The organism is Stieleria sedimenti, assembly GCF_025060895.1.
In the GTDB taxonomy this organism is placed as follows: Bacteria; Planctomycetota; Planctomycetia; order Pirellulales; family Pirellulaceae; genus Stieleria; species Stieleria sedimenti.
The window spans coordinates 1-57,671 of the sequence record NZ_JANZKV010000042.1 but is presented as its reverse complement, the minus strand read 5'-3'; the positions used below and the strand labels follow the sequence as shown (position 1 = coordinate 57,671).

Below are 57,671 nucleotides of genomic sequence, written 5' to 3'. Positions count from 1 at the left end.
TTGGCAATCATGTCATTGGTGGTGAATATCCAGGACGCCTGCAAATGCACGCCTTCCTCGCGACGAGATCGCAGCAATCGCAGGCAGACCACATTTGTTGCCGCGTTGATGATTGCCACGACGATCATTGCCCAGCCGACGGGATCAGAACCGGAAACGAACCGCCGGATGACGTCACTCACCAAGCCGATGGCCATCGCCACCAACAAGACGCCCGACAATTTGGCGACCCGCGATTTTGCCGTCACGGATCGACCGACCGCATACAGGCTCGCGAAGTAGACAAACGAATCACCGAGGTTATCTAAACCTGCCCCCAACAGACCTGTGGATTGTGCGATGAAGCCAACAATTCCGGCGAGCAACGCTTGGGAGAAGTTGATCAACAACACCCATGTCAGCGTTCGTCGTTCGGATTTGTCTTCGCTGGAGATTCCGTCTGTCTTGGTTTCGTCGCTCATGCTTTTCTGTTGTTTTGTATTAAGAAAGGCCGCTCGTGCTGAGTGGGATTCCAGCACCAGCGGCCCCGCAATTTCAGTCGACCGAAATACTATTGCTTCGGTTTGGACGTGAACGTTCCGCTCGGGCCTTCGAGCTTCACCGGTTCCTTGCCAGCTTTTTCGATCGCTTCCCACAATTTGAGAGGCGAAAGGATCGCGTCACCCTTGGGGACCACGATCGCGGTCTTGGACTTGACATCCGTCTTGACGCCGCCGACGCCAGGAACTTCCGTCAATTTGGTGGCCACCTTCTTGGCACAGCTCTCGCAAGTGAGAACCTTCAAGGTGATGGTCGTTTTCGCGGTCGATGTGGCAGCGTTGATCGTCGTCGCAGCCCGGCTTGGGGCGGTCATGCAAACGGCAAGAGCGAACGTCAGAGCGAGACATAGGGAGGTACGGAACATTTTCAGATTCCTTTCAGTAAACAAACTTAGATATTGAAATGATCGGGCCTTTCGGCGTTCGTGAACGTCACAAGGTGATCTCCTTCAGATGGGAGGGCGAAAAGTTGCGTAGCCAACGACGTAAAGTCTTTCGGCAAACGCGGCAAACTTTTGATTAAGCCAAAAACCTTGGCGGCTTCCGCTAAGGACTGTTCTATTCCTCCGGTTGCGGTGGCTTGTGACCCGTTTTGGCTTCGTATCGTGATGCGAACTTGTCGAATCGTTTGGGGCTGCAAATGAAGCAGTGTGATTCCGGTCGGTCGTGCTCATCGCACCAATCTCCGTCATCCTTGAACTTCGACACCAGCGATTTGTCGCAGAGCGCACACTCCTCCTCGGGCACACCATGTTCAACACACCACCATCCACCGTGGCTGTGATCGACGTTGGTTGCCGCAACCGAATCGGCGGTCCCGTCGGAGGCCGTTTCGCTGTTGCCGCATCCGGCCAGCACCAGTGCGCCGACCAACATCGACAACGCGGTTGCACGCGTCACAAAAATCCAACTCATCGTCATCTCTAATCTCCTTCGGCAAAGCCGAACAAAGGGGGGGTAACTAAACCGTCGCTGGTTCCGGCACGCGATCGGGCTGGGGCATTCGCCTCGAACCGGCCTTGTGCTCGATCTCAGGATCGGTGGGTTCATCGGGTTCGCGATGATGACCGTCATCATCGCCACCGTCTCCGTCAAACTTCTCGATCGGCTTGTTGAACACGACGTAGAGCACTCGTAGCACGAGCAAACTCATCACCATCGCACTGCACACACCGCCGATGACCACCGTCGCCAGTGGTCGTTGGACTTCCGCGCCCATGCCCGTGCTGAATGCCATCGGCACGAAACCGAGGCTGGCCACGAGCGTCGTCATCAAGATCGGACGCAATCGCGTCATCGCGGCTTCTTCGACGGCTTCGTCAAGTGAGCGGCCTTTTCGCCGCAGTTGTCGAATCGTTGACACAAGCAGCATGTCATCGAGCACCGCGACGCCAGACAACGCAATGAAGCCGACTGCTGCGGAAATCGAAAATGGCATGTCGCGAATCCACAACGCCAGAATCCCGCCAATCCACGCAAACGGGACACCGGTAAAGACTCGCAGCGAGTCGATCCAGTTTCGATAGGTCATGTACAGCAACGACAGAATCATCAGCAGCGCGATCGGCACGACGATCATCAGCCGCAGTTGAGCACGCTCTAAGTTTTCAAATTGCCCGCCCCACTCAACGCGATAACGGCCCGGCGGCAATGGAACCTTTTCGGCAATGACTCGTTGGGCCTCCGCAACGAAGCTGCCCAAGTCGCGGCCACGCACGTTCGATTCGATCGTGATCCGTCGCTGATACCAATCGCGTTTGATCGTATTGGGGCCATCAACTTTCTCGATCGTCGCCAGTCGTTCCAACGGGATTCGCTGGCCAGAAGGCGTCGCGACCAGGATTTGTTTGATCGCCTCTGGATCAGCTCGCGCCTTTTCCGGAAGACGAATGATCAGCGGGAATCGCAACTGGCCTTCGTAGACCTCGCCGACGTTATGAGTGCCGAGTGAACGCACCAGATTCATGACTGTGCTGGCGGCGATTCCATAGCGTGCAATCTCATCTTGTTTGATACGAATTTGCAGCAACGGTTGGCCGGAGACCTGCTCGACCTTGACGTCCTCGGAGCCGGGAATGGAGTTGAGCGCCCGCTCGATCTCGCTGGCTTTTTCAACCATCAAGTCGAGGTCGTCACCGTACAGGATGGCGGCAACGTCGCTGCGAACCCCCGAGATCATCTCGTTCATTCGCATCTCGATCGGCTGGGACATCGCGAGCCGCGGGCCTGGTAAATCCCGCAATTCCTCCTGAACCATGACCGTCAGTTCTTCCTGTGTTTCGGCTCGTGTCCATTGTTCTCGCGGATGAAGCGTGATGAACAAGTCCGTCAACTCAGTTCCCATCGGATCAGTAGCGACTTCGGCCGTTCCGATACGACTCCAAACTTGTGCGATCTCGTCGGGAAATTTTTCCAACAACACTTGCTCCATTTGCGTGTTGTAGCGAATCGATTCCTCCAGCGTCGTGCCCGCCAATCGGACCACGTTGATCGTAATCGCACCTTCGGACAATCGCGGAACAAATTCACTGCCAAGGTTGGGCGCGACCAGTCCAAAGACACTGACCAGAAGCAACAATGCCGACCCGATGACAAACGTCTTGTGGTGCATCGTAAATCGCAGCACCGGGGCGTAGAGTCGTTTGAGAACTCGAATCAGCAGCGGTTCTTTCTCTTGAATGTTCTTGGGTAGAAACAGACTGGCCAAGACCGGCATCAGCGTCAGTGACAACACCATCGAACCGGCGAGTGCCATGATCACCGTCAACGCCATCGGGCGAAACAGTTTTCCTTCGACTCCCTCAAGCGTCAGGATTGGCAGGTAGACGATCATGATGATCAGCTCGCCAAACATCGTCGGTTTGCGAACCTCAACGGCCGCGTCGCGAATGATCTCGAGTCGACTTTTACCGTGTTTGTCATGCGCTAGGTGACGCACGCAATTTTCGATCATCACGACCGAGCTATCGACGACCAAGCCGAAGTCGATCGCACCGAGGCTCAGCAGGCTGGCGGCGATGCCGAACTTCAACATTCCCGAAAATGCAAATAGCATCGAAAGCGGAATCGCTAAAGCAACGATCAGCCCGGCTCGCAGATTGCCCAGAAAGATGAACAACACCGCGACCACAAGCAGCCCGCCCTCGAAAAGATTCTTTTGGACCGTGTGAATGACGTGGTCAATCAGTTCCGTGCGGTCGTAGACCGTTTGGATTTTCACGCCCGCTGGCAACGTTTCCTGAATGCTGGCGATCTTTTCTTTGATCGACCAAGTCACGTCGTTGCTATTCTCACCCATCAGCATGAAGCCCAAACCCAACACGGCTTCGCCACGTCCGTTGGCCGTCACGGCACCACGACGAATCTCGTGTCCGATCTCTACGTCGGCCACGTCTCTGACCCGCACCGGCACACCATCGACGGCGGCGATCACGATGTCTTCGATCTCCCCGATGTTGACGGTTCGACCGACGCCGTGAACCAACAACATTTCGCTGCCGTCGGTGACCGTGCCGCCGCCGACGTTTTCGTTGTTCGATTCGAGTGCGCCCGCGACTTCCTCAAACGTCAATCCGTATTTGAACAAGCGTTCGGGGTCGAGGCGAACCTGGTACTGTTTTTCGTAGCCGCCCCAACTGTTGACCTCGGCCACGCCGCGAACCGATCGCAGTTGCGGTTTGACAACCCAATCATGGATCGTCCGCAACTCGGTCATCCGATTGATTCGTTCTTGCTTGGAGGTTTTTGAGAAGTCCACGCCGTCCATGATCAAGACGTAGTGAAAGACTTCACCCAAACCCGTCGAGACCGGCCCCATTTGGGGACGCTGGATACCATCGGGTAATTCAACAGTCGAGAGACGTTCGTTGATCAGTTGCCGTGCAAAGTAGATGTCGATTCCATCGTCGAAAATTACAACGACTTGTGACAGTCCGAACTTGGAAATTGAACGCAACTGGTTCAACCCTGGCAGCCCACTGATCGCTTGCTCAACGGGAAAGGTGATCTGCCGTTCGATCTCCTCGGAGGCCAGCGACGGCGCGACCGTATTGATTTGGATTTGCACCGGAGTGGTGTCGGGGAACGCGTCAATATCGAGTTGACGCAGCGAGAATCCACCAACGACCGCAAACAACAACGCCGCCAGAATCACCAACGCGCGGTGCTTGAGCGAAAAGTCGATCAGCCAATTAAGCATCCGTGCTCTCCCTATTCGGCGACGCAGTCACAGCCTGCGCCTAAGTTGTTTTTAAGAAGCTGAGCCCGTAGCACGTCGCTACCGTCGGTCGCGATCACTTCGCCGGGCAGGACGCCAGAGATGACCTCCGTAAATTCGCCGTTCGTGGCACCCAGGCGTACCGAACGGACGTGAAAGACTTTGAAACTGTCGGGGCTATCGAAGTAATGCTTGTCACGCACGAAAACAACTTGGCAGCAACCTTCCCAGTGCGACGCGCCCGTGGGAATCACGATAGAGTCGGACTCTTCGCGCAGAATCACTTCGCCGGTGCCGAACGTCTCATTGCGAAGGCGTCCGTCGGGATTGCGAAGCACCGCGCGGACCTGCACCAAACGCGTCATCCGATCGGCCGACGTCGAAATCCAATCGAGAGTTCCTTCAATCTTCTCCCGGCTCCCATCAGCGTGGAAATGAACTTTCTGACCGACGGCCAGTTGATTGAGGTTTTCCAGCGGCAGGTTCAACGTCAACCACATTTGGCGAATGTCGGCGACATCGAACAGGATCCGTGCCGGATCGACGACTTCGCCGGGAGCGACATTTCGCTCGGTCACCGTGCCGTCGATCGGCGAGCGAATCGGTAGCAAGTTTGACGTGATCGCTGGCGAGTCGATCTGCCGACGGACGTCATCGGGAATCCCCACTAGCCGCAGTCGGTCGAGCACCTCTTGTTCGCTCAACCCGTTCAGCGAATCGATATCGACAGGCAACCCTAAATTTCGCAACGACTGGTCGGCGGCCAACACGTCCGCCTGGGCCTTGGCCAAGGCGGCTCTCGCATCCAGAATTCGCGAACCAGGAACAGCACCGCGCGTATCAGCCAGCCGGTCGACGTTTTGCTTCTGCAACCGTTCTTCCGCAAGAGCTCGCAGCAACGTCGTTTTCAACTCGCCGACCTGCGCCGCATCGATGATCGCTAGGACTTCGCCTTTTGCGACCGAATCGCCCACATTCTTGGCCACCGACCAGACGGTACCTGGCAATCGGGATGCCAGGCTGGCCCGGCGAGTTGGGTCGTAAACAATCTCGCCGCTGCCGGTGATCGCTTCGACGATTGGAGCACGATCGACGAGTTCCACATCAACGCCAGCCTGCTTCAGTGACTCAATGGATGCGAACTGAATGCGGGCCTGATAAATCTTGCAGGCGCTGTTGTTCTCTTTTCGCGGAGCCACGGCCAATGCTCGTGCGGCTCGCTCAAGATCGTTCGGCGAGATCGACGGCGTCTCCTTCAGTTGAGCGACATCGGGGTGATCCAACACGCAGTTGTGCACGCCATGGACCGCGCACCAACCGTAGTCGGGGCCTGTAGGAATCAGGGTGGGATCGCACTCGACGCAGATCGACTCCGGCACGGCATGTTCTTCACACCAATCGTCGGCGACCGCCTCGACACTCCCGGTCAACGCGGCAAACTTTGGAATTCGCCAATCGTTGTGATGCCCGTAGTAAAAGACCGCGGCAAAGCCGATCAGAACCAACGTCGGCCCGATGCTACCAAGGGCAAGCGAGACAAATCGCCGGATGGGGCTACCATTTTTGGTTGGCGTTTCGATCTCGGAAGTATGCACGGGCCGTCCGTTGGCCGAAGATTCGGCGGAGGCGGGACGCGGATTTTCCTCCGGCGCATTGACGACTGACTGACTCATTGCAGAACTCCTGCTGGGATAGACGGGACAAACGCGAACCGCAAAAATGCAATTCGAGCATTCAACCAACGGACACAGGCCGACCAGAAATGAACTCGAACGCGGTGTCGCAACATGCGGCGAGCGCAATCGCCATCACAAACCGATTTCGAGGGTCAACCAACGTGGGCCAGCAGTGGCCTACAGCAATAGAGAGGCGTAAACGAGACGCACGTCTCGCCCGCTTTGCAGATCAAACCGTTGCGGATGTCGTTCTTCGCAACGTTTTGCAAGCAATTTGGACAGGTCCAGCGTTTCCAGACACAGCGGCGTCCAATCCGACAACAGCTGGAAGTCCGCTGACACGGTGCGGGAATTTGACTCTGGCGTTACGAGACAAACGCATCCGGTGTCGCAGGGGCAAGGGTTGTCACACGGGGCATTTCCCGGCGGCAACTGACGGTCATCGCATGGAGTGGATTGTTCGTGTCCACAGTGACAGCTACCAACCTTCTCAACTCCTGCTGTCGACGCAACATCCCCGCCCGCCGCACAAAATACGGGACACGCAACCACACGTAGTGTGATGAACGAGATGAACAGAAGACGGAACATCAAGAGGATGGCAATCCTGTAGGTTGATAGGACTCTAAGACATTAGTATAGGTTGGGAAAACGTTTACGGCAAGGCAAGTTCGACTACGGCTGCCATTTGCATGAAGCGTATCTAAGCGTCCTTTGCGAACCGCTCGTCTTTGATTCCCAGTCGCAATTTCCACTCCATCGCACTGCAATACAGCACAGGCACAACTAGCATCGTCATGATCTCGATCGTCATGCCGCCGAAGCTGGGAATGGCCATCGGCACCATGATGTCACTGCCTCGGCCGGTGGAGGTAAGCACGGGGATGAGTGCCAGCAGTGTGGTTGCCGTGGTCATCAAGCACGGACGAACACGACGCACGCCGGCGGTGACCGTTGCTTCGCGTGCATGTTCGATGTTGGTGATTCGGTCTTTGCGAAAGCTCTCGTCGAGGTAGGATGCGATCACAACTCCATCATCGCTGGCAATTCCGAATAGTGCCAGGAAGCCAACCCAAACGGCGACACTGAGGTTGATCGTGTGGACCTGGAACAGAGTCCGCATGTCGGTCCCGAACAGGTCAAAGTTTAAGAACCACTCAGTCCCATAGAGCCATAGCATGATAAAGCCGCCCGACCACGCAATCATGATACCGCTGAAAACGAGCGAAGTCGTAATGACCGATTTGAACTGCATGTAGAGAATCAAGAAGATGATCCCCAACGCAAGCGGCAGCACAACCATCAGCGTTTTTTGGGAACGCAACTGGTTCTCGTAGTTGCCCGCAAACGTGTAGCTGACTCCCGCCGGTAGAATCAGCTCACCGCTGTCGATCTTCTCTTGCAAAAAGGCCTGCGCATCCTCGACGACATCGACCTCTGCATTGCCCGACTTCATGTCGAACAGTACGTAGCCAAGCAGGAATGTGTCTTCACTCTTGATGACCTGTGGACCTCGCACGTAACGAATTTCCGCAAGTTGCTCAAGTGGAATCTGTGACCCCATTGGCGTGGGGACCAGGATGCGTCCTAGGGATTCCGCCTCGTCGCGAAGTTCACGAGCGTAGCGGACCCTCACCGGATAACGCTCCCGGCCCTCGACAGTCGTCGTAATTCGGCGGCCTCCGATTGCGACTTCGATCACGTCTTGCACGCTGCGAATGTGCAGTCCATATCGTTTAATGGCGTCTCGGTCGATGTCGATTTCCAGATACGGCTTGCCGACGATGCGGTCCGCGATCACAGCGGATGCTTGAACGGTCGGAACCTGCTTCAACAAACCCTCGATCTGGAGCGCAACCTTTTCGATCGTTTCCAGATCGGGGCCTTTGACTTTCATCCCCATCGGTGCACGCATCCCGCTTTGCAACATCACGATTCGGGCAGCGATCGGCTGCAGCTTTGGAGCGGATGTTGTGCCAGGTATATCAGCGGCTTCGGTGATTTTTTCCCAGATGTCGTTCGGCGTCTTGATCTCGTCGCGCCACTGACGAAATGGTCGACCATTCTCATCCTCCACCAGTTCACCGAACTTATCACGAACGAACCCGCCTGACTTTTCGTCGAATTGGAACTTCAGACGATGCCCGTCTTTGTCAGTTTTGTACTCCGATTTGTATGTGATATAGGTCTCAATCATCGAAATCGGCGCGGGATCAAGCGGACTTTCCGCCCTGCCGATCTTGCCGACCACTGATTCGACTTCGGGAATCGAGACCAGGAATTTGTTTTGTAGTTGCAGCACATCCATCGCTTCACCAATGGAAGCGTGCGGCATCGTGGTCGGCATATACAAGTACGAACCTTCATCCAGCGGCGGCATGAACTCTTTTCCCAAACCAGGAAGTGCCGCAGACAACGCCGACCAAGGACTCGACTGGCGAACCGTCAATTCAGAAACACCGACGAACGAAGTAACTTTGGGGACGAATCCGAAGATGCGATCAAAACCCTGCCACGCGGATGCGCCGAAGAGCAAAATCAACGCTGGCAACGACAAAAACAGCAATTTGTGAGCCAAGCACCAACGCAACAGAGGTTCGTAGATGAATCGTTGAAAGATCGTGAAGAATCCAAGCAGGCCGCCGATCAATCCTCCAACAAACATCAGGTTCCGGAACAAGCCTTTTTCCGGTCCAAGAGGCAACCAGTGGTCGGTCAACAGAAATCCAACCACGAGAACGGCGATCGCGCTAGCCGCGTAGGGGCCAAATCGCTGATACTTTTTAGGAATTCTTTCTTCGATCAACTTATAGGCGCCCAAGCCAATGACGATCGCGCCAACCCACCACGTCACCACGAACATTGCGACGATTCCTGCGATGATGAGTGCAATCATCGCCGCACGACGAAGTGTTTCAGACTTGATTCGTCCTCCAAAAAGAATGTGAGCCGCTGGGGGAATGATCGTTAATGCAACGATCACCGAAGCCGCAAGAGCAAACGTTTTGGTAAATGCGAGTGGTCTGAAGAGCTTTCCCTCTGCTGCAATCATCGTGAATACGGGCAGGAAACTGACCACCGTCGTCGAAACCGCGGTCAGTACGGCGCTAGCCACTTCGTGCGCCGCCCGAAAGATGACGTGCCCCGTGTCATCATCCGGGCCTGCTTCATCCAATTGCTTTAAGATGTTCTCACACAATATGATCCCCATATCGACCATGGTGCCGATCGCAATCGCAATACCTGACAACGCAACGATGTTTGCGTCCACGCCGAATGCTTTCATCGCGATGAAGCACATCAGAACGGCGAGCGGAAGCAATGCGCTAATCAAAATCGAACTGCGCATGTGCAGGACCATCACCAAGATCACAATGATCGTGACCAGGATTTCTTCGGTCAGTGCCGTATTCAGGGTGCCGAGCGTTTCGTAAATGACCCCGGTACGGTCGTAAAACGGCACGACCGTCACCTGACTAGTCGTGATCCACGCAGGCCACTGTTCGCGTGGCTGGGAACGCAGGTGCTTCACCCACTGGTCATGAGACGCCCCCGGCTTCGTGATTGGATTCAAGTCGTTCGCCACCGCGTAGGCATCGACTTGATCCTGAGTGGTCATCAAATAATCGATGATTACCTTCGAGGGCAGCCCGGGCGAAATCTCCGTGACCCGCCCCTTGATGTTCTTGATCGCTTCAAGAGGGTTGTAGCCAAATCGAACGACGCAGACCCCGCCGACGGCCTCCGCCCCTGCCTTGTCCAATGCCCCCCGCCTGAGCGCGGGACCGAGTGAAACCGTCGCAACGTCCTTGATAGTGATTGGGACATTATCCGCAACTCGCAGAACAGTTTTTTCGATGTCGTCAATCTGTTCAATGAATCCCAGGCCACGAATCACATACTCGGCCTTATTGAGTTCAATGGTCCGAGCGCCCACGTCGACATTTGTCATTTTCACTGACTGGAAAACATCGGCGAGACTCACGCCAGCAGCTCGCATGGCATCGGGGTCTACGTCAATTTGGTACTCGCGAACAAACCCTCCAATCGATGCGACTTCGCTGATGCCCTCAGCCGACGTTAGTGAATAGCGAACGTACCAATCCTGAATCGTCCGCAGCTCGTCCAAGTCCCAACCACCTGTCGGGACTCCATCTGGATCATGGCCTTCGAGTGTATACAGATAGACTTGCCCCAGTGCCGTTGCATCGGGACCGAGCGCGGGCTGGACTCCTTCGGGCAATGTCCCTGCCGGAAGGCTGTTTAGCTTTTCAAGCACGCGACTCCGCGACCAATAGAACTCCGCATCGTCATTGAAGATAATGAAGATCGACGAGAAGCCAAACAGCGAATAGCTGCGAATCGTCTTGACTTCGGGAATGCCTAACAAGGCGACGGTCAGCGGATATCCGATCTGATCTTCGACATCTTGCGGTGATCGCCCCATCCACTCGGTGAAGACGATCTGCTGGTTTTCGCCAATGTCAGGGATCGCATCGACGGGAACTGGATCGCGAGGCAATCCCCTCAAGTCCCAATCGAACGGAGCGACCATCGCGCCCCATGTCAATGTTGCCAGGACGACAAGCAAGATTACAAGTTTGTTGTGCAGGCAAAACCAAATCACACTTCCAAGAAATGACTTGCGGGCTTGCTTGATGTCGTCGGGTAGGTCGGACGGGTCAAACATTTGTATTTATTCGGGAGTCGGGGAGTGAAGAGTCCGGGAGGCACGGAGATAAATCAGTGTTGATGGTCAGCTCCTAGAGTGCCACTCTCGCTGTCTCCCTCACTCCCTGACTTGGCAACTCCCAACTTCTCTACCTTGTCCGCACATTTCAGCATCGAAGCTCCGTAATACGGATTGCGAACGGAATCGTCGGTCTGAATCCAGCTTGCGCCGCGGCCATCGAAAGCCATCGGGCAGTGCAATTCAAACAATTGGTCGGCTCCGGCAAATCCGAATGATCGATGTAAGGTCAAGAGCTGATCCGAAAGCAGCGCAAACGCAGAACGGATCGAGTCCAAATCGGAAGCATCTGCGAGTCTATCGGCGATCTTCGATAGACTGATGTATTCTGCCTTCCAACGTTCGGCTGTCTTGCCCTGCAACGACTGGCCATTGATCGAATTGACCGCCTGCTGCAAACCGCCGACAGACGCGAATGCCACATTTGAATCGTCTGCTGCGAGTGACCGACTGATGGAAAGATAAGGCGGAATGAGCTGGCTCAACTGCTGACGAAAGGCATCCGGAACATCCAACTGCTTCTCAGCCATTTGATGCCCCGCATGAAACAGTCCAAACATCTCTTGTAGACGCTCGGCATGACGCTTCGTTAGCAGCGACACCCGGTCGGCATTCTGTAGGGACTGAATATCACTTCCCTCGACAGCATCATTTGCCAACAGCATTACGAATTCGCCAAGCTGGTCACCCATGTCACCTGGCAGCGCGTTCGGATCAATCCCAGCGATGTTCTGCCCGAGAGACCTGAACGATTCGCGAATCCGATTCAGTTCTGCAGCCTCGACCGCTTCCCCGATGGCTGACACGGACTCAATCGTTAGCATCAACCTCATTTTCAGCTCACGCGGCAGAGACATTCCATTGCCTCCCGCCATCTGCATCGCGTCGCCATCTCCGGTTGGCATCGCACCACCCCCGTGGTTATGCCCGCCTCCGCCACCCCCCCCTTCAGGCGTCATCATGGACGGCTTGGCAGAAATTTGCAGGGCACTGTCGAGTTTGAAATTTCCATTCGTGACAACGAGTTCCCCTTCCTTCAAACCCGTCTTGACCAAGTAGTAATCACCAGCCCGCGGACCGAGAACGATTTCGCGGCCTTCGTAGGTTGGCTCCTCGGCATCGGGGACTTGGACGTAGACGATGGCGCGTGTTCCGGTAAGCAATGCTGCGGTCACCGGAATTACTAGCGGCTTCGCAGTGTCGCTAGGCTCCGCAGTGACGTAGCCGAGCGATTCCGCCCTCACGAGAGGCATTGCGCAAATGTCGCATTCGCCTGGTTCGTCCTTGACGATCTCTGGGTGCATTGGGCTGATCCATTTTCCCGCAAGCGAAGCATCAAGCACTCTTCCGCCCGCAGCGATTTTCGAGCGAACGATTGCACGAACGAACATTTCTGGTTTCAACCGTCCATCTTCGTTAGAAACGTTGACGCGGACCTTGACAGTTCGTGTCATCTTGTCGAGCACCGGGTCGATGAACGCGATGCGCCCCGAGAACACTTCACCCGGATACGCCTCGGTTGTGAATTCGACCTCTTGCCCATACCTCAGCCACGCCAAGTCCGACTCGTAAGCATCCATCTGAACCCAGAGGTGATTCAGGTCGGCCACCGTATAGATGCGATCACCCGTGCGGACTCGATCGCCTTCTTGCCGGAGCTTTTCAATGACCACGCCGCCGATCGGTGAATAGATGGTGATGTGTTCATCGGCCTTGCCTTTTTGCTCAATCTCTTGAATCTGTTTCTCTGTGATTCCAAGCAACCGTAGCTTCTCTCTCGCGGATTCGGCCAAGTCGATCGGAGTGACGAACCGCGAAGATGGACGACTGGCGTTTGACTCAAGAGCCGCGATCAGTTCTTCCTGCGCGGTGTAGAGTTCCTCGCTGTAGATGTACGCCATGTGATCGCCCTTGTTAACTTCAACCCCGGTATAGTCCACGTATAGCCGATCGAGTCGCCCGGATACCCATGCTGTAATGTGCGACAATCTGGTTTCGTCATACTCAATTTTTCCGACCATACGAACGTCGGCAGTCACGTATCGGTGCGAAACCGGCACCGTTTCGATTTTCATCAACTTTTGGATGTCCGCGTTAATCGAAACGGTACGAACACCGCCCGCTGATTTCCTCACCGGAACTAAGTCCATGCCGCAGATCGGGCAACTACCCGGCCCGTCACGCCGGATTTGAGGGTGCATACTGCACGTCCAGATTGAGGCTTGCTCAGCACCGTCGCCAGAGACGGTCGTTGTTGTCGGCGAAGATTCGGAAGAACTGCTTGGCCCGCGCAACGACCATGCTGCGGCGAAGCCGATCGAAAGACATGCGATCGCTTGCAGAAACCAGGCTTGCGTGACGAGACGTTTGATGAGTTGTTTCATTGTTCTTGTTCAGCTTTCCTTAAACCACTTAACCAACTTCGCCACCTCGGTCTGATCCCGCGCGCCTACCGCCGTCAGGCTTCGGCGGCCTTCCCGCCATGTCGCCGCAATACTTGACTTCAGGTCCACAAGACAGCACTCCTTGTCACCGCACATTGCCATGGATGTTGGACGCTTCCCGAACCAAGCGGCTTTCTCATCGTCGTGCTCAAACAGCACAAGTATTGACCCGTCGTCTCGCTTGCACACTGACTTGAAGCAGGTGCAACAGGGCATCTTCAGAACACTTGTGGACGCGAGCGCATAGCCATCCGGAAGTCCCTCAGCGACGGCCGGACGATAGCCCACCAAGCTGATTGCCCGGTCCGGTGAAACCACCTTGCCGTCGTACTTGCCCAGCAGGAACTGTTCCGCTTGGTCCGGATTCTCTGGCAAAATTTCCAGGTAGTGGTCCATCGTCGCGACGAATTCCGGCCCGTGCTCGTCATGCATCTCCGACATGGCGTCGTCGTGGCGAAGCCAAACGCTCAACCCGATCACCAACAAAATCGATGCCGCGATGGCCAGACGCCAGACCGTCGCACGGGTCAACCAAGGACGCCGGACTTTCGCTGCGGAAGCCACCACGATTTTCGGCTGTTCAGAAATCTGGCCAGTACGATCCAGCTCTTCGACGATGCTCGCCCAGACGTTCTCTGATACGAGACCGACTGGTGCTGCGGATATCGATTTACTCAGCTTCTGATACCCGTCCAGCAATTCCGAACAAGTCTCACATTGCCGAACATGCTCAGCAACCGACACTCGCGCATCCACCGAAAGCTCGTCGTCAAAGTACGACGACAGCAGGTCTTGGATTTCGATGCAGTTCATTGTCGCTTGCCTCGGGCTGATCACGGTCAGCACCAGTATGTGGATCGCAGGTGGGCCCTGGAGCCGGAACCTCGATGCGACTGACGTGACGCCTATTTGATGCGGTGGCGGGCCGTCTTCTTCACCGTTCTTGTAGATTTTCAAGGAAACGTCGTTCTCAGCCACTATTTTTCGTTGTTTTGCTCGAAATTCATGAAGGTTGACCCGCTCGCGAGTATCCAAGAACGAAATCGACTGCCCAATTTACTTGCTCCTCAGTCAAGGAACGTTCCGCAATGGCCTTTCTCAAATGGACCCTATCGCTCGCCACAGTGACGATCCTGTTCGTCGCATTGGTCGGCTGTCAACCGTCCAATGTCACTGAGACCGATGACTCCGCCTCGCTCCGCGTATCAACCGAGATGGATCACCACCAAAGCATGAACTCGGACAGGCACGACAAGGGTGGTCACGATCATTCGGTCAACAGCGAACCGCAACCAGCCGAAGAAATCGCAGCGGGCAAGTCCGACATGGACAAGATGAAGGAGACATTGGCCGATCTACCCGAGGGAGATCGAATGTCGGCAATGAAGCAACACTTCTGCCCCGTCAGCGATGAGATGCTTGGCGTGATGGGCGCCCCGGAGAAGATCGACGTCAACGGACAAGCCGTCTGGATTTGCTGCAACGGTTGCAAGGACAAATTGCTCGCCGAACCAGACAAATACCTCGCCAAGATCAACAAGTAACCCTGCATTCACCGCCCAACGCCATCACTACTTTCCAAGGCTGGTTTCAATGAAACTTCGTAGCGTTACCGCAATCGTCGCAGCCACGCTGCTCATGTCGCCCCAACTCTCGACCGCACAGGACGCCCACGCCGGGCACGACCATGCGGCACACGACCATGCTGGCCACAACCACGCCGCCGAAGCAACTGGCCCACATGGGGGCACCGTGCAGACCGTTGGCGATCGACGAATCGAGACGGTGATCGCCGAGAAAGGCATCAATCTGTGAAGCGGGCGCGTCAAGTTCCCATTCGATCAAGTCGATTGACGCGCAATGACGTACAAATGTGTTTCGAGAAGTGAGACACCATAGGAACTGAGTCTCACCACCCAGATGCTGGTGCAGTTTCCGGATCGCATCGCGGTACTCCTGGCTTCGGTAATCGATGCTCTTCCTCGCATCGACGACCAAATCCGGCGAGGTCAGTGGAAACGTGCTGGGATGATGTGCCCAAACTTTCATGTTGCTGAGCACTTGAACTCAGTCAACGCTTGAAGATCGCCAACTTCAAGCTGTGGGTGTGCCTGTAAGAGTGAGCGAAGGACAGAACAGGCTCGAAAACGCCTTCCTTCGTATTGGGATTGCGCGAGAGGAATTTCTGCCATGGATTCACAAAGCGTCGATCCGTTTGCTTGAGGGCTTTCCCGCATGATCGAACCATAGCGATCATTCAGATAGCTCAACAGATTTCTCTCATCTTGCCAACTACGATCAATCGCCCAGAGAAGAACGTGTGTTTCGCACCAAGCCGTCTTAACACCCTTCGGAATCGCTTTTCGACTGGGATGACCGGACCACTTTGGACCGTTCAGGATCGGTGCCTCATTCACTGCCATCTTTTCAATCCAGTACCTCTCTTGCGTCTTGGCCCACTTTTCCGCGGTCGCTGAATCGCCAAACTCCGATTGTTCAAGAACGGACATAATCGGATCTCGGCCTTCGTATCGAAGGTACATGAGCCAAACGTCTTTGATCGTGAAACCGTACTCGGCCTCCGATAAGTGCATGCGTAATCGCTGATCAAGCTTGTTGGTGCGACCGACATAGCGCACGACTTTCGGGGCGAGCGGGTCGGCCAACGAGTAAATATATTGCGGGAATGACATGGCGTTTAGAATATCCAAGTGACATTCTCCTAGCGACCACGATGAGTACTGAAATGCACGCGAATTGGCAATGAATCTCGGAGAAGTGGCCGGCATACGCCATCGACGATAAAGATAAATTCCTGGTTGATGCGTCGACGTGCCGTTTCGCAGTTGACGGAAAGCACGAGTTTGCCGTGTATTCATTTGGTCGCTACACACGTCGAGCAACGGTCGGCCCGACGAAGACCTATCCTCTGTGCGTGCAATTTGGCATTCAGTTTCCATTATTCACGTCGGACGAAGAACCAGCGATTGGACATCTGCGAACGCGATTCTCCGTCGATGCGCGTAGTCGAACTGCTAGATGTTGTCGTGGCGGCACGGCCTGCCACTCGAACGGAGTTTGATTAGCGATCCCCTTCGTGAGATTCTTAGAGTCCACATGGGGCTTTAGGAATGATCACGCAACGACTCTTCGATTTTGAGGTAGCAGAATTAGAACGAATGAAGCATGAGCACGTCTCAGGGGACCTGACGGCCGAGAGCGAAATCGATGACCTTCGATATGCTTCCGTAAAACGTGTTTCGGTCGTTTTTGAGCGGTCGCTGGGGGACCGACCGTGCCTGACGAGCACCGAAGAATCGCGAATGTTCTTCAAGAGGTACTGGCAAGACAATCCTGCGTGGGATCAGGAGCAATTCGTTGTTGCGTGCCTCGATACCAAGCACCGGGTTCAATGCGTTGTGCGTGTCACAGTGGGAACGCTTGACGCTTCGCTGGTTCACCCCAGGGAAGTGTTCAAGCCGGCAATCATTGAGGGCTCGTCAGCCGTGATCCTTTCTCACAATCATCCGTCGGGCAACACGACGCCGAGTCGGGAAGACATCAGTGTCACTGACCGACTGACAGAGGCGGGAAAATTGCTAGGAATTACCGTTCTCGACCATATCATTCACGGTGACGGAACGAATGAAGTGCTGTCCATTCGAGAGTCGACGTAGTTGGACAGTCCCACTTTGCCGTGTTTACGTTCCCAGTCCGCGGCGAACATCGTGGATCCACCCTCTGGCGAAGGTGGCTACGTTTGACGGGCAATTTGCGACGTTTCGTGCGCAAAGTGACGCCATTCTGCTCGCTGCTTGAATTGCCGGACCGGTCTACGGGAAAAGATCTCGGGGGTGGACTCCGAGTGCTTTGGCGAGCTTCTCGAGGTTGAGCAACGCGACGTTGCGTTCGCCTCGTTCGATTCCTCCGATGTAGTTGCGGTGAAGATCGCTACGAAAGCCCAACTCCTCCTGCGACCAGCCCTTCGCCTCTCGCAATTCGCGGACGCGTCTTCCAACTTTCTCGAGAATTCCTTTTGCAGCCATGCTTTACATCACACTTATTAGTGTCTATCCTGGCTACACACGATAAGTGTGATTCCTTCGTCATTTTTCCAGCAAGATCATCGGAGGCCGCCGGTACACATACCTGTTCAATTGAACTGCACCCATGATCAGGTCCAAGGCGATTGCCGTGATAAACACGAAATACAGAATCTGGGCCGTCAGGCCGTGCTTGCCGCCAAACAGGGCGACGCAAACCAGCAACATCAGCAACGAATTCAGCGTCGTTGCGAAGACCGCGGACATTCCCGTCCTTCCGCCCACGGTTTCGGCCCGATTCGGATGTCGAGATTGGAACAGCAGCAATTCTTCGCCCGCGATTTCGTTGATTGTTTGTTCGATCTCGCTGATGCGACGCAAGTTGTCTTCCTTTGCCCTGGCGTGCTGGACCGTCGTACGCCCCATCCAGAGGATTGCTGAGGGTGTCGTGATCAACACGGCCAGCTGCAGTTCCAAGGGCAGGGCCAGCACCGCCACGATTGTCGCCGCCATGAAGCTCACGGCGACTGGCAACCGGCGATCCATTGCCGTCAACCGAAAACGCAATAGTTCATTGAGTGCGTTGTACTCGGCGAAAAGGACGTCAATTCTTTCTCGCCTCGACAGCCGTCTGCGAGGTTGTTCCGAGCTAGCAGTCTTTTCCATGATCGGGGTTTCTCGCTCCGAACCATCTCATCCTCCAACCCACTAATCAACATGCTCGCACTTTCTGCGTTCAACGTGCTTTCGGGTGTTACCGCCCCGGTCATCTGGCACAGTGCTCTGACGACCATGTTTCGCGTTTGCCGTGAGATCGCGGCGAGCGTGTCCGCCGACATCCGTGCCGGGCGTTTTCCGGACGGAATCTGCGCTCATTGCCGGGACTATCGTCACCCCGAGTTAGGTGACCTTCGACCACAGGTCAGATCACTTTATGACGAGTATCCGCTGAAAATGGAGTCGCCGTTCGAGGAAGTGGAGAATATCAGCGGAGGCGTGTGGCGTGCATCAGAAATACTCGGCGGAGATGACGCTTTGCTTCGCCTTCATTTCCAAAAGCGGACGCTCGATCTTCCGCTCCACTCACATGATTACTCGGACAGGGTGATTTTCGTAACCGAGGGACGCGGGGAATTCGAGTACTTCGCTGATTCCCGGGAGCGGGAACTGAATTCGATCGAGGTTGAAACGGGTGATGTGCTTGTCTTTTCGCGGGGAACGGTTCACTCATTCAGGACCTCGGAAGATGATCTGCAGCTCCTGTCCTATCATTCGCCTTACATCGAGCTCTCCCACCACCGACAGTTCACACTGCTCCACTAGCCGGAGTCCGATGCGGATCACGAGTTCCGGTCAAGCCAAAGCTCCAGTGCTTCGTTTTGAATCTGTTGGAAGGTCGTTTGAACGTTTCCGTCCGCCTCTTGTCGCCGGATCCAGTCTTCGAGCTGGGCAATCAACGTCGGTTTGAATCGGACCGTTTTCTGAATGACCGACTTGGCCAATGTTCTTGACAATTGTTCGTCCGAGATTTTGCGTGGCTTCGACACACTGCGGTTCTTTCTTTCAGGTTGCTTCGATGGTGCATCCTTGGCCGGCTCGCCTCCATCGAGGCCGGCACTTTCCACTGAAGGTGAAGCCTCAGAACTTTCGGTTGATAGGTTGGCGAGTCCGTTCGAAATGAACTGGCCGATTTTGTCATCGGTATCCAGTGCATCGGCGACAGTACGTCTTTCACTATCCATAGTGAACCACCTGCGGATACTCTCGCTCGATAAGTTCTGCAAATAGGTTCTGAATGTCCTGGGTTGCCTTTTCGATCGAGGACGTTGAAGCAATCATCCGCGTGACCACGGTGCCCTGCTGGTCAGCCTCGGGGAATGCCTGTAGATCACGGACTGCTGTCTTTGCCACCGACAATCCGAGTTTAGGTGCCAGCTGTTCCACCTCTTGGTAGATCCGTGTGCGTTTCTTCGCCTTGTTGAGCACCAGCCAGGCGGAGTGCGGCTTGCCTCCTGTCAATTTCCTCGCGTACTCAAGCACGTTGATCGATGTCTTGGTAGAGCGAAGGCACTTGATCGTTGGTTCCGTTGGAAAGACGGCGATGTCGGCCATTACCATGAGCGCCCTTGCCTCATCTTCCAGTTTCGCCGGAGCATCGGCAACGACGTCCTCAAATTCGTTTGCCAACTCCTTCACGACCGCTGGGATCTTTCGTGCATCGAATTCAGAAACGACGGTGATGTTGGGCTCCGCTTGTGTGACGGCGCGTGCAGTGTGGAGCTGCTTGTCAGTGTCCAAAACGGCGACCCGTCTACCGCTGTCATGCAGGTAGACGGCGAGTGCCGTCGCCAGGGTTGACTTGCCGACTCCACCTTTTTCATTAACAAACAGGTAAATCATTTCTTTGGTGTCGCATGAATGCATGAATCACGCAAGCATCTTTCTGGATGTCGTGATTCTTTCCTGCCGACTGCAAGATTCATTCGAGACTCACACCTGGGTCATGCCTGACTCGGGAGAGGTTGCCTGAATAGGTCAGGCATGAATGAATCATCCAATTCGTTTTAATCGAACGCGATTGCAGCGTGGGAGGAACGCCAAGTGACTGAACAAGCCCCATTGCGACATGGAGAATATCCGCGATACCGTACCTTCGGGCGTTTAGGGAGTCGGCCGATGTGCAAAGGTCTCGGCGAGACAGACAATTCCATTCAATTGAAAAGAGGTACGCAAGAACGTTCTTTAAGTTCTTCTTGTTCTTACGTACGCGACCGTCAACTCATTGAATTGACTCGTGAATCGACGAAAATCTTGTCTGGAAACACGAGCACTTTGTGCTCGGAACACGACCGAACTTGCTTGGCAACACGGCCTTTCTTGTCTGGGAACACGGCCAACGCTTGTCTGAATCGCAGGCTTGCTTTTCTGGAAACACGACCAAATTCGGTTTTCACAATGGTCGTTGGTGTTCTCCACGGTCAGACAGCCTCTGTTTGGAGATGGGGGGAGTAGTGACAACGATCGCGCTCTCAAATCCACGTCGAAACAAAACCGATGGTACGGCCATTCTTGCCCCGAGTCTCGGCAAAGACGAAATGAACTTGGTCGAGTTTCCCATCTGTCGTCTGTCATCAACAAATGAGCAATCCATCGAAATCGTTCACGAAGTTCGAGATCGAACGACCAAGAAGCTGGTGCAACGCACATTGATCATCAGTGGATCGGCCAAGTTTGGATTGCCGCGTCCGATTGATGAACAAGTCCTCCTGGGGCTTAGCTCGTTGACCCATCAAAATGGAGCGGTCGGCCGAAAGGTGGCGTTTTCGCAGTACCAGCTGTTGCAGACGATTGGCTGGTCCACCGATGGGCGAGCGTACCGGCGGCTCGCTGAGAGTTTTGACCGGTTGACGAGCGTGTTTCTCAAGTTCTCGAACGCGTGGTGGGACAAGGGCGAACGGGAGTACCGAAGTCACGGATTTCATCTCATCGAAAGCTATGAACTTTGCTCCGGCGAACGTTACTCAAAACATCGCAATCAGTCACGGAAACGTTCACAAATGCTGAGCTCATTTGTCTGGAGTGATGTGATGTGGAAGAGCATCGGCGACGGCTACATTCGATCCATCGACATGGAGATGTTTCGCAAAATCGCGAAGGGACGCAGACGTGAGGTACCGATTCGGCTTTATCGCTGGCTGGGGAAACAATTTTGGCCGAGGACTCGGCGGACGGTTCAATTTGACTTGATGCGACTTGCTGAAGGGACACTGGGATTGGCAGAACGCTATCCGAGCCAAGTAGTGCGAATCGTCGAACGCGCCGCCAACGTGCTAATCGACGTTGGGTTCCTGAGTGATTTCAACGTGGTCAAGCGAAGAGGCGGATCCGGTTGGGACGGAGTGTTCGTGCGTATGTCCTCAAAACGAGCCAGGGCCACGCCAGCCATCGCTCGAAAAGCCCATGTGTCCCCAGCCGAAACGACGAAGAACGCGATCGCCGCCGAAACCGACGACTGGATACAACAGAGAGATGAGGCAGTCCTCGCCAGAGTTGAGCGAGAGGCTTTGAAATCGAAATTTGGCACGGATTTTGAAAGACGCCAAATTACCACGGCAATCCAGAAGGGGAGGCCCATTAGCGCTTCCGGTCAGCTCCGCAAGAATTATGTCCGGCGATACGCGGACGCAGAGTATCGAGAACAGTATGCAAGACTACTCGGCTGAGTCAGATGCTGGGGGCGTACAACGTTCCTGGCGATGGATGAACCAACCCAATTTTCAGTTGGCCGAGCGTCACTCCGGTGTTATTCTTGAGACTGTGGCCAATCACCAGGAATTCGGATTACGGTAGAATCTCGTTATGGCAACTCTCCAAGAAATCGAACAGTTCTCTCGATTTGCGGTATCACGCATTGAGTCCGACGGTGCCCATTTATCGATCAGCGAACTTTTCGACGAATGGAATATCCAGAATCCACCAAAAGAGGACGGCTTCGCGATCAAGGCCGCGATTCGAGATATGGAGAACGGCGATACTGGGCAGCCGTTCGATGAATTCGCCAGAGAGTTTCGGGACCGCAACAACCTTGTCGGCGAATGACGCTTCATTTCAAGATCCTCGGGCGAGCCCGTTAAGACGCGCAGGCAATCTTTCATTTTCTACACGAACGCTCGCCGCGGGGTGCGTCGAGCTGGTGGGAGGCGTTCTTCGACAGGTGCTCTTCAAGACACGCCGTGGCCGAACGTATCGATTCGTTTTCACGATAGTCGACGACGAATTGCGGATTCTTCGAGTTCGTGGTCCCGGCCAGCCAAAATTGCAATCCGATGAATTGCCCGGCTGAACGCGACCACGATTCCGGACAAAGTTACTTGGAAAGCCCAGCCGCCTGATCCAATTCCTGACACCGATCAGCTGCCTGTATCACCACCTTGATGATCGCCTCGGCGTTTCCAGGATAGAATCTGGACGAGTATCCCGACTTGTCCGTCTGCGAACTCTTCCACGCGCGAGACAGAGCAAAGTAATGGTTGTTCTGTCCTCGGAAGATTCCCGCACCGATCGCGCCTTCGCGGACTGTTTCCACGTAGTTTGTGGAGGGGTTAGTCGATGTTGGTGACGCTTCGGTCTGATTCGCTCTCCGAAGGTCCGCCGTATTTGCAGGTTGCATTGCCATAATGGTCTCCTTTTCCAAAGTTGAAGGCAGCAGCCTGCCACGGATTCAGACGCTAAGCAAAACACGGTTTGTCGACTGCGATATCAGTGACACGAATTGTGGAATGTCGCCGCAGTGTCCCACGTGTCGACTGCGTCAGTCGCATGGATCGGTACATCGCGAAGAACCTCTCCGCCTGCCTGTAAGTCACCGTGTTCAATCAGGTTTCGCTGTCAACAAACTCGATAGCTGAGCGAAGCCAGTGCGGGTTAATCGAGCGTGTCGACGATCGGGCTTGGTCGCATTACCAATGCACGGGTGTGGAAATGACCTGACTGCTGTCAACTTGGCTTGGCGACCGTGCGTCCTGGCGGTGGCGTTGTATCGCACTTGAGCTACATGCCACCGCGGTGACACGTCGCATCGGTGACGCGTCTGCGAAAGTGTGGTCGGACTTTTGAAATGGAGTTTGATTGGTGATAAGGTCGTCATCCAACAGTGTTTGAACGTGAGCGATGACCGGAAAGCAAGACAAATCAGAGAATCGAGCAACAACAAATTATCGGGGACTATCCAAAGTCGCCTCGTACCGTTTCAGCCCGGAGGTGGCTCTTGAACTCGAAGTCTACGGCGTTGCCAGACGCTTCGGATCACAACGGGATATCATCGAACGGTCACTCGAGGAGTTCTTTTTGAGGAACCCGTTGCCAGAAAAACTGCGACTTGCGGCGATCACGGTTTTGGAAGGAGGTGAGTAATGGTGGCGCGGAAGACCAGCAGGGAACAGGCAGAAAAGCTCACGTTTCGACTCGCCCCGGCGTATGCGGAGAAAGTTTTCGAAGCGGCGACTGCGGCCGGGATTTCTCCGAACCAGTTCGGCCGAGTCGCCACGATGGCCATCGCAGAGAACGGGTTTCTAGGACTGAGCCGTCGACTCGCGTTTGTGGAGGAAGAATTGATTCGGCTTCGAAAAGACTTTAACGAAGTCGTTCACGGTTAGAAGGAGGACGATTGCTTTCGATCAAGCCCATTGGCGGCAGCTGCAAAGAAGTCAATTATTATTCCGCGCTGGGGGACGCTGAGCAGCACGACTACTACGCCGAAGATGGCAACCGACCCGGCGTTTGGTTCGGAAGCGGTGCCGCTGCGCTCGGATTGAGCGGCGCGGTGAATCCGCCTGCATTCAAGAATCTGCTGGACGGATTGTCGGCCGATGGGTCTGAACAACTCGTTCGGACTCGAAAGAAAGGGCAGGTCTCACGCCGTGCTGGATTCGACCTGACCTTCTCGGTGCCCAAGAGTTTTTCCGTTGCCTGGTCGATCGCGGATCGCAAAACGCGAACCGAAATGGATCGTTGTGCCAGGTCGGCACTCTACCAGACGCTGCAAATGGTTGAGAATCTGTGTGGTCAAACCCGACGGGGAAAAGATGGCGTTCGGGTCGAGGACGGAAAACTGACGTTCGCGATTTTCAGCCATGATACGGCCCGTGGTATTCAGGGGCAGGCTCCCGATCCGAATCGGCACTTTCATGCGGTGTTGGTCAATGCCGTCGTCCGAAACGACGGGTCGACCGGTGCACTAGATGCCCGCCCGCTGTTTCTCAGGCGGATGAAGATGGCGATCGGTGCGTTGTTTCGTGCGGAACTCTCGAGTCGACTGGAAGAATTGGGGTTTGCCACGGAACGCCCAACAAGGGAGCCCTTGGGCGACAAAGCGAGCTGGTTTGAACTCGCGTGCGTGCCAAAACCACTTCTCTCTGAAATGAGTAAACGGAGAGCCGCAATCGAAACATGGCTTGCGAGACAAGGGCTTTCGGGAGCACGAGCGTCGGAGCGGGCGGCGCTGAGGACTCGAGAAAGCAAAAAAAACTTTTCGCAACGTGAGTTTTTCGAATCGTGGCGTGCTACGGCGCACACACACGGATTCGATCAGAGTCAAATCTCTGCGGCGATCCAGGACACAATCGAACGGCGGTGTCCCTCGGTTCGGTCAATCATTGAATCGGCCGTCAACGAGATTGTTGAGAAGCAAGCCCGGTTCACGGAACTCGAGCTGCTTGAACGGGTCGCCGTGGAATCGCAGTGCTGTGGAATTGGGATTTCCGAGATTCGGAATGGGCTTTCGACGTTCCTGTCGACGTCAGAAGAGCTGGTGCGATTGTCTGACGATCGATCCGGCGTCAAGACTTTCACGACGCGATCGATGCTTGCCCTCGAAAACCGAATGTTGGCAAAAGCAGGCAAGCTTGGGTACTCCGATTCACATGCAATCGCTCCGGAACGTGCCAATGCGGTGCTAAATCGGTTTGCCACCCTGCGAGACGAGCAAGTGGAGGCTGTCCGGCACCTGGTATCCGGAACAGACATCGCATGCATCAATGGCGTGGCAGGGAGTGGTAAAACATTCATGCTTCGAGCGGCAAACGAATGCTGGCAATCGGCCCGCTATCGAACCGTCGGAACATCGCTATCGGCAAAGGCCAGCCGAGGATTGGAAGAGGGTTCCGGGATACGGTCCATGCACATTCACCGGCTGCTAAAGGAAATTGAAACCGGCGAGCAATCCGTTGATTCGAAGACCATTCTTGTCGTCGATGAAGCGGGGATGGTGGGGACGAAACAGGCGGAACGCTTGATCTCCATCGTATCCAACGCTCGAGCGAAAATCGTTCTCGTGGGTGACTACCGGCAACTGCAAGCAATCGACGCTGGGGCGGCGTTTCGTGGAATCATGGACCGAGTTGGACAAGTATCGATGAACGAAATCATCCGCCAACGGGAAAGCTGGTCGCGCCGCATGGTCAAGGACCTTCGAGACGGCCACGCCGAACAAGCGTTGAAAGAAATGTGGGAACGCGGGAAGCTCTTTATCGGCACCGACCGCGACGATGCGATGGAGCGTTTGGTCGCGGATTGGAAACAGAGGGTCATTGATCAACACTCGCTTCATCAGACAATCGCGCTGGCCGGCACCAATCTGGAAGTTCGGGCACTCAATCGTCGAATGCAAGCTGTGCGGATCCTGGAAGGGCAGATCGGCGGCCCGAGCATTGAAGTCGACGGGCTTGAATTCCACGAGGGTGATCGTGTCCTGGTCACACGAAACCACCATCCGCTGTGTCTGAGGAATGGGACGATCGCTGACGTGGTCGAGATACACGGCAAAACGCTGCGTCTGCGATTGCAAAACGGAGTCACCGTCGCAGTAGACACGTCGGCATTCGACAAGATCACCTTGGGCTACGCGATTTCGACTCATCGAGCCCAAGGGATGACCACGGAAAACGCTTTTGTCTTGGGTGGGAACCTGACGATGACCGACCGGGAACTAAGTTACGTCCAAGGTAGCCGGGCCAAGTCGTTCACGAAATTCTATTCGGATGTACTTTCGACGGGTGAGGGAATAGGTGGACTCGCCGACCTAATGAATCGGAGCCGTCAAAAGGAACTCGCGATCGATCATGTGATGGATGGTGTGGTGTGATTGCTTTGCCGACACTGATTCGATATGGAATTTCGGCCGGCCTGATTCTGTTGGTCGTCTTTCATCCGGCGATTCGCAGGTGGTGGAAGTCGGCGCGTTATCGTCGCGGCCGGTCGTTGGTGAAAGCAAATGCGTCGGTTCGACGCAGGCCCAAGAATTCACTTCGCTGGGGGAACGCCTGGATTCCGGAGTCGGCAGCGACAGGCCACTTTCTTGCCGTGGGTACAACCGGCAGTGGCAAATCACAGATCCAAAAGCTGTTGATGAAAGATGCGCTTTGCCAAATTCGGGCTGGTAGCGACAAACGAGCTGTGATCTTTGACGCCAAAAACGATGTCTCGGCGTTCTTGCATCACATCAACGTTCAGTGTCCGGTTTTCACTTTGAATCCATTCCATGCCAGTGGCGGGTTGGCCACTCCCGTTGCCTGGGACATCGCGAGTGACGTAACGAGTCCGGCGCGTGCTTTGAATCTCGCGAAATCGCTAATCCCGAGTGAGCGTAGTGGCACGAACCAGTATTTTTCGGATGCTGCTCGATTAGTCGTTGCGGCAATCATCGAGTCCATGATCCGCCACTCCGGAAAATCCTGGACGTTTCCGGATCTGGTATTTGGCTGCCTTGCCCGGTCGCGGATGGAAGCCATTTTGGAACGAGACACTGCCGGCCGGGACGTTTTGGCGGGATTTCTGGGTGACGATCGTGTCGCGTACAGCGTTGCCAGCACGGTGTTTTCTCGCATGTCATACTTCAAGCCGATCGCCGCGTTGTGGCAGCGAATCGATCGGCGACTCAGCATCCGGCTGTGGCTGGAAACAGAATCGATTTTGCTACTCGGGGCAAACGCGACCGCCCGTACTTCGCTGGATGCGATCAACGAACAAATTTTCCGGGTGATGACGGAGGAAGTTGATGTCCTGGGGAATTCCGCAAGCCGCCGAATTTGGTGTTGGATTGACGAAGCCCGCTTGAGTGGTCCGCTCCTTCATTCGGACCTTCTCCCGTTTCTGGCGGTCAAAGGGAGATCGCGGGGAGTAGCACTTGTGTTGGCATTCCAGGATATCGAGGGGCTACGGGAAGCGGCCGGGGAAAGGCTCGCCAATGAAATCGTTTCGCAGATGTCGCACAAAGCGCTGCTCCGGGCGGAATCAGACGGTACCGCACAGTTCGCGTCCAAGCTCTGCGGGCAATTCGAAACGATCGAGTATTTCGAATCGGATTCATCGTCGCTATCGCAATCCGTTTCGGCGCAACGAGTCGTCCGAGACGCTGTGCTTCCCTCGGAGTTCTTCCAAATTCCGCCATCGAGACGAGAAAACGGGCTGACTGGCTACTTCCTTTCGCCGCACTTTGGAGCGCAAAAATCGACCGTACTTGGAGAGGACATTCAAGCGGTCGTCGTGAATGACGCCGATGAGCTTCGCCACTCGATCAAACCGCAGCCGGAAAGCTATCAGTGGATTCAAGAATGGGCGCCTTGCGACCATCAGCGACTCGCAATTCGACAGACTCTGGAGCCCGAACCAAATCTGTCCCATGAAGGGGAATCAAGTCGGCCCCGTCGGAACCCCTTTCGTGGGTCGATCGAAGCATCAGATGTTCACGAAATACCAAATTGAATCCGCGCCGAGTGCTTCGTTCCCTTCATCCGTATGGCCCTCACCCCGTGAATCCGGGCCATTGGTGAAGGGAACGGAGCGCGAACGCGATCCGCGCGGAACCACCCAAACTGGACCAACCGAGTGCTTTGTTTAGCAGATTCCGGAGGCCCTTCCAACGCAGCTTCGGTCTACGCCGAAGCGGACTTGTTCTTGCTGGAGAACTCGACTGCTTCACAAGATGGACAGAGACTTCGCAAGTCATCGGAGGCAGCCATCCGCTCATCCGTGCTCAAACGGATACTCTTACCAGCAGTCAGCCGTCGAATCTTGTGTTCAAACTGATTCTTTGTGACTTGATACATTCCGCCACGTGCTCCCACATATCCGCAGTTCCAGGCTGCCAAAGCTTGGCCGTAGCGAAGTGCTTCGATAAGTCGGCCATTTGTTGATCGCTTGAAGCCCTTCAAACCGCCACGCGACAATTTGTGGATGAGGCCAGCGGTACACCAGTCACCCGATCCAGCAGCGTCCTTCAGTAGGGGAGCCTCGATTGCTGCAAGCGTCTTCCACTTGGTCGACTCAGCATTTGGAAGGCGACTCCGGAACCGTAGTCCTGCAGAACCGAGCGTTTCAATTTCAAGCAGCAAGCTGTTCCGCACCGACTTCAAATCAAGATCGGCAATGTCGCGTAGCCGCTCGTTGGAGTACTTAACCACATGAGCTAACGCCCATGCCTCACGGAATAGTCGCGGCTCGCCAATCCCTGATGGCTCAAAAACAACTAACGCACCACGCTTCGCACTGTCCTCGGCAAGTGTAAGTGTGCCACGCGATACGCGGTCGAGAAAAAACACCTGATGGTCGGGCGTCGATTCTGTCAAATCGCTGGCAGCGCTCCCAAGGATTGACTTGTAACCCGGAAGATAAGAGCTGCAACAAGGACATCGCAGCGAAAACGAGTGAACAGGATTACCTTCTGCATCTTCTTTGATTCGTTGAATGATAATCGGCGTGCTTCCATCCTCAGTTCTTGTCACCAGCGATGCATCAACGTTCCATTTCAATAGGTCTTGGAGCAGCAAGTCTGCTGGCACGTCATTCTTGAGTCTTGCAACCGGCTTCGACTTCCAGCCGAGATAGCTGAGGACAGTTAGGACGTTTCCGCAGGTACCACCAGCGAAATTATTGACATCGTCATTGCTGACTACGACGTCGAGTGCGAGCAACCCAGTCCCAATCGCGGTTGGCTGCATACGGTTGATCTTTGTGCTTTTGATTGCTGTTTTGGTCATGATTCTACGTCCTGTTCCCCATCAAACCGATACGCTTCTCCGTTCATCCAGACATGAACTAATTCGCCATTTGCAAAGTCCTCGTCCACTGAATCGGCAAAGCGGTATTCAATCGTTTCCACCGATACGACAGCAAAATCTCGCTCAATCGCCGCCATCAGCAAGCCAATTCCCACCGCCTTGCTTCCCAGCGGCGAAAGAATCAGTTGCGAACCGCCAGCTTGCCAGAAAACTCGCTCTCTTGCATTAGCGATTCTAAGCACCGAACGGTACAGATCCAACGGGCTTCGTTCATGCGTGTACACGAGGTCGCGGGCGTCGACGCTCCATGTGGGGGTCATCGGGTCACTAATTGCCTCGAACAAATCGCCGTATTCCGCGATTAAAGCGTCTCCGGCTCGCGGATTGCCTGAGGGAAAGGGGATGATTGGGCAAACTGCGTGAGGCGCAACATCCTCGAAGATCAATCTAAGAATCTCTCGACAGTCGGTGCCCAGTTGAGGAAGCCAGAGCTTCGCCGCCGAGTCGCTCTGATCCAGCGTTAATCCGCCACCAAACGTATGAAGCTGAGACACCTTCCCGCAGGAGGTCGATTCGATCGCAGCATCCGTCTTGGGGTCATCTACGACGACGATATGGAAGTTGACATCAGAACCAAACTTTTTAGTTGCTTCAAAACAGTATCGAGCGAGCGGGAACATGACTCCGGTGGAAAGCGCACTGCAATCCAAAACAACATCCGTCACGCTCTCTAGCTTCATCCGTTTATGAAGTTCGGCCGTTGCCCTCCGTCCACCGACTGGTGCATTGTCGATTCCAAAGACATCGACGGAAAAAATATCCACCAGCGGAATGAGTTTTCGGATTTCAGCATCATTCGCATCCGCCTTTTCACGAAGTCCGTCCGTGGCATTGGGACGTTCTTCGCGAATGAACAAGCCATTCAGTCGCTGTCCACAAGCTTTAGACAACTGAGTTGCAATCGCACGACTTCGTGGATCAAACCCGGCTCCACCGATCAATAGTGTCTGACGATCGCCGCGACTGAAGTAGTCATCGACGAATTCCTCAGCGTCACTTCCACGATGATGTATGCACCGTTCCCAACGAGGTCGCATATTCATCGCTTTGGCTCCGTCAGGAGCGTCGACAGTTCGTCAGCATTCGATTCAATGAACCCACCACGTTTCAGCGTCAGGCCGTGCTTCAGCAGAACCATGCCACCTAGCTCAAGCAGGCACCACGACTTGCTCTTACAAGAGTGGTGAGGCACGAGGCTGACGGCGTTGTAGGCAATCGCGAATTGTAGAACTGTCGCCAGCACCGGATAGTCCTTTGCCATCCGATCAAACTGCTCTTGTGGAATGCCGACTGCGTTGGCGATTACCGCTCCGTTGGGTTCACGCGACTTTTCAAAACAGCGACGAGCGATTTCATCGACTAGATTCTTAACTTTGCGGTCATGCGGAAAGTTCCAGCCATAGATGAACTTTTCGCCACACTTGCGAAGCAAAACATTCTGTTTCTGTGGCGTAAGCTGAACGCTCTTGCCACGAGCGACCTGTGTGACGATTTCTTCAACCAGTTCAGCTGTCAGTTGCAGAAACTGTTCGGCGTTCTCACTACTCGCATCACAAACGTCATCAATCCCAAAATAGTAGGGCCGTTTGTGGTCATGAAACAGGTTGAAAACCGCTGCGGAGTAGACGTCAGCATTCGCGGCGACTTGCACATCCGATTCAGTTTGATCATCGGCTGGAAACAAGGAAGGAACTATCCTGCGGCGACGTCCTGCGAAGCGATGCATCATTACTTTGAGCATCTGAAGCTGAACCTCTTCGGTGTCCGCTTTCTTAAAATCTTCGATCTGTCGCTCAAGCTTGCTTCGATCTGCGGCATTGATTTCCAGTGACTTTTGAGTGCTACCCACACTCTTCTTTAGCCTCGCAAGTTCCGGCGGGCTGATTGCGACAATGGTGTCACCGAGTAGGTTTGTGATATTGGTCAGGCCACGCTCACTCAAGACAGGCATCCGTCGAAGATACCGAGACGCCATGTCTTTTGCCATCTTGCGGAACCGCGTGCGTTCTGTCCGGCGCAACCCAGAGCTTTGCAAAAGTATCTTTTCCGTTTCCCTTTCAGCGGATACGCCGGGAAACTTGGCCGCATCAGTCGCGTCTTGAGAGACAGCCTCCAAAGCTTCCTGCGGGACAAGGATGTCGAATCTAGCAATCATCCAACGAGCGACGCGCAGTTCCCGTCGCAACAAAAACTTTTCGAGAGAGCGAAACTGTTCTGGATGAAGTAGGTGGGCATCATCAAAAATCGCAAGCGGGATCAGATCGCTTATTCCTTCACCAAGCGGAATCTGAATTCGGTCGATGATATCGAAGGGGCGATATGGTTGAATCGCATCTGAAGGCAAGTGCGCTTCATCCGGTGCGACCAACGAATTCATCACTTGGTAGATCGCATTCTCGACCTTCGCCGCTCGCTCTCGGATTGAACGCCCGTCTGCTCCGCCAATCGTATTGACCAAGTCAGATGCTTCGGGACGAGTCACGATCGCAACTTCGTCTTCACCGATGCCAGCTTTCTTCAGATGGCGAAACCATCCCAAGACGGCACGGGCTTGCAAAAGAGCAGTCATCAAATTGGTTTTAAGCTCTTCGCGATATCCGAACTCCCAGAAATCCCGGTAGTCCGTTTCCAGTGGCAACCGAAACCCTAAGACTCTTGGCAGGCCATCTTGCATCGCACCACAGGAGGCAAGTGCCGATGAAATGTCCTTATGCCCCTCGAAGTTGCGGTTTTGCGACAACGTATGGAATGTCGGATATTCAAACAGCCTCGCGAGCGTTGTTTTGCCGCTGCCGGGAGTTCCACGCAATAAAACGAGACGGTCATAGAGCCTGCCGCTCTTGCCAGCCTCTTCAAGAAAATATTTGATTGGCTCAGGCGTCACGACAGCGAGAAACGCTTCGTCCTCGCGGAGAAACTCAGTTGCCCTTCTGCGAAACGGATTGTCCATCTTTTACTCAGTTTCTATAGGTGCCGTTGTCGCCGTCGGAAAAGCGGTCGCATCGCATGCTTGCCATCTTTGCCCTCTGTCTCTGCCCACAACAACGCAATCGAGTTGTTCGGCGTGTTGTGCTCCATGACCAGCGGTAGACCGCATTCGCCAAATCCCCATCGACCATCGTCCCCGCCGACCTTCATGTGACGAGTTTCAATGGAGTCGTCATAGTATTTATCGACCAGTTTGGCGAACTCTGGCGACGAGGTTACAGTTTCTCGAATATCAGGCGGCAATTCGATCCCCCAAGTGAATCTAACTCGCTCAAACCAATTGCCAGTCGACTCGTCTGCCGCTCGGCTCCGATGATTTTGCAGAACTGCATCCACCGCCTGAGAAGTCGCCACGTAGTGATGAACGATCAAGCTCCAGTCATCCTCGAAGTGCGTGCTAGAAACATTTTCCGCCATCACATCGACGTAAAACTTCGGCATTTTCCCTTTCCATTTACCATCTTCATATCGAAGCAGAGATTTACCACTTCCGGTGAAGTCATCTACAAGCACAACGCACGCGAACTTCGCTGAATCGTCCTTCAAGTCGTTTCTAAGCTCCGAGAGCATGTCGTCCCACTTCGCCTTGTTGATACGAGGTGCAGTGATGACTTGCTCGTTCGATATACGACCTTCGTTGGCGCGTCGAAAAATGTCGATTCTTGCTCCGTCACTCAGTTCCACGAAGATCGTTTTACGTAATAACGTACGAAACGTTTCAGCCGAGTCTGAATCAGACCAAGTTGCATACCTTGGCTTTCCGGTTAAGTTAGACGTTCGGGTAAGCAGAAACGGCTCAACAGCTTCAGGGTAGAGCAACTCGACCAAATGACGCATCTCCGCTTCAGAGAAGAACAACAGCTTCGATTTCACGAAGTCGTATGCGACAACACGGTCTTCCTTCGGGAATTGCTGTAGCCAATCAGCCAAGCTTTCAACGAACCGCGTTCCCGCCACAAACTCTTGGTAGTCGTCATACTTCATTCGCGACATCAGGCTGAGCCACGCAAACTCATCGCGAAATCGCTCGTCGCTCCAGCCCATCAAGTCCGCAACTTTGCCGAGGATGAATTCACGCTTCATTACAGGAACCCTTCCAGTTTGTGCGGGAGCTTCAGACGGGCGATACCAGTTTTGCTGATCTTCAGCCGCGAAAGATATTCCAAGGTTGCTTCCACGCCGCTCAAACCGGGACTCGCTAAATTCCAGCAACTGTTCCGATCGGACGACACTTCGTCAACGCTAAGCGAGAAATCGTTTCGCAATAACTCGCTGTCATTGCCCGGCCAAAGCCCCATATCTCCGATTGCAAGAACGTCGCCGTTGTATTCTTTGTTGATGGCATCCATGACATCGACCTTGGACACATCTACGGGGACAACGTCAAACGAATGACTTGACCGCACAGCCTTGACCTGACCGGGAAACAGGGACGCCGTCGCATGCTGAATCAATTCCCAACACTCCTCGACATCTTGGGAGTTTTTCGTCTCTACGGTGATCTGACGCAACCGGCCTTCCAAGCAGGCGATCTGCTGAAGCCGCTTGTCGGAATTCAGTTCTGACCACACGCCTGATAATTCGGGACTTACTTTTGGTGTGCCATCAGGCATAGCCGAATTCGATAACGGGGCAATTTGACCACCGTTGTAGTAACCCACCAAAATCTGATCCCTGAATCGCTTCGGAAGTGAATTCTGGAACGATTCACGAACAGACTTCCCACGACCCGTTGCGATTCCGATAGCCATGCCGCTTTCAAGTAGATTTGTAATCGCGTCAGTCACTTCTGGGCGCAGATCGCTGCGTCGTTCTGCCGAACTGCACAGCGTACCGTCGTAGTCAAAAACAACAGCGGAGAACTTGGCTGCTTGAAGGTTTTCAATGAAACCTTGATACGCAGTGAGCCAGCTTTTGAGCGTACCGCGGCGTTCGAGATGCTGAATCGAACAGCGTGCTTTACGCTCGATCGCAATGGTTTCGCGGGTTGGGGGCTGGACTTGTTTCGGAGCAAGGTTGCCATAAGCGTTCAGGCGATAGATCTTTCTCCCGAACGATGGGACACCGGGGCGCCCCGGATCAATACTGACGGATTCGCCAGCGGCTGCTGTCAGGGAAAACGCATAGGACAAACCTTTCAGCATTCCCAATGCATCACTTGTCAAATCTATCCGGAACACCGGCACATCGTCTGGGATTTCTGAGAGCGTTCTATCAGCTAATTTTCTCTCATCGTCCTCGACAAATGCGATGACAGACGTCTGACCAGAATGTTTTGCAATCCAATGATGCCGACCGTGGGCGAAATGGCGGTAGTCAGCAAGGGCAACGTTTTGAAGAGCTGCTTCGGTGAGCTTTGATTCCACGTCAACGGCGGCAGCATAGGACGTCGGCCCATAGAGAACGATCGTCGTCTTTCGTTGCCAAATGTCTTCGGAGTCTTTCGCAACCTTGGCGATGAGTGAATTCCATTTAGTAACACCTGCCACTGTTGCCAGCTTCTTTGAAATTCTCAGCTTCAATCCAGAAGCCTGCTGAAATGCGCGGGTGAGCAATACACTTGATGCCCAAAGCGAGTTCACTGCTAGAAACCCATCGCCTTGGGAAGGGATCGGAAATTCCTCGACAAAGACATTTGAATGCTTGGCTGCTTCAATCGACAATTTCGAGTTGATTTTGGTACATAAAGAAACCACAACCCTTGCATCATTGACTGACGCTGTTTTCAGCACGCCGATCGCATCGGGGTTCGAGCCGCTGGCCGTTGCGATCAGCACGGATGCTTGGCGAATTGCCGAGCGTTGCGCAGAAAGTTCTTGTGGCGTCACTGCGAAGGCAAGGTTTGAACTCGCGGTTCGGAAAAGGCTGGCGGCAACGGCGGCGGTCGTGAATGAACCTCCTGAACCAACCGCCAGCAGTGGACCGGCCATGGCGGTTTGAAGATGATCGGCCAAAGAATCAACCGATGCGGTACACGCCCAGTGATGCGTCGCTTCCAATTCGCTGAGTTCTTCTCCGAATGGTCTTCCCACAGGCTTTTCTACCAGTTACGCCGTTCATCAATCCCATATTCTCCGTGACTTACGGTTACCGCGCATGCGGTGCTGGCCGCGGCCTGCGGATTGTACCACGAGTGCCGAATCGCGAAAACCAAATACGATCAAACTTTGCCGCGCCACATTCACACGCTCATAGCCGCCCGCTGTTCGAACCAATTCAGCACCAATTTGATTGCACTTTGCGACGTGAATCTGGTCTTGTTTGCGATCTGGTTGCCGTTGTCCCCATCTTTCCGCAGCCTTTGTGCTTTGCACCCAGCGGAAGTAGTTCGTTCTCGTACAGCGAAAGCCGATCTCGGGACCATAGACGGTTGCCCGAACGGGGCGCCCAGAACCCATCGACATTCAATGGCATTTGAATCCGGGCAGCTAACCTTCACAGCCAATGCACTAACGTGCTGATCAGGACATTGATTAGGGGCATGATGGAATCAAGTTCAGCGGACGTTTGGCAGTGTTTTGGGCCGGCTGCATCCGCAGCCCGATGCGTCCCGCTTTCCACAACTTGATTTCGCCGCTCCGGGACTTTTCGAAGAGTCCCTCCCGCGGCTCGCCAGCTGTGGAAAGCGGACTTCTGTTTGGCTTACGGCCATCTAATTATCCCTGATGCCGACGTCGTCGGCGACAGAGAATCAGATTGGGAATGTTGGAGTGAAGGAGAAAAGGTATTGGAAGACCAAACGGTAGTTGATCAATCCGAACGTGCAATGAAATGCCGTGTAATCGGCGAAGTGTTTGACAACGTCAACCAACAAACGCGTCTTCGCCGCAGCCGGGACAGGCACGCCGTCGCTGTTGCTCCCTGTAGAGTTCTCGAAGGTGATCCTGTTCGGATGATCGTTGGTGGTTGGTTGACTCAGTGTCTTTCGAATTGGCTTGGCTGGCTTCTTTCTTCGTTTCGGTGTTGAGCTGGTGCATTGATCATCTCCGATTTGAAATTGCGTTTCGCGCCCCACGCTTCAAGCGAAGTGACGCGATTGACGGATGGGCTGGACAGTTCATGGACAGTCTTGTCACGGTTTGCGAACGAGTCCATCGCTAGTTTGCCGACTCAACTTGCTTTCAACGCAATTGGAGAATCTTGCCGACTGGCATCTCCGCGCAGCGGAGAGCAATTCACACCCAATGCACTATCGTGCTGATCAGGGCATGGTTCCGGGGGAATTGATGAGATCGAGATCAGTGGATGTTTGGAGATGTTGAGCCCGGCTGCAGCCGCAGCCGGGTGCGTCCCGCTTTCAACAGCTTGATTTCGCCGCTCCGGGACTTCTTGAAGAGTCCCTCCCGCAGCTCGCCAGCTGTGGAAAGCGGGACTTCTGTATGGCCTGCGGCCATCTATTTTTTTTTGATGCCGACTTCATCGGCATCGGAGAATGGAACTTGGAATGTTGGAATGAAGGAGAATAGGTAATGGAAGACCAAACTGTAGTTGAACAATCCGAATGTGGGATTAGGTGCCGAGTCATTGGTGAAGTGCTCGAGAATGTCAGCGTCGTTGTGACTCCGGAGATTTGGGAGCGGTATTTTGAGCCATTTGCCGAAACCAAACAGCAGTTGGTGCTGTTGGCGATGAAGTTCCTGCCGTTTGTGGACCAGTTGGAAGACGACGGTGCGAAAGAATCAAAATTTCCGTTCGTCGCTGAGCTGAACGATGCAACCGGGGCGGGCCGGGTTTGGGTGTCCTTGCAGATATCAAGTAGGACAAACACGAGCGGAGAAGTCGTTTTCCTGATTGAGCAGGGTGGAGCACCTACGCAAACCGTCGAAGCTGGAGCCTGTCATGGACCCGCTTGACAAAATTGAACAGAGGCTCGACCGCATTGAGAATCTGCTCGAATCGCTGCAGACGCCTGAACGAGAAAAATACTTTTACTCGACAAATGAAGTGGCTGAACGACTTGATTTGTCCAAGTGGTACGTGCGGCGACTTTGTTCAACCGGTGAAATCCTGGCCGAGAAACATCCTGAAAGCGGACGCTTTCTGATTTCGGCCGACGAATTGGAACGCATCGAAAGCCGGCGAGATGCTCTCGACGACTGACGGTGTTTTGAACGGAGTGGAATATGAGTGAACGTGAGAAGCCGGGTCAGCGTGCTGATTTCGGGCCTGTGATTTTTAGCTATTCGCGAGAGCAAGCCATCGAAGATGGCGTTTTGGTCGACGTTTCTGAATCCGCGCGGGAAATGGGATTCCGATTTCCGGTCGCATTGACCTCGAGCGTTTGGAACGGTGATGTCGTCGTTCGAGACGATGGCCAGCCTTGCCAGTCAACCATGGGCCGACTTTGGGACACGCTTTGGATGGCTCGGCTGGCTGTGCAGCGAAGTAACCCAGAAAACGAACGGGCCAAATTTTTTGTCCAGTTTCGCCAGGAGAACGGGATTCGTGACGTCGAACTATCGATGGTTTGCGGCCCCGGAGATTCCGGTGAGCCTGTGCTCACCATCATGTATCCGTGGGAAGACTGAACAAGGCATAAGGAGTCAATTTTGGTGTATCCCGTGCCACCGGGTTCCTCTCGGCGGCCGAGGGTGCGTTTTTCAAAGGAGTGAAAAATGAATGAACGTGGAAAACCTGTATATGAAGCCAAACTTCGGCAAATTCGCGCCTCGGTATTCAAGAACACCGGGAAGGACGGAATGCCGTACTTCAACACGCATCTGGTCCGAAGGTACCAATCAGGCGAGGGTGAGTGGTCGAATTCGAGCCACTTTACCGGCGAGGCAGACCTTGTGTTGGCTCGTCAATTGATTGACCAGGTGCTCGAATTCTTGAGGACGGAAAGGGGGGCCGGTAATGAGTAACCGGCAGGAAATAACCTTTCGGTTTCCGTTAACTGTCCAACCCGGGGTCAGTCGTTCGATTGAACACTTGTTGAGTTTTGGCTACGACCAGTTTGATTCATTTGCAGACATTCCCGAGGAGCTGTTTGCCGATTTCGTACGGGTGGACGAATGGTTGGGTGAGGTGCGTAGCCGTGAGGTTCATGTGGGACGTGACGGGCTGGTCGCGGCGGCTCTTGGTGCTGCTGCTATTTTCTTTCTGCCTGAAATCGTTCAGCTCGGTGCATTGTTGATGAGTGGCTGGTGATGAGGAAACTTCAAGCAAGGTGTCCAAGCTGTGTTGTTGCCCAAACTTGCACTCCACGAGTCGTCTGTGCTCTGGAAGAAGTGCTGTTGCACTATTTCGGGAATGAGTTGAGGGACTTCGAATCGATGCCTCAAGCTGAGAGGAAGAATCACATTATCGTCTCGCTAGAGGTGCTCAATGATTGGTTGCATGAATGCCTAGGATTTCCAGAGAACTGGTGAGTCAGAACGTATGGCTGGCGAGTTGATGGCCGGATAATTTTCTTCTTGGCTATTGACCTTTCACACCCGATGCACGGGGTGCTGTCGACAAATCTGTAGACAGGCCGAAAAAATCCTTGCTGGCAAACAAGTTGCGCTGTCCGCAATCCTGTAAACTGGTGTCTGCGGCGAGTCGACAAACCGTGGTTTCCGGTTCGTAAGTCTCGCTGTCATCTGGTTTTCCGTCGAATACAAATCCTGGTGTCGACAGCATGCCCGAACCAGCCTACTCCGTGCGTTTGTCTGCAGACGTCGTCGAGCAAATTCGGCGGCAGTATCCGGACTTCGACTCGCCTCGAAAGGAGCGTGGGGTGAATACGAACGTCCTCAAGGAGTTGGTCAAACGTGGTCTGGGTGCCGATCCGTCGCAACAACTTCAGGAGCAATTGGCCACCGGTCGAGAAGAACTCCGGGACCTACGTGAAGAGGTTCGCCAACTACGAAAAAGCCTGTCCGTTGTATTGGAGTTGGTATTGCTCAATCTCTCTAATGACCCCCAGCGGGCGGAGGATATAATCCGTCTGCTTCGAAAAAAGGGGGTTATCGGCTGATATGGTTGCTTCAATCTCAAAAATGGCGAGCGGACAGTACAAGTATTACACGGAGCTGGCCAAGGAAGATTACTACACCAAGGGTGGCGAGCCCGCGGGCAAATGGCTCGGGCGCGGGGCGGCCAGGCTTGGCCTTCTTGGGACGGTCGATGACCGATCCCTTGCCGCTGTTCTTGATGGTTTCGCACCGGGCGGTCGAGAGAGGCTGGTCAAGAATGCGGGAAGAGAAAACCGGCAACCAGGTTGGGACCTAACGTTTTCGGCGCCAAAAAGTGTCTCCGTTGCCTGGGGTCTCGCTGACAGCAATCTGCGAAAACAGATCGAGCAGGCTCAGCAAAAGGCTGTCATATCGGCACTGGAATATCTTGAGGACAACTGCATTTTTGCGCGTGCAGGCCAGGGTGGAAGCGATCTCAAGAAAGCCGACGCTGTGATTGCGACTTTCATGCATGGAACAAGCCGTGATCTCGATCCGAATCTCCACACACATTGCTTGATCGCAAATGCTGGGATTTACGGCGAGAACGAGAGCCGGACGCTCAAGAGCAAGATCCTGTACGAGCACAAAATGGTTGCGGGAGCACTTTATCGGGCAGGGCTCGCCAGTCGATTGACGAAGATTGGCTTCGAGCTTGAGGCGGTGAAAGATTGGTTTGAGATCAAGGGAATCGGTCAAGAAGCCCGCGACTTCTTTTCGAAGCGTCGACAGGCCATTCTTGATTCCGCGGGCGAGAACGCCTCCGCAAAGGAGTTGGATCAGGCCACGCTGAAAACTCGTTCCGTGAAGGGGCATGTGGCTAGAGAAGATCTGTTTCCCCAATGGCAGGAAGATGCGAAGCAGTTTGGGTTGAGTGCCGAAGCGATTCGCGATGCACTGAGTGAGCACACTCAGGGGTCTGAACCAGGGCGAGAATTGGCAGAAAAAACGCTGGACGAATCCCTAAGAGAACTCGCCGAAGTCGACAGCGTCCACGAGAAGAGACAAGTCCTTAAGACGATGCTGGAAAAGGTGCAGACGGGAAAAGTCGAGGCGCAGACAGTTGTCGATGTTTTGGATGACGCGATCAAAACTGGTGAACGGCTCGAATCTCTCGGAACTTTATCGTCAACGCAGACAGAGTATTTGACTTCAGCGGAAATCCGTGATTCCGAGAAACGTGTACTAGATGCCGCCGGAAAGCTTGCACTTGATCGCAATGTCCGTGGGGACCGGTACACGACCGAAAATGTGCTTGCGGGTGGATTGGTGGGAGCGGCCAAGCGTACGGTCAATGCCTTTGTTGATGAACACATGCCAGAATGCCTGCGATTCAAATTTGAGCAGCCGACGTACGATCTGCTAAATGAGCAACAGCGGGATGCCATAGTCGAGTTGACGACGAAAAAATCGAAGCTGCACACTGTTCGGGGAGTCGCGGGGGCGGGTAAGACGACGATGCTGGCGGCAGCGCGCGAGGCTTGGGAGGCCAACGGTTACAAGGTCGTCGGATGTGCACAATCGGGAGTTGCCGCGCAGGAGTTGGCAAAGGGCGCAGGGATCGAATCCGAGACGATTCGAATGACACTGATGCGGCTTGAACCGGATCGAATTCGCAAATTGGAGCACCACGCAAAGATGTTGGTGCGAGCGTTCTTTGGGCAGAAGACCTATCAATACGACCAAATGAAGCTCGATAAAAAGACTGTTTTGGTGGTCGACGAGGCTTCAATGGTAGGGACGAAGGATTTGGCGGATCTGCTGCAGCACGCCGAAAAATCGGGTGCTCGAGTGGTTCTTGTTGGCGATACACGACAGCTTCCCAGCGTCGCATGTGGGGGTGCGTTTGCGAAGATTCACGAGCAGGTGCAAGGTTCTGAGCTAACAACCTCGGTGAGGCAGAAAAGCGATTGGCTAAAAGGCGTCGTCGAATCCGCCAACCAAGGAGATTTTCGGGGAGCATTATCAGCGTTAGCGCATGAAGATCGACTTTGCCTGACAAAGGGTGATCAGGAGTGCCATGAAAAACTGGTTCAGCGATGGTCGAGCGATCGAACCGAGGCACTTTCAGAGACGATCATTCTGGCCTCGAAGAACGAGGATGTTGACCGGCTGAACACGGCTGCTCAAGACGAACGGCGGCGCCGCGGAGAACTTGGCGAAGCGAAATTCACATGGAACGGAGTCACTTACCGAACAGAAGATCGAGTTACATTTCACGTCAATGATCGAAAGCTTGGCGTTTGGAACGGGTCCGCCGGAACGATTCGATATATCGCCAATCCGATCAACCCACATGCTGTGCGAATTGGCGTGGAGTTGGATTCTGGAGAATTGGTCACGGTCACGCCCGGAAAATTGAAAACCGAAGACGCATTGTCGCTCGGTTATGCTTCCACGGTGCACAAAGCTCAGGGCAGGACGGTCGATAAGACATTCCTGATGCTCGACGACGACATGGTGAATCGACAGTCGGCTTATGTCGGGCTGACACGTTCACGCTACGACACGTTCGTTTATGCCAAGGCATCCGCCGTCGAAGAGGATGTTGAGGAACTCAATCGACTGGTGCGTAAAACTGAACGCGACCAATCAAAGGTATTGGCGTCCGAGCATGAACGGATAATCGAAGAACAGAACAATCGACGTCATGAGCAGGAGGAGTCGAAACGCGAGCTAACAACAAGCAATGTCCTCGTTCAGGAGCATACGAGATGACTTGGATCCCTTCCTTAGTCCTAGCGGTCTTATCAGCAGTCGGCGTCCTTCTGCTTATGCGGCAAGAAGTCATCCGGGATCCAGTGCTGGCGAGAAAGCTAGGTGTCATTGGCGCGATGTCGGCGGGGGCGTTTTCCACATGGTTGATCGCAAGCGTGATTCGCTCGTGTGTTGTCCTATCATTGAGCCCATCTGCCAGCTTTTTCGATTTCGTCTTTGGCCCGGTGCTTTTGTATGGCCTGGAAGTTTGGTTTCTGCTTGCCGGATTGCTGATCGAGGCGAAGACCTCCCTTGGCGGTCGATACCGACTTGAAAATGAGTGGCGTCCGTCATTTGTCGATGGAGTCGGAACCGGCGTGGTTGTAAGCGTGATGTGTACGATTCTCTTCTTCCCAATGTGGTGGATGATTCGTCCTGGAGACTACGGGAAGTTCAATGGCTCGCTTGCGGGTGTGCTGGTATCCGACCGTGTATCTGAAACGTTCGAGCCTAGCGGAGTGGTCCGTACTGCTTCATTACTTGCAACCATCGAGCAGCGAAAGGCTATTCCCCATTCGATCGCGCTGGCAACGCTCTCGTTGCTGCTGATACCAATTGGATTCCGTTTATTGCGATTTACACGTCGTGAACTCGACGGAGAATACGAACACACGTACAAACGCGACGTGCCTGATTCTGACCCATATTCGCTTCCGTTTCCGCCGCGCGGGGGTGGGTTGAATTGAGATGAATCTTGGAAGCAAACCAGATCATCCCGCGTTGGATCTGTTTAACTCTTCTCTGCATTGGAAGGACCAATATGGAGAGGAGGTCGTGGCGCGAGATTTTCTCCGAGAAGTCGTATTCCCGATGCCAGGCGCAGAAACGAACATCGTCGACATGGCGCCACATACGGCAATCGTCGGGTCGACGGGTTCCGGCAAGACCATCCTTTTGAAGCACTTCATGCGTTCATTGCTTTCAGCACCTTACGAGGAAGGTGGGCTGCAATTTCGTGCCGTTGTCTATGACCCCAAAAGGGAGCTGTTTCCCTTCCTGCGGATGATGCAGATCCCCGAGTCGCAGATTATTGTCACGCACCCATTCGACAGCCGATCAGCGAGCTGGGACATCGCCGCTGACTTCACGGAGCCAGCGCAAATTGAAGAGCTTGCAGAATTGATCGTACCGAAGGCAGAGAACCCAATTCATGGAGAGGGTGCGCATTTCTTCGACAATTCGGCTAGGATCATCGTTCAGGACGTGATCGAAGTGTTTCATCACATTCGGCCGCGCCTGTGGGAATTGAGAGATGTTGTCGAAGTGCTGGTGAACTTAGATTACCTTCGCGCCGTTCTCGCAAAAACGTCGAGTGGCCGCGATACATGGACTGCATATCTCGAGCCACTGGACCGTGATCGAGGCGATAGGACCGGCAATAGTATTCTTGCGACGCTTCACTCCTACGCACGTCCGTTTCAGTCTTTGGCATCGTTATGGCACCGCGCCGAGCGGAAATTTTCGCTAGATCAATGGCATGTCGGCTCTGGGATTCTGTTGCTGGGAGCGGATCCGCGACGGGAGAGAACTCTGCAACGCATCAATCGACTCTTGCTCCGGCGCATCTCCCAATTGGTGCTTGGTCGCGGTGATGAACGGCCGATTGATCTGACTTGGTTTTTCCTTGATGAGATACGAGAAGCCGGGAAACTACACGGACTACGGCAATTGATGACCGAGGGTCGATCGAAAGGCGCACGAGTCGTGTTGGGGTTTCAAGACATCGAAGGACTCTACAGCCTGTATGGGGAACACGAGGCAGGGGAAATGGTTGGACTTTGTGCCAATCAATTACTGCTCCACATTGATAATCCAAAGACGAGAACATGGGCCTCGGATTTTATGGGGGAAGCCGAGATTCCTGATGTTTCGAAAACCGAATCGGAGACGCAATCTCGCGACGGGCCAACATGGTCTAGGTCGATGCAATTGTCGGTTGGCATGCGACCAAACGTATTGCCAGTTGAATTTCATAAGTTGCCGTTGGGAAATCCGTTTCGTGGCGTTCCGGCTTGGTTTGCTGTTCCTGGAACGAGGAACAAAGCGATCCTCGATTCGGAGGCGGCAAAGGAAGCCGTTTTCTTCGAAGAATCATGTGAGGCAGAGGCGTTCTCTGCGCGGCCAAGCGCAGATCAGCAGCGGTGTGTTTGGGGGGCTGAAGACCTTCAGCGATTCGACTTGAACACCAAGCCAAGCGTCAAAGATCCTGAAGATACAACCGGACGGCCTGGACTACGCCTTGGCTCGCTCGAAGGTGAGCTGATCGATTTAGACGCGGACGATGAATTCGATGGCGATTCTGACGATGAGGAAATCTTATGAAATTCCGGTCGCTGTACAACCTCATCGACTTGCCGCATGTGCCGCACCCTGTCTCGCTGGCCGCCGTGAAACAAAGGCTGGCTGAAATCGCGGAAGGTCGAGCAGGTTCTTTTGACTTGGACACTGCAGTGATGGATACCATCGTGTCGGTGCTCGCTGACCGTACCCGAAAGAGCCTGTACGACCAGGTTTTAGAGGGGCTTGAGCGAGGCGACGGTCAACTTCCTCGTATTAAAAATCCTGATCGGGCCGAAGCGATCAAGCAACTATGTTTGGAGCTTGGGATTGATTTCCAGGAGATACGTCGTGGCCAGTTTGTCGTCTCCATCATGCTGCCCTGGCAGGATGGAGATACGCGAGGAATTCCCGTCACAAGACGCGAATTCCGAGGTCTTCTTCTTGAATTTACATCACGCCGATACTCGGTTATTGCCGACCGGAGGCGCTTGAGGGTCTGCGTTCACTCAGATACTGCGGAATCTCTCAGCTTCATCGCTGTCGGTCATCCGCTCTACTCGAAGGTTCCTGTTGAAGGCGAGAATGGCTACGTCCTGATGTTAGGCGGGATCGGTTTCGCAACCGGGCAGCCAAATGTTCCGATCGCTTTTCTGTCTGACTTGGGCAATTTGGCCGTTTGCCTTAATGGTGCTGAGATGATCTTCGGCGGAGGGTCACAGGCGATTGCAGAACTATTTGGAGTCCGAGATCGCCCGGACCGTGTTGCGACTGTCGTCGCAAACTTTTACCGGATCTGCGCCGAAGCTTTTTGTGAGCTTGGATGCGAAACGGACGTGAATGCGGTCGAATCGGAATTTTCAAGAATCGCCCCAATCTACCACGGGAAACCGTTAGCCAATAAAATGGCAATGTTGTTTCGATCTATCCTCTTTTCGGCACGATAGGGACGCTCCCAGGCAGGTGGTGTTGTGAACAAAGTGTTTGAAACGGAATACGGTCCACTCAAGCCATATCAGCGACCGCTTGTCGTCATGCTGATCCTGCTGATCCCAATTGTGGCGGCGTTCACAATTTCTTGGCTGGTGTTCAACTACATGTATGTAGCCGGCGCAGTGCAGCAAAATGAATTCGGACCAGCCGCGGTCATTCACGAAACGGTCGAGACCGCGGTCACAGGTAACGAGTTGGTCTTGCAACTGCGAACTGCGCTGGCGGACTTCGATGGCGAGGCGAAACGAATCTTTGGGGCAGATCATCATTGGTCGAAGGACGGAGAAAGCCGTACACCCACGTCTATCTACGATTTCGTACACGACCAAGGTAATACGAAATTGCTGGATGAGTATGACGCGATTTCGAAATGGCGAGTGGCTTTCGCCGTGGAGCAGGCAAATTTGGAAAGCAATATCGATCGTAGCGTCAGCACGCTGAGCGACAGTACCACGAAAGATGCGTCGTTTCAGGCACTACGACTTGTCTCGGACATAGAACAATCTATTCGGGAAGTTAATAACCAACTTGAACGACTCAGGAAGTTCGGAGAGAAGTATGACTCGTTTTCGAAAGGTCAGATTGATGCTGATTGACATCCGTGTAACTTGCTGTCTTTTTGCTGCGGTTTTCCAAGCAGCAATTGTAATAGGACAAGACAGCGACCCCAAAGAACATCAACGGTACAGGGACTATATCGCGAAGCGACAAGTTCAAGCAGCGCTGAAGATTGAGTCGCCAGGATTGTCTGGGATGAAGAAGCTGGCAATGGAAGCGAGGGATCGGATCGCAATCCCTACGACTGAGGCCAACGGAAAGGATTTGCTCAGCCTTTCACGCGAACTGCAGTCGAAGATGCGCGAGATTGAATCCAACGATGTTGGGCGATACATGGCAACTTCGGATCGGTCGGTCGCCGCGCTCATTCAGTTTGATACAGACACAATTTCCATTTCCGATGGAGCGCTCAAGATTCGTCACGACAGGCTCTCGAAAGCGATCGAAGCACTTGAAGATTACCAACCCTCTACTCAAGGTGTCTTCGATCCCGAAACCAACCCGACTGCTGCGATAGTCGAACAAGAGGTTTCTTGGATCAATGAAATGTACGAACGGGTGATCTCTCGGCTTGCAATCATTGCAACTGCAGAAGCGGAATTTGATCCGACAGTGGATTGGTCTTCCTACCCCACCCTTCAGCAAGCAAAAAGGAAGGTACTTGCGAAAATGGCGGTGCAACTGGCAGCAGTCGAGACCAGGGCGGAACAAGAAGCACTCGACCAAAGCGCTGAGCGACGATTTCAGTCGGTGTTTGACGCTAAGAAAAATCGGTTTGATACGGAAACAGATGCCATGAGCCGAATCGCGGAACTCTCCCGATTGTTGATGCTAAAAGAATTTGAGGTCAAAGAAGCTGAGTTTGACGTTAAGGAGGCCAAGATTGAGGTCGAAAAGGCGGAATTGAGAAAGCAACAAACAGTTGCCTCGAACGAAAAACGGATGATTGAAACGGAGTCCTCTCTACTCACCGTTGACGCGGGACAGGAACGCATCAAGAAATACCTTCAAAGCCCACATGTCAAGAGACTGCTTGCTCCGTTTTGTACTGATGGATGGCACCACACCGGCAATGCGCTCGAGAAAGGACCGATGTCACTCAAACTGCTATCGAATCATGTCGCCGGAGTGTCGCCATTTGAGCCGTCAAAGTCTGGCCTTCGCGTCTTCGTCGATGTTGCGCAGGGTGAAAACGACCGTCCAACATGGGGAATCGCTTCCATCAACGCCTATATGCTTCCCGCGAACTTCGTCAACATCGACGGCGAGAAGGTTAATCCGGCCGTTGAAGCTCAGAGGATTCTACGGGAACATGGCCAGTTGCTGATTGAACTCGGAATGCTCAAGCCGTAGCGTCTTCAGTGTACCCAAAGGCGATTTCCAGTGCCTTCTGTTCTTTGGATAGGAACAGGTGTCGGTAGCGTCTCCGCATTTCGTCGGTCGAGAGGCCGACCCAGGCGTTGATCATTCGATGGTCCATACCAGCAGCGGCGCAGTTGCTGCGAAATGTGTGTCGCGTAATTCTCGTTTTCTATTGAGTTTGAAAAACCGAGTCCAATGCCGATTGCTGTTTGTCAGGGAAGAGGTGGCGGTAGCGGCGGCGTTGTTCTTCGGTTTGATGGCCTACCCAGGCGTCAATGAATCGTTGGTCGATTCCCTTGGTCGCACAGTTGCTGATGAAGCTGTGGCGGAGTGTATGCCAGCCTGGAACAGTTTTCCATTTACTGCCTGATAGGACTTGGTTGAGATGATGGCTCGCTTCCTCTGGTTGCACGCATCCCTCTTCGCGTTGGAGCTTGCGATTTCGAACGACGCGGTGGTCTTCAGGGAACGTGTGGGGGCTTTGCTCCTTTTCCTCTAACCACGTGCTCATGACTTCGGTCAGTTTCGGTGTTAGTGGGACGATTCGTGTGGTGCGTTTGCTTCTGGCTCTCTTTCGCTCGCGGACGACGACGGTTCGATTCTCCAGATCGAAGTCGGCGATCTGGGATCGGCAAAATTCGCTTCGTCGGACGCCAGTGTGCGCGGCGAAGACGCACATCGGATAGAGGAACGGATATTCCGCTGTTACTCGGATGTGCTCGAGCAACTCGTCGACTTGAGTGGTGTCCAGGTACAGGCTGTGCCAAAGCTCAGACGATTCCGCATCGGAAAGACGCCCGACTGCGATTTGCCGTTCGATCTGCTTCCAGGTTTGGAATGGTGGCTTTTCAGTGACCTTTGGAAACATCAGGCCGCGTTTCGGAAAGACTCCGGTGACGTGGTTTTGGGAGAGTGCCCAGTTCCAAAGGGAACCGAAGGTGGCGATTTCTTTGCGGATCGTTCCGGCGGACACGAAGCCGTTTATGCCGGGTTCCTTCGATCGTGTGGTGATATAGTTTTGCAGGTCTTTTGTGGAGATTGAGTGAAGTGTCTTCCGCGAACCCAAGATGCGGACGATATGTCGGGTGTGGAGCCCGATCGTCTTGAGGGTGGTTGGTTCGAGTGCGTCGCTGGGAATCGACGAGGTGTAGGTTGAGAGCAGGTCACCGAGCCGGAGTGTAGTCGTTTGTGGCTTGCCGTTGAGCTTGCCGTCGGAGAGAAGGAACGTGGGGATGTCGGCGCCGTCGGGCAGCTCAAGCCGTCCGGATTCAATGAGCGCAATATTCTCTTCGAGCCGGAAACTGGCGGCTTGTGCTTGGCGCCGCTTCTTCGTTTTCAGTGAACGCTTGAACCGGGCGCCGCCGAATCGGAAGGTGACGTGGAAATTGCCGCCCGGATCTTGTTGGAGTGATGCCATTTCGGGTTCCTCGGGTACGTTGAATTCAAGGTACAAGCGGTCCCAGCAAGCCGACTATCGACGACGTTCCAACGGGTATCCAACGGGGCGGCAATCAGGAGCGGAACAAGGCAACATCGATGCAACGCGTTTGCAACGATGTCACTGAAATGTCACTGATTGGAAAAAGACACAAAAAAAGGACTCGGAGCGAATTGCTCTAAGTCCTTTGCTGTTTTGGAGTTTGCCGCGAGTGGTTTACTCGTAGCAATAGCTCCCCCGGCAGGACTCGAACCTGCGACAAGGCGGTTAACAGCCGCCTGCTCTACCAACTGAGCTACAGGGGATTGGTGTGTCCGGCCGGGGTGCCTTGGTGGGCGATCGGCCGGGACCGCCGGGCCTTTTCTCCCGGTGGGTCGCGAAGTTTAGTTTCTCGACTTTTCACTGACAAGATCTCTTGCCTGAGACTCCCAAAATCGTTGGCAGGTTCGGTTTCTATCCGGTTTTGACGGCCTTTCCAATTAAATCAGCCACCCGATCAGGCCCCGATTCGCCGAAATGCATCACAGCGTTGCCCCGAAGGGCTGCGAAAACCCTCCCCTCGCTACGCTCGACCCTCCCGCACACGGGAGGGTGACTTCTTGACTTGATGTGTACACCCCTCGCTGCGCTGGCACCCTCCCTGCCAGGGAGGGTGGCGTCGGAGAGGGCACAACCTGCGCTGTGCGGGGACAGTTGCCTGGACATTGGTGCGTCAGCCCTGCGTCGGGTTTGAATCCGGGCGGTGGCCGGCGCGGGTTCTGTTGACGTGGTGGGGTGATTTGGACTATCTGGGGTGAATGAATAAGACAATCTTCTTTTCGGTCGGTGAGCCCAGTGGTGATCAGCATGCGGCTCGGTTGATTCAGTCGCTGAAGTCCCGTGAACCGGAACTGCACGTGCGTGGTTTTGGTGGCCAGGAGATGCGTCGGGCCGGTTGCACCGTGGACTTGGACCTGACCGAACACGCCGTCGTCGGGATTCTGGAGGTCCTGCCCAAGCTGCGGGAATTCTTCCGGTTCGCCGATCAAGCCGAGGCGATTTTCGCCGCCGGAGACGTGGACGCGGTCGTGTTGGTGGATTTCCCTGGGTTCAACTGGCACATCGCCAAGCGGGCAAAGAAGTACGGCATCCCGGTGATTTATTTCTGTCCCCCACAATTGTGGGCCTGGGGCGCCTGGCGGGTTAAAAAGATGAAGGCGACGGTCGATCACGTGTTGGCCGTGCTGCCGATCGAGGAACAGTTTTTCACCGGCCACGGGATCCCCACCAGCTACGTCGGCCACCCGTTTTTCGACGCCGTCAGCGAATCAACCCTGGACACCGCGCTGCTGCAAACCCTGCGGTCGGCGGCGACGGAATCGCAAACCGTGGCAGTGCTGCCGGGCTCGCGGACTCATGAAGTCCATCGGAATTGGCCGGTGATGCTTGATGCGATCGCCGAGTTGTCGGCGGCCAACCCGCAGGCAAGGTTTGCCGTCGCCGCGTATCGAGAAAAGCATTTCGAGTTTTGCCAGGCGACCGCGAAGGCCGCCGCGGATCAATCGGGCAAGCCGCTGCCGATCGATTTTTATCTGGGAGCGACCAGCGAGGTCGTCGAACATGCCGCGTGCGCGATGATGGTCAGCGGTTCGGTCAGTTTGGAGTTGATGGCCCGCCAAACCCCCGCCGCAGTGATCTATCGCGTCGGCCGATTCCTGTACGCCTTTGGGAAATGCGTCGTCAAAGTCGACAGCATGACACTACCGAATTTGATGCCGGAAGACTCGCGGCCTGTTGATTTAGTCGATCCTCCGAATTCAACGCGATCCTGTCAGCCGGACACGCCAGCGAGGGGCGGCGCGTGGTCCCTTGCTCACGCGTGCGGGCTTACATCAACAGGCCGCTCGGCCCCGGGAAGCAGTAACGAACGCGTCTTCCCCGAAATCGTCTCGGTCGGCCACCCTGCCAAGGCGAGGGATTTTTTAGTGGCGACGGTCGGCCGCATGTTGAACGACGCCGATTATCTGGCAACAAAACATCGGCAGTTGGCAGAATTACAGGATCGGTACGCCAAGCCGGGGGCGAGCGACCGCGCCGCGGCGAAGATTCTGGAACTGTTGCCGCAGGACAGTATGGCTGAATTGCCGAAGCGGGTGGCGTAGTCGTTTTCTCCGGTATCACCGCATCGGATCCCCCCACCGATAGCCAGGCGTACCCACGGATCTCTTTGCTTCCGTTTTGACAGGCTGGCAGCCTATCCCACGGTGGTGGCCGGCCTTTTTTTGCGAATAATTGGGTGTTGTGGGCAAACCGGTTGCCGCTGGAAACCGTACTGTTTCGACTGTGACTGTCCGTCCGGCCAGGCCAGCCGGCCCGTTGATTCAATCGATCCGCCCCAATCAGCGCGAGCGTGTTCGCCCGAATGCGAAATCGAGGGGCGACGTGCTGCCCCTTGCTGACGCATGCGGGCTTCCATCAACAGGCCGGCCGGCCTCCGGGTCTTGCCGAATTTCCCCACCGCATTGATCTTTTCATCCCGATGACGACCGAAACGACTCCACCGCGTACCCTCGGTGCTGTGATGAGCAGCGAGGCGGGCTATGAAGCCGATGTTGATGATGCTCCGCTGAGAATCTCCGGCTTCGTCGCGCTGTTGTTGTCGCTGTTGAGCGGGTTCACGATCGTGGCACTACCGATGGTCGGGTTTGCGATCGCAGCGGTGTTGTTCGGCATGTTCGCGCTGCGGAAAAGCGATTCGCAGTCCTTGCCGGTTGGCACGACAGCGGCGCGGATCGCGATCGTGTTGGCCGTGCTGTTTGGCACCTGGGGTGTCGGTCGCTACTCGCTCAAGCGTAACACGTTGGGCGGCCAGGCCGAATACTTTGCACGCCAGTTCGTGCGGGTGGCCAGCAGCGGAAACGAGATCTACGCCAAGGAGCTTCAGAAGAGTTACGTCAATCGTTACTTGAAGACGATGCCGCTGGAAGAAACCTACGAGCTGGAGCGGTTAAAGATGGAGCGTAAAATGAAGGAAGCCCGGGAGCGTGGCGAAGAGGTTTCGCCTCCGGGAGACGAGGACAGCTCCACGGTCACCGATCTGGTCAAGTATCCTGTCGATCAAGAATGGGTGCTGTGGCGGCCGGTGCGTGTCTTTAGCCATTATGGTCGCCAGAAGGCGGAAGTGGTGTTGGCGACCGACCACACGGAGAAAGCGTACAAGCTTCGGATTGTGCTGGAGTACATGATCCACAAGGATCGAGGCACGGCGGAGTGGTACATCGAAACGTGTTTGCCGTACCGTGACCGGATCGTTGCCGAGTCGGTGTTGTAGTGAACGCCGGCGAGTCGTGCGGCGAAGCTTAGCGGAAATCGCGGGTGCGGAGCTGCAGACCGCTGACCTGTGAGGAGAGATCGGTGATGCGGCCGGTGATCACGTGGATGACGCCGCTGCGGTTTTCCAGTTTTCCGTCGACGAGCCAGGCATTGCTGGTCTTGGCGACTTTGAAAAATCGCTGCCAGACCTGGGGGAAAATCACCAGGTTGATCGACCCCGTCTCGTCTTCCAACGTGACGAAGGTGATGCCTTTGGCGGTGCTGGGCCGCTGCCGCATCAACACCAAGCCGGCGACGCGGACGTGGCGGCCGTCGCGAAGTTCGGGAAGTTGTGCGGCGGTCACGCAGCGGACCCGCTGGAGTTCGTCGCGGGCGAATGACATCGGATGGGCCTTCAGACTCAGCCCCGTCGTGTTGTAGTCCGCGTAGACTTCTTCCAGCGGTGACATCGGAACCAGGTCTTCTGGCAGTTCGTCGTCGTCATCCACGGCATCCAACAGCGGCGCGGCGCCGGGCTTGTTGGATTGACCGAGCGATTGCCAGATGGCGGCGCGGCGGTCTCCCGCGATGCTCGACAAGGCGTCGGCATCGGCGAGCAGCGAGATCACCGCCTGGCCGATCCCGGCGCGTCGGGCAAGATCGGCGATGTCGCGAAACGGCCCGGATTGCTGACGCGCCGCGACGAGTGCTTCGGCGGCATCGACGCGCAACCCGCGGACCGTGCCCAGCCCCAAGCGGATTGCCGGGCCGCTGCGATTGGGGTCGGGCTCAAGTGTCGATTCCCAATCGCTTTGGTTGACATCGACCGAACGAACTTGCACGCCGTGCTGCTTGGCATCGTGGATCAACTGTGCCGGTGCATAAAACCCCATCGGCTGGCTGTTGAGCAGTGCGCAGCAGAAGGCGGCCGGATAGTGGCATTTCAAGTAGCACGAGGCATAGACCAGCAGCGCGAAACTGGCGGCATGTGATTCGGGGAAACCGTATTCGCCGAAGCCGCGTATCTGGTTGAACACCTGCTCGGCAAATTTGCCGGTCAAACCGTTGGCCTTCATTCCGTCGAGCAACTTGATCCGGAACGTGTCGATCACGCCGGGGCGCCTCCACGCGGCCATTGCGCGGCGCAGTTGGTCGGCCTCGCCGGGGGTGAATCCCGCCGCGACGACGGCCAACCGCATCGCTTGTTCTTGAAAGATCGGGACGCCGAGGGTTCGTTTGAGAACATCACGGATCGCGTCGTTGGGGTAAACGACGGCATCGGGATTGTCGCGGGCTTTCAAGAACGGGTGAACCATGTCGCCTTGAATCGGGCCTGGTCGCACGATCGCGACTTCGATCACCAAGTCATAGAAACAACGTGGTCGCAAACGTGGCAGCATGCTCATTTGGGCGCGGCTTTCGATCTGAAAGACGCCCATCGTGTCGGCTCGACAGATCATGTCGTAGGTCGGTTTGTCACCGTGTGGCAGCGTGGAAAGCGACCAGGTCTCGCCATAGTGATCGGCCACCAAGTCAAAACAACGATGGATCGCGGACAACATCCCGAGGGCGAGCACGTCGACTTTGAGGATCCCCAATTCATCCAGGTCGTCCTTGTCCCACTGGATCACCGTTCGCCCCGGCATGGCGGCATTTTCGATCGGACACAATTCACAGAGCCGACCGGCCGACATCACCATGCCCCCGACGTGCTGGGAGAGGTGACGCGGGAACCCGACCAAGGTGCGAACGAGATAGCCGAATCGCTGTCCGATCGGGGATTCCGGATCCAGGCCGCATTCGGCCATGCCGGTCGGTAACGCATCGTCGCTGCGATAGCTGCCGGCGATCTTGGACAGCGAATCGATCAGATCGGCCGACAATCCGAGTGCCTTTCCGACTTCGCGGATCGCGCTCTTGCTGCGGTAGGTCGTGACGGTGGCCGTCATGCCCGCCCGGTCCCGGCCGTATTTTTCGTACAGATACTGCAACACCTCCTCGCGCCGTTGGTGTTCAAAGTCGACGTCGATGTCGGGTGCTTCGTTGCGTTCACGGCTGATGAATCGCTCGAACAGCAAGTCGGTTTGACTGGGGTCGACGTTGGTGATTCCCAGGCAATAACAAACGGTTGAATTGGCGGCGCTGCCGCGGCCCTGGCACAAAATATCTCGGCTGCGGGCGAAGCGAACCATGTCCCAAACGGTCAAGAAATAGGCTTCGTAACGCAACTCCGCGATCAGTTCGAATTCGTGCTTGAGAAGTTCAATCACGCGATCGGGCACCGCGCCGGGCCAACGCTGTTTGGCACCTTCCCAGGTCAGCCGTTTCAGGTGCTCCAGAAGCGTCATGCCTGGCGGAGCGATCTCTTGCGGATACTCGTACCGCAACTCGTCCAAACTGAACGTGCACCGCCGGGCGATTTGCAGGGTGCGTTCGATGGCTTCGGGAACGTCACGAAATAGTTCCGCGATTTCCGCGAGCGGACGGAGATGGTGCTGGCTGTTGGCGAAACGCTGTTCGTGCACTTGGTCGATGGTCGTGCCGTTGCGGATGGCGGTCACGCAGTCGTGCATCAACATTCGATCGGCGGTGTGGTAGTGCACGTCTCCGGAGGCGACCAGGGGCACCCCGGACTGCAGCGACAACGTGTGCATTTGCTTGATCGTCGCGCGGTCGTCGACGCCATGATGGAGCGAACACAGCAAGTAGGCCGAATCACCAAACTGTTGTCGAAAATCGCCGCGGAGGAATTCGAGATTCAGCCCGGGGCGTGCTTGGCCCGGATCGTTGTCCGCCGCTGCGGAATCGTCGCCGCGGGCAAGTTCGCTGGCCGAGGAAAACGCTCCAGCGATCAAGCCTTCGCTGAGTTCGACGATATCGGACCAGCTCAACTCGCATTGCCCTTTCTCGCACCGCAGACGACCGCGTGAAAGCAGTTGGCAGAGGCGTCCATAAGCGGCCCGATCGGTCGGCCAGAGGACCATGGACGGCGCATCGATCGGGTGAACTTCGGCACCGACAATGTACTTGAAATCCAGGTCCCGCGCGGCGCCGAATCCACGCACCACACCGGCGAGGGTTTCGGAATCGGTCAGCGCGAGGGCGTCATACCCGAGCTCGGCCGCCCGCGTGACGAGTTCGTCTGGATGCGAAGCCCCGCAGAGGAACGAAAAATTGCTTTTGCAGTGGAGTTCGACGTATCGCATGACGCAACGGTAGACGCCCGGCGGCGTTGGGGCAACGACCGTGCCGGCCTGGAGACGGTGTTCGCGCGGTGGTCAATGGTGCTTGTTGAGAAAGGGTTTTCGATGGCGGAACGACAGAATGGTTAAAGTGGCGTAAGCTTCCAGCTTGCGTTTGACCAGTGAAATGAGACGGCAAGCTGGAAGCTTAGCCCACTTTTCGTCCTTGATAAGACGCTAGGTTTTCACGTGACGGCTGCACAGCAGTGCCGGCAACAACATCAGGTCGGCGACCAGGGCTGCGGTCAGTAGCAAGAACATCATCCAGGCGAATCGACGGGTCGGTTCAAAGTCGCTGAGTGCGAACACGAGCATTCCCAATCCACAAACGATCGTGGTTTGCGTGATCGCGCTGCCGCAGTGCTTGATCGTTTTGGCGACCGCATCTGCCGGCGGAGTGCCGCTGGACGTTTCGCGACGGCAATAAAGCAGGAAATGGACGGTGTCGTCGACCGCGATTCCCAATGCGACGCTGGCCGTCATCATCACCCCAATATCCAATGGTTGGTCCAGCCATCCCATCAGGCCGAACAGCACGCAGATCGGGAACACGTTGGGAATCATGGCGACCAGACCGAGACGCAGGCTACCAAGCGCGACGATGATGACCGCGCCGATGACCAGCATCGCCGTAAAAAAGCTGCCGATCAAGTCCTTGAGCAACATCTGTTGAGCGCTCTCGATCACCGGCATCACGCCCGTGACCGTCACTGCGACATCCTGGCGGTCGACCGAGCCTCGATCGATGACCGCTTCATGCGCGGCAATCAATTCGAGCAGATATGTCGACGCGTCGACGTGTTCAAATGCAGGCACACGCGTGGTGATCCGCCAGAGCTGTGCGTCCGCTGTTTCACGCAAGTAACCCAAATCCGCCAACCGGACGCGATCACGTTGGAACCGTTTCGCGATCACGCTCCGCCGGATCGAAGCGCGCAAGCTATTGGATGTCGGCAACGATGGCAAAAACGTCAGCGCCGACGTCGCGCCGCGAGCCGGCGGTTGCCTGGCCGCGGAGGAGTGGATCTCGCGGATCAGCCGCAGTCGGTCGAACAACGTCAACGACGACGTGGCCTCAAATCGGACCACCGTCTCCACCGGGATCAACGGCACAACCTCGGATTCCAACCAGCGGTGATCTTGGATGACCGGATGGTCGGCCGTCAGCAGATCGAACACGTCGACGGTGGTCCGCAGTCGAGTCAGCCCGAGCGCCGCGAGCGTCATGATTGAGAGGCCGGCGACGGCAATCGGTGAGCGGTGCCGGACCACGACGGATGCCAACCCGGCCAACGACGTTGCCGTCCAGCCTGACCGGTCCCGCCTCGTCTGGGGCCAACGTTGCAGCACGCCGGGAAGCGTCAGCAACATCAGCAGCGTGGTCAATAAAACACACCCTGCCGAAATCAACGCGAATTGCCGGACCGCCGAGATCTCGCTGACCAACAGGGACAGCAGTCCTGCGGCCGTTGTCGTCGCCGACAGCAGACACGGTTTCCAGCCGATCTCCAACATCCGTTCTGCCGCGCCGGCGATACCGCGCGCGTTGACTTCGTCGCGGTAGTAGTTGCACAGATGAATGCCGGTCGATGCCGAAAGAACAAACACCAGTGGCGACATCACCACGAACACCGCGTTCATGTTGCGTCCGGTGAAGTGGACCAGCGAGATCGCCAGTTGTTCGCCAAAGAACCCGACACCCAAAACCAACAGGATCATTCGCCAGGAACGCAGGAACAGACAGCAGAGTAGAACGATCACTGCAGTCGACGGAAGCGAAAGCCAGAGCATCGAATCCACACTCGCGTCATCGATCGCTTGGCCGATCACGGGGGTTCCACCCAGGTGGTACTGATGGGCGGAGAGTTCGAGATCGTTTTGTAACACAGACCGGATCATGTTGATCGCCGAATCGCGGCGGACCGCCCCGTTAGCCGTCAACACTGCTATCGCGCAACTCACATCGCCAGGGCCGATCAACGAACCGCGGAGACGCTCGATCGCTTGCCGGCGGCTCAGTTCCAGCGGCGGCGATTGCAGTGCCGCGACCGACTCGCGGCCGGACAGGACTCGATCAAACAGTGCCTCGGGATGGACACCGGCGTGTCCGCCATCGGCGCGCGACAGCGCGTCGGCAAATCGATCCAACCGCGGGTCGTCGACGGTGCAGCCCTGCCAGGAGACCAGGATGACGTCGTGCGTGCGGAAGTCGTTGACGAACTGGAAAAACTGGCGTCGGCCTTCGCTGTCCGGCGGAATCCACATGACCGGCGAGTTGAACATCGCCTCCAAACTGCGGCCGGCCCCCACGACGACCAGCGGTGCGAGGAGGAGAATCAACCCCAGCGCGATCAGACTGCGACGAAAGAGAGTCAAACGCATGGCGCGGGGTCAGAAAGTGGACTGGGCGAAAGGATGTAAACGAATGTTGGCGACGGAACACTTGTGCGCCCGTGATGATGGGCACGGGCATCAGGAAAGAGGGATTCAGCATTGTTGGTGTCCAGCCTGCAGGCGATTTCCGGTCGCTGCAAAGCAGCGACA

General features: G+C 55.1%; 47 protein-coding genes and 1 tRNA gene (1 of these 48 running past the window's edge). 24 read left to right on the top strand and 24 right to left on the bottom strand.

Annotated features, from left to right (window positions below; genetic code table 11):
* The 9 genes from NZK35_RS06460 to NZK35_RS06420 all read right to left on the bottom strand — a co-directional run.
* Window positions 1-461, bottom strand: the 5' portion of a protein-coding gene (locus NZK35_RS06460) for a cation transporter (RefSeq protein ID WP_145214864.1). The gene continues 172 nt to the left of window position 1, outside the view; only the first 461 of its 633 coding nucleotides appear in the window; its start codon is at window positions 459-461; its stop codon lies off the left edge, out of view.
* A gap of 89 nt (window positions 462-550) precedes the next feature.
* Window positions 551-904 (bottom strand): heavy-metal-associated domain-containing protein, encoded by a 354-nt coding sequence (locus NZK35_RS06455; RefSeq protein WP_259631769.1) that lies wholly within the window; start codon window positions 902-904, stop codon window positions 551-553.
* A 193-nt stretch (window positions 905-1,097) separates the two neighbouring features.
* Window positions 1,098-1,454, bottom strand: a complete 357-nt coding sequence (locus tag NZK35_RS06450) for an RND transporter (protein ID WP_259631768.1) — start codon at window positions 1,452-1,454, stop codon at window positions 1,098-1,100.
* A gap of 46 nt (window positions 1,455-1,500) precedes the next feature.
* A complete protein-coding gene (locus tag NZK35_RS06445) occupies window positions 1,501-4,737 on the bottom strand; it encodes an efflux RND transporter permease subunit (protein ID WP_259631767.1) in 3,237 nt (1,078 codons plus the stop codon).
* Window positions 4,738-4,748: 11 nt separating this feature from the next.
* On the bottom strand, window positions 4,749-6,428 hold the full coding sequence (locus NZK35_RS06440) for an efflux RND transporter periplasmic adaptor subunit (RefSeq protein ID WP_145214873.1): 1,680 nt from the start codon (window positions 6,426-6,428) through the stop codon (window positions 4,749-4,751).
* Window positions 6,429-6,608: 180 nt separating this feature from the next.
* A complete protein-coding gene (locus NZK35_RS06435) occupies window positions 6,609-6,773 on the bottom strand; it encodes a hypothetical protein (RefSeq protein WP_246419052.1) in 165 nt (54 codons plus the stop codon).
* Between the two features lie 361 nt (window positions 6,774-7,134).
* Window positions 7,135-11,121: an efflux RND transporter permease subunit gene (locus tag NZK35_RS06430; protein WP_145214879.1), complete on the bottom strand. Its 3,987-nt coding sequence runs from the start codon at window positions 11,119-11,121 to the stop codon at window positions 7,135-7,137.
* A gap of 53 nt (window positions 11,122-11,174) precedes the next feature.
* Window positions 11,175-13,565 carry an efflux RND transporter periplasmic adaptor subunit gene (locus tag NZK35_RS06425; RefSeq protein WP_145214884.1) on the bottom strand — a complete coding sequence of 797 codons (2,391 nt, stop codon included), beginning with the start codon at window positions 13,563-13,565 and terminating at the stop codon, window positions 11,175-11,177.
* Window positions 13,566-13,574: 9 nt separating this feature from the next.
* On the bottom strand, window positions 13,575-14,660 hold the full coding sequence (locus NZK35_RS06420; RefSeq protein WP_259631766.1) for an anti-sigma factor family protein: 1,086 nt from the start codon (window positions 14,658-14,660) through the stop codon (window positions 13,575-13,577).
* 53 nt (window positions 14,661-14,713) lie between these two features.
* Here NZK35_RS06420 and NZK35_RS06415 point away from each other — a divergent pair, with 53 nt between their 5' ends.
* Both NZK35_RS06415 and NZK35_RS06410 read left to right on the top strand, forming a co-directional pair.
* Complete coding sequence (locus tag NZK35_RS06415) at window positions 14,714-15,169, top strand: hypothetical protein (protein ID WP_145214887.1); 456 nt, start codon at window positions 14,714-14,716, stop codon at window positions 15,167-15,169.
* Window positions 15,170-15,218: 49 nt separating this feature from the next.
* Window positions 15,219-15,440, top strand: a complete 222-nt coding sequence (locus tag NZK35_RS06410; RefSeq protein ID WP_259631765.1) for a hypothetical protein — start codon at window positions 15,219-15,221, stop codon at window positions 15,438-15,440.
* Between the two features lie 230 nt (window positions 15,441-15,670).
* On the opposite strand, the gene NZK35_RS06405 is transcribed toward NZK35_RS06410, so the two are convergent.
* Entirely contained in the window at window positions 15,671-16,336 is a 666-nt protein-coding gene (locus tag NZK35_RS06405; RefSeq protein WP_259631764.1) for a GIY-YIG nuclease family protein, read from the bottom strand.
* A gap of 468 nt (window positions 16,337-16,804) precedes the next feature.
* Here NZK35_RS06405 and NZK35_RS06400 point away from each other — a divergent pair, with 468 nt between their 5' ends.
* On the top strand, window positions 16,805-17,302 hold the full coding sequence (locus NZK35_RS06400; protein WP_407699769.1) for a JAB domain-containing protein: 498 nt from the start codon (window positions 16,805-16,807) through the stop codon (window positions 17,300-17,302).
* A gap of 156 nt (window positions 17,303-17,458) precedes the next feature.
* Here NZK35_RS06400 and NZK35_RS06395 read toward each other — a convergent pair whose 3' ends face one another.
* Window positions 17,459-17,671 carry a helix-turn-helix domain-containing protein gene (locus NZK35_RS06395; RefSeq protein ID WP_145214899.1) on the bottom strand — a complete coding sequence of 71 codons (213 nt, stop codon included), beginning with the start codon at window positions 17,669-17,671 and terminating at the stop codon, window positions 17,459-17,461.
* 60 nt (window positions 17,672-17,731) lie between these two features.
* Window positions 17,732-18,334, bottom strand: a complete 603-nt coding sequence (locus NZK35_RS06390; protein WP_259631763.1) for a hypothetical protein — start codon at window positions 18,332-18,334, stop codon at window positions 17,732-17,734.
* A gap of 159 nt (window positions 18,335-18,493) precedes the next feature.
* Here NZK35_RS06390 and NZK35_RS06385 point away from each other — a divergent pair, with 159 nt between their 5' ends.
* Entirely contained in the window at window positions 18,494-18,991 is a 498-nt protein-coding gene (locus NZK35_RS06385; protein WP_259631762.1) for a cupin domain-containing protein, read from the top strand.
* 17 nt (window positions 18,992-19,008) lie between these two features.
* On the opposite strand, the gene NZK35_RS06380 is transcribed toward NZK35_RS06385, so the two are convergent.
* Together NZK35_RS06380 and NZK35_RS06375 are read right to left on the bottom strand one after the other, a co-directional pair.
* Entirely contained in the window at window positions 19,009-19,182 is a 174-nt protein-coding gene (locus NZK35_RS06380; RefSeq protein WP_259631761.1) for a hypothetical protein, read from the bottom strand.
* A 220-nt stretch (window positions 19,183-19,402) separates the two neighbouring features.
* The gene (locus NZK35_RS06375) at window positions 19,403-20,068 is read right to left on the bottom strand and encodes a ParA family protein (protein ID WP_259631760.1); all 666 of its coding nucleotides are present in this window, start codon (window positions 20,066-20,068) and stop codon (window positions 19,403-19,405) included.
* A gap of 695 nt (window positions 20,069-20,763) precedes the next feature.
* Here NZK35_RS06375 and trfA point away from each other — a divergent pair.
* From trfA to NZK35_RS06345, 6 genes are all read left to right on the top strand, one after another.
* Window positions 20,764-21,891 (top strand): replication initiator protein A, encoded by a 1,128-nt coding sequence (gene trfA, locus NZK35_RS06370; protein ID WP_259631759.1) that lies wholly within the window; start codon window positions 20,764-20,766, stop codon window positions 21,889-21,891.
* Between the two features lie 136 nt (window positions 21,892-22,027).
* Window positions 22,028-22,267 (top strand): hypothetical protein, encoded by a 240-nt coding sequence (locus tag NZK35_RS06365; protein WP_259631758.1) that lies wholly within the window; start codon window positions 22,028-22,030, stop codon window positions 22,265-22,267.
* Window positions 22,268-23,338: 1,071 nt separating this feature from the next.
* Entirely contained in the window at window positions 23,339-23,581 is a 243-nt protein-coding gene (locus tag NZK35_RS06360) for a hypothetical protein (RefSeq protein WP_259631757.1), read from the top strand.
* Window positions 23,581-23,823, top strand: coding sequence for a hypothetical protein (locus NZK35_RS06355; RefSeq protein ID WP_259631756.1), 243 nt, complete (start codon window positions 23,581-23,583; stop codon window positions 23,821-23,823). Before NZK35_RS06360 ends, NZK35_RS06355 begins: the two co-directional genes overlap by 1 nt.
* A gap of 11 nt (window positions 23,824-23,834) precedes the next feature.
* A complete protein-coding gene (gene mobF, locus NZK35_RS06350) occupies window positions 23,835-26,309 on the top strand; it encodes a MobF family relaxase (RefSeq protein WP_259631755.1) in 2,475 nt (824 codons plus the stop codon).
* Entirely contained in the window at window positions 26,306-27,928 is a 1,623-nt protein-coding gene (locus NZK35_RS06345; RefSeq protein WP_259631754.1) for a type IV secretory system conjugative DNA transfer family protein, read from the top strand. Before mobF (NZK35_RS06350) ends, NZK35_RS06345 begins: the two co-directional genes overlap by 4 nt.
* Window positions 27,929-28,098: 170 nt before the next feature.
* On the opposite strand, the gene NZK35_RS06340 is transcribed toward NZK35_RS06345, so the two are convergent.
* The 6 genes from NZK35_RS06340 to NZK35_RS06315 all read right to left on the bottom strand — a co-directional run bounded on the left by NZK35_RS06340 (window position 28,099) and on the right by NZK35_RS06315 (window position 36,248).
* Entirely contained in the window at window positions 28,099-29,202 is a 1,104-nt protein-coding gene (locus tag NZK35_RS06340) for a carbohydrate kinase family protein (RefSeq protein ID WP_259631753.1), read from the bottom strand.
* The gene (locus NZK35_RS06335) at window positions 29,199-30,326 is read right to left on the bottom strand and encodes a hypothetical protein (RefSeq protein WP_259631752.1); all 1,128 of its coding nucleotides are present in this window, start codon (window positions 30,324-30,326) and stop codon (window positions 29,199-29,201) included. The genes NZK35_RS06340 and NZK35_RS06335 overlap by 4 nt, the downstream gene beginning before the upstream one ends.
* Window positions 30,323-32,233, bottom strand: coding sequence for a hypothetical protein (locus NZK35_RS06330; RefSeq protein ID WP_259631751.1), 1,911 nt, complete (start codon window positions 32,231-32,233; stop codon window positions 30,323-30,325). Before NZK35_RS06330 ends, NZK35_RS06335 begins: the two co-directional genes overlap by 4 nt.
* A 14-nt stretch (window positions 32,234-32,247) precedes the next feature.
* On the bottom strand, window positions 32,248-33,354 hold the full coding sequence (locus NZK35_RS06325; RefSeq protein ID WP_259631750.1) for a phosphoribosyltransferase-like protein: 1,107 nt from the start codon (window positions 33,352-33,354) through the stop codon (window positions 32,248-32,250).
* Window positions 33,354-35,303 carry an HAD hydrolase family protein gene (locus NZK35_RS34620; RefSeq protein ID WP_259631749.1) on the bottom strand — a complete coding sequence of 650 codons (1,950 nt, stop codon included), beginning with the start codon at window positions 35,301-35,303 and terminating at the stop codon, window positions 33,354-33,356. The genes NZK35_RS06325 and NZK35_RS34620 overlap by 1 nt, the downstream gene beginning before the upstream one ends.
* 771 nt (window positions 35,304-36,074) lie before the next feature.
* Window positions 36,075-36,248, bottom strand: coding sequence for a hypothetical protein (locus NZK35_RS06315; protein WP_259631748.1), 174 nt, complete (start codon window positions 36,246-36,248; stop codon window positions 36,075-36,077).
* Between the two features lie 492 nt (window positions 36,249-36,740).
* On the opposite strand from NZK35_RS06315, the gene NZK35_RS06310 reads away from it, so the two are divergent.
* The 12 genes from NZK35_RS06310 to NZK35_RS06255 all read left to right on the top strand — a co-directional run bounded on the left by NZK35_RS06310 (window position 36,741) and on the right by NZK35_RS06255 (window position 47,147).
* Complete coding sequence (locus NZK35_RS06310) at window positions 36,741-37,124, top strand: hypothetical protein (RefSeq protein WP_259631747.1); 384 nt, start codon at window positions 36,741-36,743, stop codon at window positions 37,122-37,124.
* A complete protein-coding gene (locus NZK35_RS06305; RefSeq protein ID WP_259631746.1) occupies window positions 37,111-37,371 on the top strand; it encodes a helix-turn-helix domain-containing protein in 261 nt (86 codons plus the stop codon). Before NZK35_RS06310 ends, NZK35_RS06305 begins: the two co-directional genes overlap by 14 nt.
* A 23-nt stretch (window positions 37,372-37,394) precedes the next feature.
* Window positions 37,395-37,799 (top strand): DUF6573 family protein, encoded by a 405-nt coding sequence (locus tag NZK35_RS06300; RefSeq protein WP_259631745.1) that lies wholly within the window; start codon window positions 37,395-37,397, stop codon window positions 37,797-37,799.
* Between the two features lie 87 nt (window positions 37,800-37,886).
* Complete coding sequence (locus NZK35_RS06295; protein ID WP_259631744.1) at window positions 37,887-38,135, top strand: hypothetical protein; 249 nt, start codon at window positions 37,887-37,889, stop codon at window positions 38,133-38,135.
* A gap of 70 nt (window positions 38,136-38,205) precedes the next feature.
* Window positions 38,206-38,421 carry a hypothetical protein gene (locus NZK35_RS06290; RefSeq protein WP_259631743.1) on the top strand — a complete coding sequence of 72 codons (216 nt, stop codon included), beginning with the start codon at window positions 38,206-38,208 and terminating at the stop codon, window positions 38,419-38,421.
* Window positions 38,422-38,893: 472 nt separating this feature from the next.
* Entirely contained in the window at window positions 38,894-39,232 is a 339-nt protein-coding gene (locus NZK35_RS06285; protein WP_259631742.1) for a hypothetical protein, read from the top strand.
* A 1-nt stretch (window position 39,233) separates the two neighbouring features.
* Entirely contained in the window at window positions 39,234-41,927 is a 2,694-nt protein-coding gene (gene mobF, locus NZK35_RS06280; protein WP_259631741.1) for a MobF family relaxase, read from the top strand.
* Complete coding sequence (locus NZK35_RS06275) at window positions 41,924-42,652, top strand: hypothetical protein (protein ID WP_259631740.1); 729 nt, start codon at window positions 41,924-41,926, stop codon at window positions 42,650-42,652. Before mobF (NZK35_RS06280) ends, NZK35_RS06275 begins: the two co-directional genes overlap by 4 nt.
* Before the next feature lies 1 nt (window position 42,653).
* Window positions 42,654-44,288: a type IV secretion system DNA-binding domain-containing protein gene (locus tag NZK35_RS06270; RefSeq protein ID WP_259631739.1), complete on the top strand. Its 1,635-nt coding sequence runs from the start codon at window positions 42,654-42,656 to the stop codon at window positions 44,286-44,288.
* On the top strand, window positions 44,285-45,190 hold the full coding sequence (locus NZK35_RS06265) for a hypothetical protein (RefSeq protein WP_259631738.1): 906 nt from the start codon (window positions 44,285-44,287) through the stop codon (window positions 45,188-45,190). Before NZK35_RS06270 ends, NZK35_RS06265 begins: the two co-directional genes overlap by 4 nt.
* Before the next feature lie 24 nt (window positions 45,191-45,214).
* Window positions 45,215-45,832 carry a hypothetical protein gene (locus NZK35_RS06260; RefSeq protein ID WP_259631737.1) on the top strand — a complete coding sequence of 206 codons (618 nt, stop codon included), beginning with the start codon at window positions 45,215-45,217 and terminating at the stop codon, window positions 45,830-45,832.
* Window positions 45,822-47,147, top strand: coding sequence for a hypothetical protein (locus NZK35_RS06255; RefSeq protein WP_259631736.1), 1,326 nt, complete (start codon window positions 45,822-45,824; stop codon window positions 47,145-47,147). The genes NZK35_RS06260 and NZK35_RS06255 overlap by 11 nt, the downstream gene beginning before the upstream one ends.
* A 178-nt stretch (window positions 47,148-47,325) precedes the next feature.
* Here the strand turns inward: NZK35_RS06255 and NZK35_RS06250 are convergent, their stop codons facing one another.
* Both NZK35_RS06250 and NZK35_RS06245 read right to left on the bottom strand, forming a co-directional pair.
* The gene (locus NZK35_RS06250) at window positions 47,326-48,573 is read right to left on the bottom strand and encodes a tyrosine-type recombinase/integrase (protein WP_259631735.1); all 1,248 of its coding nucleotides are present in this window, start codon (window positions 48,571-48,573) and stop codon (window positions 47,326-47,328) included.
* A 253-nt stretch (window positions 48,574-48,826) separates the two neighbouring features.
* Window positions 48,827-48,899, bottom strand: a tRNA-Asn gene (locus NZK35_RS06245).
* A 492-nt stretch (window positions 48,900-49,391) separates the two neighbouring features.
* On the opposite strand from NZK35_RS06245, the gene lpxB reads away from it, so the two are divergent.
* Entirely contained in the window at window positions 49,392-50,735 is a 1,344-nt protein-coding gene (gene lpxB / locus NZK35_RS06240; RefSeq protein WP_259631734.1) for a lipid-A-disaccharide synthase, read from the top strand.
* A gap of 377 nt (window positions 50,736-51,112) precedes the next feature.
* Window positions 51,113-51,904: a hypothetical protein gene (locus tag NZK35_RS06235; RefSeq protein ID WP_259631733.1), complete on the top strand. Its 792-nt coding sequence runs from the start codon at window positions 51,113-51,115 to the stop codon at window positions 51,902-51,904.
* A gap of 28 nt (window positions 51,905-51,932) precedes the next feature.
* Here NZK35_RS06235 and NZK35_RS06230 read toward each other — a convergent pair whose 3' ends face one another.
* Window positions 51,933-55,091, bottom strand: a complete 3,159-nt coding sequence (locus NZK35_RS06230; protein ID WP_259631732.1) for an error-prone DNA polymerase — start codon at window positions 55,089-55,091, stop codon at window positions 51,933-51,935.
* A 213-nt stretch (window positions 55,092-55,304) separates the two neighbouring features.
* Window positions 55,305-57,509, bottom strand: a complete 2,205-nt coding sequence (locus tag NZK35_RS06225; RefSeq protein WP_259631731.1) for an efflux RND transporter permease subunit — start codon at window positions 57,507-57,509, stop codon at window positions 55,305-55,307.
* Between the last annotated feature and the right edge of the window lie 162 nt (window positions 57,510-57,671).

Bases quoted from the DNA above. Each gene is read 5' to 3' on its own strand.
- NZK35_RS06270 (WP_259631739.1), top strand. From the start codon at position 42,654: ATGAATCTTGGAAGCAAACCAGATCATCCCGCGTTGGATCTGTTTAAC.
- NZK35_RS06300 (WP_259631745.1), top strand. From the start codon at position 37,395: ATGAGTGAACGTGAGAAGCCGGGTCAGCGTGCTGATTTCGGGCCTGTG.
- NZK35_RS06230 (WP_259631732.1), bottom strand. From the start codon at position 55,091: ATGCGATACGTCGAACTCCACTGCAAAAGCAATTTTTCGTTCCTCTGC.
- NZK35_RS06360 (WP_259631757.1), top strand. From the start codon at position 23,339: ATGACCGGAAAGCAAGACAAATCAGAGAATCGAGCAACAACAAATTAT.
- NZK35_RS06255 (WP_259631736.1), top strand. From the start codon at position 45,822: ATGCTGATTGACATCCGTGTAACTTGCTGTCTTTTTGCTGCGGTTTTC.
- NZK35_RS06395 (WP_145214899.1), bottom strand. From the start codon at position 17,671: ATGGCTGCAAAAGGAATTCTCGAGAAAGTTGGAAGACGCGTCCGCGAA.
- NZK35_RS06330 (WP_259631751.1), bottom strand. From the start codon at position 32,233: ATGGACAATCCGTTTCGCAGAAGGGCAACTGAGTTTCTCCGCGAGGAC.
- NZK35_RS06250 (WP_259631735.1), bottom strand. From the start codon at position 48,573: ATGGCATCACTCCAACAAGATCCGGGCGGCAATTTCCACGTCACCTTC.
- NZK35_RS06450 (WP_259631768.1), bottom strand. From the start codon at position 1,454: ATGAGTTGGATTTTTGTGACGCGTGCAACCGCGTTGTCGATGTTGGTC.
- NZK35_RS06440 (WP_145214873.1), bottom strand. From the start codon at position 6,428: ATGAGTCAGTCAGTCGTCAATGCGCCGGAGGAAAATCCGCGTCCCGCC.
- NZK35_RS06305 (WP_259631746.1), top strand. From the start codon at position 37,111: ATGGACCCGCTTGACAAAATTGAACAGAGGCTCGACCGCATTGAGAAT.
- NZK35_RS06375 (WP_259631760.1), bottom strand. From the start codon at position 20,068: ATGATTTACCTGTTTGTTAATGAAAAAGGTGGAGTCGGCAAGTCAACC.
- mobF (WP_259631741.1), top strand. From the start codon at position 39,234: ATGGTTGCTTCAATCTCAAAAATGGCGAGCGGACAGTACAAGTATTAC.
- lpxB (WP_259631734.1), top strand. From the start codon at position 49,392: ATGAATAAGACAATCTTCTTTTCGGTCGGTGAGCCCAGTGGTGATCAG.
- NZK35_RS06410 (WP_259631765.1), top strand. From the start codon at position 15,219: ATGAAACTTCGTAGCGTTACCGCAATCGTCGCAGCCACGCTGCTCATG.
- NZK35_RS06430 (WP_145214879.1), bottom strand. From the start codon at position 11,121: ATGTTTGACCCGTCCGACCTACCCGACGACATCAAGCAAGCCCGCAAG.
- NZK35_RS06295 (WP_259631744.1), top strand. From the start codon at position 37,887: ATGAATGAACGTGGAAAACCTGTATATGAAGCCAAACTTCGGCAAATT.
- NZK35_RS06315 (WP_259631748.1), bottom strand. From the start codon at position 36,248: ATGCACCAGCTCAACACCGAAACGAAGAAAGAAGCCAGCCAAGCCAAT.
- NZK35_RS06390 (WP_259631763.1), bottom strand. From the start codon at position 18,334: ATGGAAAAGACTGCTAGCTCGGAACAACCTCGCAGACGGCTGTCGAGG.
- NZK35_RS06425 (WP_145214884.1), bottom strand. From the start codon at position 13,565: ATGAAACAACTCATCAAACGTCTCGTCACGCAAGCCTGGTTTCTGCAA.
- trfA (WP_259631759.1), top strand. From the start codon at position 20,764: ATGAACTTGGTCGAGTTTCCCATCTGTCGTCTGTCATCAACAAATGAG.
- NZK35_RS06275 (WP_259631740.1), top strand. From the start codon at position 41,924: ATGACTTGGATCCCTTCCTTAGTCCTAGCGGTCTTATCAGCAGTCGGC.
- NZK35_RS06355 (WP_259631756.1), top strand. From the start codon at position 23,581: ATGGTGGCGCGGAAGACCAGCAGGGAACAGGCAGAAAAGCTCACGTTT.
- NZK35_RS06365 (WP_259631758.1), top strand. From the start codon at position 22,028: ATGGCAACTCTCCAAGAAATCGAACAGTTCTCTCGATTTGCGGTATCA.
- NZK35_RS06325 (WP_259631750.1), bottom strand. From the start codon at position 33,354: ATGAAGCGTGAATTCATCCTCGGCAAAGTTGCGGACTTGATGGGCTGG.
- NZK35_RS06235 (WP_259631733.1), top strand. From the start codon at position 51,113: ATGACGACCGAAACGACTCCACCGCGTACCCTCGGTGCTGTGATGAGC.
- NZK35_RS06445 (WP_259631767.1), bottom strand. From the start codon at position 4,737: ATGCTTAATTGGCTGATCGACTTTTCGCTCAAGCACCGCGCGTTGGTG.
- NZK35_RS06455 (WP_259631769.1), bottom strand. From the start codon at position 904: ATGTTCCGTACCTCCCTATGTCTCGCTCTGACGTTCGCTCTTGCCGTT.
- NZK35_RS06400 (WP_407699769.1), top strand. From the start codon at position 16,805: ATGAAGCATGAGCACGTCTCAGGGGACCTGACGGCCGAGAGCGAAATC.
- NZK35_RS06335 (WP_259631752.1), bottom strand. From the start codon at position 30,326: ATGAATATGCGACCTCGTTGGGAACGGTGCATACATCATCGTGGAAGT.
- NZK35_RS06415 (WP_145214887.1), top strand. From the start codon at position 14,714: ATGGCCTTTCTCAAATGGACCCTATCGCTCGCCACAGTGACGATCCTG.
- NZK35_RS06265 (WP_259631738.1), top strand. From the start codon at position 44,285: ATGAAATTCCGGTCGCTGTACAACCTCATCGACTTGCCGCATGTGCCG.
- NZK35_RS06285 (WP_259631742.1), top strand. From the start codon at position 38,894: ATGCCCGAACCAGCCTACTCCGTGCGTTTGTCTGCAGACGTCGTCGAG.
- NZK35_RS06225 (WP_259631731.1), bottom strand. From the start codon at position 57,509: ATGCGTTTGACTCTCTTTCGTCGCAGTCTGATCGCGCTGGGGTTGATT.
- NZK35_RS06340 (WP_259631753.1), bottom strand. From the start codon at position 29,202: ATGACCAAAACAGCAATCAAAAGCACAAAGATCAACCGTATGCAGCCA.
- NZK35_RS06310 (WP_259631747.1), top strand. From the start codon at position 36,741: ATGGAAGACCAAACTGTAGTTGAACAATCCGAATGTGGGATTAGGTGC.